At 61.6% G+C, this 55,920-nt stretch carries 53 protein-coding genes (2 of these 53 only partly in view); 33 read left to right on the top strand and 20 right to left on the bottom strand.

Features of this window, described 5'->3' with window-relative positions:
• A protein-coding gene (locus tag ACUN0G_RS28650; protein ID WP_445574989.1) for a MipA/OmpV family protein crosses the window boundary here: on the top strand, positions 1-311 show its 3' portion. 493 nt of this gene lie to the left of the window's left edge; 311 of the gene's 804 nt are visible here — the last part of the coding sequence; its start codon lies beyond the left edge, outside the window; the stop codon is at positions 309-311.
• Between the two features lie 132 nt (positions 312-443).
• On the opposite strand, the gene ACUN0G_RS28645 is transcribed toward ACUN0G_RS28650, so the two are convergent.
• Positions 444-1,721 (bottom strand): ATP-binding protein, encoded by a 1,278-nt coding sequence (locus tag ACUN0G_RS28645; RefSeq protein ID WP_445574988.1) that lies wholly within the window; start codon positions 1,719-1,721, stop codon positions 444-446.
• The gene (locus tag ACUN0G_RS28640) at positions 1,722-2,429 is read right to left on the bottom strand and encodes a winged helix-turn-helix domain-containing protein (protein ID WP_076013385.1); all 708 of its coding nucleotides are present in this window, start codon (positions 2,427-2,429) and stop codon (positions 1,722-1,724) included.
• A gap of 246 nt (positions 2,430-2,675) precedes the next feature.
• On the opposite strand from ACUN0G_RS28640, the gene ACUN0G_RS28635 reads away from it, so the two are divergent.
• Together ACUN0G_RS28635 and ACUN0G_RS28630 are read left to right on the top strand one after the other, a co-directional pair.
• Positions 2,676-3,062, top strand: a complete 387-nt coding sequence (locus ACUN0G_RS28635; RefSeq protein WP_178904123.1) for an ectoine synthase — start codon at positions 2,676-2,678, stop codon at positions 3,060-3,062.
• Positions 3,063-3,093: 31 nt separating this feature from the next.
• Complete coding sequence (locus ACUN0G_RS28630; RefSeq protein ID WP_445574987.1) at positions 3,094-4,293, top strand: MFS transporter; 1,200 nt, start codon at positions 3,094-3,096, stop codon at positions 4,291-4,293.
• On the opposite strand, the gene ACUN0G_RS28625 is transcribed toward ACUN0G_RS28630, so the two are convergent.
• The gene (locus ACUN0G_RS28625) at positions 4,249-4,851 is read right to left on the bottom strand and encodes a tRNA-(ms[2]io[6]A)-hydroxylase (RefSeq protein ID WP_008431008.1); all 603 of its coding nucleotides are present in this window, start codon (positions 4,849-4,851) and stop codon (positions 4,249-4,251) included. The two genes, ACUN0G_RS28630 and ACUN0G_RS28625, sit on opposite strands and share 45 nt — an antisense overlap.
• Positions 4,852-5,001: 150 nt before the next feature.
• Between ACUN0G_RS28625 and ACUN0G_RS28620 the strand changes: the two genes are divergently transcribed.
• On the top strand, positions 5,002-5,862 hold the full coding sequence (locus ACUN0G_RS28620; RefSeq protein WP_445574986.1) for a universal stress protein: 861 nt from the start codon (positions 5,002-5,004) through the stop codon (positions 5,860-5,862).
• A gap of 801 nt (positions 5,863-6,663) precedes the next feature.
• Here the strand turns inward: ACUN0G_RS28620 and ACUN0G_RS28615 are convergent.
• Positions 6,664-7,134, bottom strand: coding sequence for a DUF1289 domain-containing protein (locus ACUN0G_RS28615; RefSeq protein WP_445574985.1), 471 nt, complete (start codon positions 7,132-7,134; stop codon positions 6,664-6,666).
• A gap of 394 nt (positions 7,135-7,528) precedes the next feature.
• Between ACUN0G_RS28615 and acnB the strand changes: the two genes are divergently transcribed.
• Positions 7,529-10,129: a bifunctional aconitate hydratase 2/2-methylisocitrate dehydratase gene (gene acnB, locus ACUN0G_RS28610; RefSeq protein WP_258348523.1), complete on the top strand. Its 2,601-nt coding sequence runs from the start codon at positions 7,529-7,531 to the stop codon at positions 10,127-10,129.
• Between the two features lie 35 nt (positions 10,130-10,164).
• Here acnB and ACUN0G_RS28605 read toward each other — a convergent pair whose 3' ends face one another.
• Positions 10,165-10,587, bottom strand: coding sequence for a MerR family transcriptional regulator (locus ACUN0G_RS28605; protein ID WP_421525635.1), 423 nt, complete (start codon positions 10,585-10,587; stop codon positions 10,165-10,167).
• Positions 10,588-10,656: 69 nt separating this feature from the next.
• Between ACUN0G_RS28605 and ACUN0G_RS28600 the strand changes: the two genes are divergently transcribed.
• Together ACUN0G_RS28600 and poxB are read left to right on the top strand one after the other, a co-directional pair.
• Entirely contained in the window at positions 10,657-11,889 is a 1,233-nt protein-coding gene (locus ACUN0G_RS28600; RefSeq protein WP_445574984.1) for an NADH:flavin oxidoreductase/NADH oxidase family protein, read from the top strand.
• Positions 11,890-11,967: 78 nt separating this feature from the next.
• On the top strand, positions 11,968-13,692 hold the full coding sequence (gene poxB, locus ACUN0G_RS28595; protein WP_201142900.1) for a ubiquinone-dependent pyruvate dehydrogenase: 1,725 nt from the start codon (positions 11,968-11,970) through the stop codon (positions 13,690-13,692).
• A gap of 116 nt (positions 13,693-13,808) precedes the next feature.
• On the opposite strand, the gene ACUN0G_RS28590 is transcribed toward poxB, so the two are convergent.
• Positions 13,809-14,366 carry an NADPH-dependent FMN reductase gene (locus ACUN0G_RS28590; RefSeq protein ID WP_445574983.1) on the bottom strand — a complete coding sequence of 186 codons (558 nt, stop codon included), beginning with the start codon at positions 14,364-14,366 and terminating at the stop codon, positions 13,809-13,811.
• A 227-nt stretch (positions 14,367-14,593) separates the two neighbouring features.
• Here ACUN0G_RS28590 and ACUN0G_RS28585 point away from each other — a divergent pair, with 227 nt between their 5' ends.
• Positions 14,594-14,830 (top strand): hypothetical protein, encoded by a 237-nt coding sequence (locus ACUN0G_RS28585; RefSeq protein ID WP_003209248.1) that lies wholly within the window; start codon positions 14,594-14,596, stop codon positions 14,828-14,830.
• Positions 14,831-14,834: 4 nt separating this feature from the next.
• On the opposite strand, the gene gspG is transcribed toward ACUN0G_RS28585, so the two are convergent.
• Positions 14,835-15,263: a type II secretion system major pseudopilin GspG gene (gene gspG / locus ACUN0G_RS28580; protein WP_445574982.1), complete on the bottom strand. Its 429-nt coding sequence runs from the start codon at positions 15,261-15,263 to the stop codon at positions 14,835-14,837.
• Positions 15,264-15,439: 176 nt separating this feature from the next.
• Here gspG and ACUN0G_RS28575 point away from each other — a divergent pair, with 176 nt between their 5' ends.
• The gene (locus ACUN0G_RS28575; protein WP_445574981.1) at positions 15,440-16,342 is read left to right on the top strand and encodes a LysR substrate-binding domain-containing protein; all 903 of its coding nucleotides are present in this window, start codon (positions 15,440-15,442) and stop codon (positions 16,340-16,342) included.
• Between the two features lie 646 nt (positions 16,343-16,988).
• Here ACUN0G_RS28575 and ACUN0G_RS28570 read toward each other — a convergent pair.
• The 3 genes from ACUN0G_RS28570 to pdxR form a co-directional block, all read right to left on the bottom strand.
• Positions 16,989-17,558 carry a GNAT family N-acetyltransferase gene (locus ACUN0G_RS28570; RefSeq protein WP_017480421.1) on the bottom strand — a complete coding sequence of 190 codons (570 nt, stop codon included), beginning with the start codon at positions 17,556-17,558 and terminating at the stop codon, positions 16,989-16,991.
• A 20-nt stretch (positions 17,559-17,578) separates the two neighbouring features.
• Positions 17,579-19,834 carry an Orn/Lys/Arg family decarboxylase gene (locus tag ACUN0G_RS28565; RefSeq protein WP_445574980.1) on the bottom strand — a complete coding sequence of 752 codons (2,256 nt, stop codon included), beginning with the start codon at positions 19,832-19,834 and terminating at the stop codon, positions 17,579-17,581.
• Positions 19,835-19,915: 81 nt separating this feature from the next.
• A complete protein-coding gene (pdxR, locus tag ACUN0G_RS28560; RefSeq protein ID WP_445574979.1) occupies positions 19,916-21,289 on the bottom strand; it encodes a MocR-like pyridoxine biosynthesis transcription factor PdxR in 1,374 nt (457 codons plus the stop codon).
• A gap of 134 nt (positions 21,290-21,423) precedes the next feature.
• Here pdxR and ACUN0G_RS28555 point away from each other — a divergent pair, with 134 nt between their 5' ends.
• The 5 genes from ACUN0G_RS28555 (at position 21,424) to ACUN0G_RS28535 (ending at position 27,603) form a co-directional block, all read left to right on the top strand.
• Positions 21,424-21,900 carry a carboxymuconolactone decarboxylase family protein gene (locus ACUN0G_RS28555; protein ID WP_445574978.1) on the top strand — a complete coding sequence of 159 codons (477 nt, stop codon included), beginning with the start codon at positions 21,424-21,426 and terminating at the stop codon, positions 21,898-21,900.
• Positions 21,893-22,333: a GNAT family N-acetyltransferase gene (locus tag ACUN0G_RS28550; protein WP_063029997.1), complete on the top strand. Its 441-nt coding sequence runs from the start codon at positions 21,893-21,895 to the stop codon at positions 22,331-22,333. Before ACUN0G_RS28555 ends, ACUN0G_RS28550 begins: the two co-directional genes overlap by 8 nt.
• Positions 22,330-22,953: an FMN-dependent NADH-azoreductase gene (locus ACUN0G_RS28545; RefSeq protein ID WP_445574977.1), complete on the top strand. Its 624-nt coding sequence runs from the start codon at positions 22,330-22,332 to the stop codon at positions 22,951-22,953. Before ACUN0G_RS28550 ends, ACUN0G_RS28545 begins: the two co-directional genes overlap by 4 nt.
• Before the next feature lie 59 nt (positions 22,954-23,012).
• Positions 23,013-24,161, top strand: coding sequence for a MalY/PatB family protein (locus tag ACUN0G_RS28540; RefSeq protein ID WP_445574976.1), 1,149 nt, complete (start codon positions 23,013-23,015; stop codon positions 24,159-24,161).
• Between the two features lie 94 nt (positions 24,162-24,255).
• Positions 24,256-27,603: a hypothetical protein gene (locus ACUN0G_RS28535; protein ID WP_445574975.1), complete on the top strand. Its 3,348-nt coding sequence runs from the start codon at positions 24,256-24,258 to the stop codon at positions 27,601-27,603.
• A gap of 135 nt (positions 27,604-27,738) precedes the next feature.
• Here the strand turns inward: ACUN0G_RS28535 and ACUN0G_RS28530 are convergent, their stop codons facing one another.
• Entirely contained in the window at positions 27,739-27,954 is a 216-nt protein-coding gene (locus ACUN0G_RS28530) for a TOBE domain-containing protein (RefSeq protein ID WP_003217010.1), read from the bottom strand.
• A gap of 413 nt (positions 27,955-28,367) precedes the next feature.
• Between ACUN0G_RS28530 and ACUN0G_RS28525 the strand changes: the two genes are divergently transcribed.
• From ACUN0G_RS28525 to ACUN0G_RS28515, 3 genes are read left to right on the top strand one after another with little or no spacing between them, the layout of a single operon-like run.
• Positions 28,368-29,339: an aliphatic sulfonate ABC transporter substrate-binding protein gene (locus ACUN0G_RS28525; protein ID WP_445574974.1), complete on the top strand. Its 972-nt coding sequence runs from the start codon at positions 28,368-28,370 to the stop codon at positions 29,337-29,339.
• Positions 29,340-29,349: 10 nt separating this feature from the next.
• Positions 29,350-30,183, top strand: a complete 834-nt coding sequence (locus tag ACUN0G_RS28520) for an ABC transporter permease (RefSeq protein ID WP_318303465.1) — start codon at positions 29,350-29,352, stop codon at positions 30,181-30,183.
• 2 nt (positions 30,184-30,185) lie between these two features.
• Positions 30,186-30,899, top strand: coding sequence for an ABC transporter ATP-binding protein (locus ACUN0G_RS28515; protein ID WP_445574973.1), 714 nt, complete (start codon positions 30,186-30,188; stop codon positions 30,897-30,899).
• Between the two features lie 163 nt (positions 30,900-31,062).
• On the opposite strand, the gene ACUN0G_RS28510 is transcribed toward ACUN0G_RS28515, so the two are convergent.
• The 3 genes from ACUN0G_RS28510 to ACUN0G_RS28500 form a co-directional block, all read right to left on the bottom strand.
• Positions 31,063-31,998, bottom strand: a complete 936-nt coding sequence (locus ACUN0G_RS28510) for a FecR domain-containing protein (protein ID WP_445574972.1) — start codon at positions 31,996-31,998, stop codon at positions 31,063-31,065.
• Entirely contained in the window at positions 31,995-32,513 is a 519-nt protein-coding gene (locus ACUN0G_RS28505) for a sigma-70 family RNA polymerase sigma factor (RefSeq protein ID WP_258346172.1), read from the bottom strand. Before ACUN0G_RS28505 ends, ACUN0G_RS28510 begins: the two co-directional genes overlap by 4 nt.
• Positions 32,514-32,605: 92 nt before the next feature.
• Positions 32,606-33,547 (bottom strand): LysR family transcriptional regulator, encoded by a 942-nt coding sequence (locus ACUN0G_RS28500; RefSeq protein ID WP_421525651.1) that lies wholly within the window; start codon positions 33,545-33,547, stop codon positions 32,606-32,608.
• A gap of 116 nt (positions 33,548-33,663) precedes the next feature.
• Here ACUN0G_RS28500 and ACUN0G_RS28495 point away from each other — a divergent pair, with 116 nt between their 5' ends.
• The 8 genes from ACUN0G_RS28495 (at position 33,664) to ACUN0G_RS28460 (ending at position 41,583) form a co-directional block, all read left to right on the top strand.
• A complete protein-coding gene (locus tag ACUN0G_RS28495; RefSeq protein ID WP_063029977.1) occupies positions 33,664-34,959 on the top strand; it encodes an MFS transporter in 1,296 nt (431 codons plus the stop codon).
• 15 nt (positions 34,960-34,974) lie between these two features.
• Positions 34,975-36,159: an L-rhamnonate dehydratase gene (rhmD, locus tag ACUN0G_RS28490; RefSeq protein ID WP_258346174.1), complete on the top strand. Its 1,185-nt coding sequence runs from the start codon at positions 34,975-34,977 to the stop codon at positions 36,157-36,159.
• Positions 36,160-36,170: 11 nt separating this feature from the next.
• Complete coding sequence (locus ACUN0G_RS28485; protein WP_093197188.1) at positions 36,171-36,971, top strand: aldolase/citrate lyase family protein; 801 nt, start codon at positions 36,171-36,173, stop codon at positions 36,969-36,971.
• Between the two features lie 10 nt (positions 36,972-36,981).
• The gene (gene aldA, locus ACUN0G_RS28480; RefSeq protein ID WP_445574971.1) at positions 36,982-38,415 is read left to right on the top strand and encodes an aldehyde dehydrogenase; all 1,434 of its coding nucleotides are present in this window, start codon (positions 36,982-36,984) and stop codon (positions 38,413-38,415) included.
• Between the two features lie 70 nt (positions 38,416-38,485).
• A complete protein-coding gene (locus tag ACUN0G_RS28475; protein WP_445574970.1) occupies positions 38,486-39,367 on the top strand; it encodes an amidohydrolase family protein in 882 nt (293 codons plus the stop codon).
• Positions 39,367-39,687, top strand: coding sequence for an L-rhamnose mutarotase (gene rhaM, locus ACUN0G_RS28470; protein WP_008431304.1), 321 nt, complete (start codon positions 39,367-39,369; stop codon positions 39,685-39,687). Before ACUN0G_RS28475 ends, rhaM begins: the two co-directional genes overlap by 1 nt.
• Positions 39,688-39,727: 40 nt before the next feature.
• Positions 39,728-40,786: an L-rhamnose/proton symporter RhaT gene (gene rhaT, locus ACUN0G_RS28465; protein WP_445574969.1), complete on the top strand. Its 1,059-nt coding sequence runs from the start codon at positions 39,728-39,730 to the stop codon at positions 40,784-40,786.
• A gap of 26 nt (positions 40,787-40,812) precedes the next feature.
• Positions 40,813-41,583 (top strand): SDR family NAD(P)-dependent oxidoreductase, encoded by a 771-nt coding sequence (locus tag ACUN0G_RS28460; protein ID WP_445574968.1) that lies wholly within the window; start codon positions 40,813-40,815, stop codon positions 41,581-41,583.
• Positions 41,584-42,444: 861 nt separating this feature from the next.
• Here ACUN0G_RS28460 and ACUN0G_RS28455 read toward each other — a convergent pair.
• Positions 42,445-43,056 carry an LpxA family transferase gene (locus tag ACUN0G_RS28455; protein ID WP_258346177.1) on the bottom strand — a complete coding sequence of 204 codons (612 nt, stop codon included), beginning with the start codon at positions 43,054-43,056 and terminating at the stop codon, positions 42,445-42,447.
• 113 nt (positions 43,057-43,169) lie between these two features.
• On the opposite strand from ACUN0G_RS28455, the gene ACUN0G_RS28450 reads away from it, so the two are divergent.
• A complete protein-coding gene (locus ACUN0G_RS28450; protein ID WP_445574967.1) occupies positions 43,170-44,135 on the top strand; it encodes a threo-3-hydroxy-L-aspartate ammonia-lyase in 966 nt (321 codons plus the stop codon).
• Positions 44,132-44,509, top strand: coding sequence for a RidA family protein (locus ACUN0G_RS28445; protein WP_445574966.1), 378 nt, complete (start codon positions 44,132-44,134; stop codon positions 44,507-44,509). Before ACUN0G_RS28450 ends, ACUN0G_RS28445 begins: the two co-directional genes overlap by 4 nt.
• 1 nt (position 44,510) lies before the next feature.
• Here ACUN0G_RS28445 and ACUN0G_RS28440 read toward each other — a convergent pair whose 3' ends face one another.
• The gene (locus ACUN0G_RS28440) at positions 44,511-45,137 is read right to left on the bottom strand and encodes a helix-turn-helix transcriptional regulator (protein WP_445574965.1); all 627 of its coding nucleotides are present in this window, start codon (positions 45,135-45,137) and stop codon (positions 44,511-44,513) included.
• 1,012 nt (positions 45,138-46,149) lie between these two features.
• Here ACUN0G_RS28440 and ACUN0G_RS28435 point away from each other — a divergent pair.
• From ACUN0G_RS28435 to ACUN0G_RS28420, 4 genes are all read left to right on the top strand, one after another.
• Complete coding sequence (locus ACUN0G_RS28435) at positions 46,150-47,553, top strand: sodium:solute symporter family protein (protein WP_445574964.1); 1,404 nt, start codon at positions 46,150-46,152, stop codon at positions 47,551-47,553.
• A 37-nt stretch (positions 47,554-47,590) separates the two neighbouring features.
• A complete protein-coding gene (locus ACUN0G_RS28430; protein ID WP_445574963.1) occupies positions 47,591-48,508 on the top strand; it encodes a pyridoxal-phosphate dependent enzyme in 918 nt (305 codons plus the stop codon).
• Between the two features lie 126 nt (positions 48,509-48,634).
• Positions 48,635-50,062, top strand: coding sequence for a cytochrome-c oxidase, cbb3-type subunit I (gene ccoN, locus ACUN0G_RS28425; RefSeq protein WP_445574962.1), 1,428 nt, complete (start codon positions 48,635-48,637; stop codon positions 50,060-50,062).
• Positions 50,062-50,283, top strand: a complete 222-nt coding sequence (locus tag ACUN0G_RS28420; RefSeq protein ID WP_017480401.1) for a cbb3-type cytochrome c oxidase subunit 3 — start codon at positions 50,062-50,064, stop codon at positions 50,281-50,283. The genes ccoN and ACUN0G_RS28420 overlap by 1 nt, the downstream gene beginning before the upstream one ends.
• Positions 50,284-50,393: 110 nt before the next feature.
• Here the strand turns inward: ACUN0G_RS28420 and ACUN0G_RS28415 are convergent, their stop codons facing one another.
• Positions 50,394-50,888, bottom strand: a complete 495-nt coding sequence (locus tag ACUN0G_RS28415) for a hypothetical protein (protein ID WP_258346184.1) — start codon at positions 50,886-50,888, stop codon at positions 50,394-50,396.
• 127 nt (positions 50,889-51,015) lie between these two features.
• Here ACUN0G_RS28415 and ACUN0G_RS28410 point away from each other — a divergent pair, with 127 nt between their 5' ends.
• Positions 51,016-51,711 (top strand): aspartate/glutamate racemase family protein, encoded by a 696-nt coding sequence (locus ACUN0G_RS28410; protein WP_445574961.1) that lies wholly within the window; start codon positions 51,016-51,018, stop codon positions 51,709-51,711.
• On the opposite strand, the gene ACUN0G_RS28405 is transcribed toward ACUN0G_RS28410, so the two are convergent.
• From ACUN0G_RS28405 to ACUN0G_RS28395, 3 genes are all read right to left on the bottom strand, one after another.
• The gene (locus ACUN0G_RS28405; protein ID WP_258346187.1) at positions 51,708-52,220 is read right to left on the bottom strand and encodes a GNAT family N-acetyltransferase; all 513 of its coding nucleotides are present in this window, start codon (positions 52,218-52,220) and stop codon (positions 51,708-51,710) included. The two genes, ACUN0G_RS28410 and ACUN0G_RS28405, sit on opposite strands and share 4 nt — an antisense overlap.
• 77 nt (positions 52,221-52,297) lie before the next feature.
• The gene (locus tag ACUN0G_RS28400) at positions 52,298-53,443 is read right to left on the bottom strand and encodes a glycerate kinase (protein ID WP_421525517.1); all 1,146 of its coding nucleotides are present in this window, start codon (positions 53,441-53,443) and stop codon (positions 52,298-52,300) included.
• A gap of 91 nt (positions 53,444-53,534) precedes the next feature.
• Positions 53,535-54,641, bottom strand: coding sequence for a sugar diacid recognition domain-containing protein (locus tag ACUN0G_RS28395; RefSeq protein WP_421525516.1), 1,107 nt, complete (start codon positions 54,639-54,641; stop codon positions 53,535-53,537).
• A 159-nt stretch (positions 54,642-54,800) separates the two neighbouring features.
• Between ACUN0G_RS28395 and ACUN0G_RS28390 the strand changes: the two genes are divergently transcribed.
• Positions 54,801-55,920, top strand: partial view of an MFS transporter gene (locus ACUN0G_RS28390; protein WP_258346190.1) — the 5' portion only. 191 nt of this gene lie beyond the right edge of the window; 1,120 of the gene's 1,311 nt are visible here — the first part of the coding sequence; its start codon is at positions 54,801-54,803; its stop codon lies beyond the right edge, outside the window.

Below are 55,920 nucleotides of genomic sequence, written 5' to 3'. Positions count from 1 at the left end.
ACCTGTATGACGGCGACTACGGTTCGCTGGACGCCAGCCTCAGCAGCCATTTTGGCGACAGCAACTACCTGCAGACCTGGTACGGCGTCACCACCGGCCAGGCCGCACGCAGCCGCTTCAAGGCCTACAAAGCCAGCGGCGGCAATATCAGCAACGGGATGAACCTGGTGTGGAGTTTGCCGATCAGTGAGCACACCCAGTTTTCGACACTGCTGGATGTGCAATATCTGGCGGATAAGGCCGGGCAGAGCCCGATTGTGGAGCGGCGGTTGCAGACGTCGGTGATGGGGATGCTCGAGTACACGTTCTAACTTGGTAACCCAATCAAAATGTGGGAGCTGGCTTGCCTGCGATACAGGCACCTCGGTCTTTCAGTTAGACCCGGGTGATGCTATCGCAGGCAAGCCAGCTCCCACATTTGATCTTCACAGCCTTCGAGATAGCTACTCGGCATACGCCCAGGTCATCCGAAACGACGCCCCGCCCCACTCCGAATCCAGCACTTCAACCTGCCCGCCATGCCACTGGCTCACCCGCTGCACCAGCGCCAACCCGAGGCCAAAGCCACCGGTGCGGCGGTCGCGGCTGGCGTCCAGGCGCAGGAACGGTTCGAAAATCTTCGCCCGCCCTTCCATCGGCACCCCCGGCCCATCGTCATTCACCCGCACTTCATAGCCGGCACCAAACTTCACCAGCGACACTTCCACACGTCGGTCGGCGTAGCGAATCGCATTGCGCAACAGGTTGATCACCGCCCGCGCCATAAAGCGCGGCTCGATGCGGATGTAATCGACTTCACAGGTGCGCAGCAGCAACTGCACCCCGGCCGCCTCGGCCTCCAGGGCGACGCTGCCGATGACGCTGTCGAGCCAGCTGTGGGCCTCGATGCTTTCCCGAGTGATCTGCGTGGCGCCGCGCTCCAGGCTGGCGTAGGTCAACAGTTCCGAGACCATTTCTTCCAGCTCGCCGAGGTCGGCGTACATGTCGGCGATCAGCGCGCGGCTCTCCCGTGGGTCGGCCTGTTGCTTGAGCTGGTCGAGTTCAAACGACAGCCGCGCAATCGGTGTGCGCAGTTCGTGGGAGACCGCGTTGGTCAGCTCGCGCTGATTGGCGATCAGGCTTTCGATGCGCTCGGCCATCTGGTTGAAGTGCCCCGCCAGCTCACGCACGGTGGAGCGGCGCGGCAGCAGGATGCGCGAGCCCAGGTCGTTGTCACCAAAGCGCTGGGCTGCCAGACGAATGTGCTCCAGGTCGCGCCAATGCGGGCGCACCCAGAAATACAGCACGATCGCCAGGCACGCGCCAAGGAAGCCATACGCCCACAGGTAGAGCCACTTGGGCTCTTCCGGCAGCTTGATTTCCAGCAACTGCTTGCCGCCGTCGATGTTGGCGATGAATTCCATGAAATCGCCGCGCACCACCAACTCGCCACCGGCCAGTAGTTGCTGTTCACGTTTGGTCAGTTTCAGAGTGTCCTGCTGCACCAGCGCCAGGCGCAGCCCATAGTGCGGTTGCAACTCCGCCAGGCGTGCAGCCCGCGCTTCACCGGTCACCGGCCGCAATTGTTCCAGCAGCCCATAGGCCGGGCCGCGCAGGGCTTCGCGGTTATAGGTTTCGTTGGCCTCCGGCAGCAGCTCATCGAAGGTGTAGTTCACCAGCCAGATCGCCCCCGCCAAACCAATGGCCAGGATGACATACAGACGCAGAAACAGCCTTAACATCTAAATCTCCCAGGCGAACGGATTGAACAGGTAACCCTTGCCCCAGATAGTCTTGATGCACACCGGTTCCCGGGGGTTGTCATTGAGCTTGCCGCGCAGCTTGCTGATGTACACGTCGACGCTGCGATTGAGCCCGTCAAAGGCAATCCCACGCATGCGGTTGAGGATGTCATCGCGGGAGAGGATTTTCCCGGCGGCGCTGGCCAGCAGCCACAGCAGTTCGAATTCCATGGTGGTCAGGTCGATCTTCTCGCCGCCCAGGCTTACCACCCGGCAACTGCGATCGATGGTCAGCCGGCCGAACTCAAGGGCGCCGCGCACTGTGGGTTCCGGCGTCTGGCGGCGTTGCAGGGCACGCAGGCGGGCCAGCAGCACGGGCGGCTTGATCGGCTTGATCACGTAGTCGTCGGCGCCGGACTCCAGGCCGAGGATATGGTCCAGGTCGTCTTCCTTGGCGGTGAGAATCACGATCGGCGTGTCGGACACATTACGAATTTCGCGACACACATGCAGGCCGCTCTGGCCGGGCAGCATCAGGTCGAGCACGACGATCTTGGGCTTGAACTCCAGGAAGGCCGCCAGCGCCAGGTCGCCACGGTGCACGGCCAGCACCTCGAAGCCATGCTGGGACAGGAAATGGGCGATCAGCCCTGCCAGCTTCTGATCGTCCTCCACGAGCAAGACCTTGCCGAGACCCAAGTTATCCATAAAATTCCAGTGCACGCGCGGGTTGAAGTGTGGGCATTATAGGGGGCAAGCAGGCAGACTAAAGCAGCTGGCCATCACTGGCCGACGAAGCTTCATGCTTTTAAGAGTTTTTAACAGTTTCACCGCAGTCTTTAACTCGGCACCGTCCGACAGGCGCGCCCCACACGCTTTTCGGAAGTGTCGCTGATGACAACGCCACACGCACAAGAGAATCATGGCCCTTCACCTACATAGCGGGAGAGGATCATGTTCGTTCGTCATAAATCAGACATAGAAAACACCGCGCACTTTGTCGAATGGGGCGCCGGCACCAGCCATCGGCTGCTGACGGAAAAGGACGGGATGGGTTATACCGTCTGCCACACCGTCGTACGCGCCGGCACTGAGTCGCTGCTGCAATACCGTAATCATCTGGAGGCTTGCTACTGCATCGCCGGTGAGGGTGAGGTCGAAGATATGGACGGCAATGTCTACCCGATCCGCCCCGGTGATATCTATGCGCTGGACCAACACGACTGCCATTATCTAAGGGGCGGAAAGGATCAGGACCTGGTGCTGGTCAGCGTATTCAACCCGCCGCTCAAGGGCGATGAGCGCCACAATCTCACGGATACATCCGGCTCAGGCTACTGACGACGATTTGACTCAAGGACACGAGCACACGATGCGCAAGGATTACCTGGCTTTCTTCATTTCACTGTTTCTGTCACGCCTGGCCGACCAGATTCTGTTGTTCATCGTGCCGTTGATCGTGTTCCAGACCACTAACAGTGTGTCGTGGGCCGGGCTGGCGTTTTTTGTCGAGTCACTGCCGCGCTTTTTGTCATTCCCGGTGTGTGGCGCGTTGTGCGACAAGTTTTCTCCCGTTCGCATCCTGCATATCAGCCAGGTTTACCGGGCGGTTGCCTGCGTGCTGGCGGTGCTGTTGTATGGGGTGTTTGACGGAATCTACTGGATTGTCATTCTTTCGGCGCTGTGTGGCGTGCTGACCACCCAGGGCATCATGGCCCGGGAAGTGGTGATGCCGCATATCTTCAAGCATTACACCTACGCCAAGACCTTGTCCTACTCGCAGATTGCCGACCAGACCGGGTTGGTGCTGGGCCCCTTGGTGGCGGCGCTGATGCTGGAAGTCTGGGCCTGGCATTGGGTCGTGCTGGGGATTGCCGGGCTGTTCCTGCTGGCAGACCTGGCGATGCTGATCTGGCAGCGCAACACCACGGTCAACCTGGAAACCTTCGAGCAGCACCATGACATCTGGCTGCAACCGCTGCGCATTGCCTTCGGGCATATCCGCGACCTGCCGGAGCTGAAGAAGATCATCGCGCTGGCGGTGGGTGTGAACCTGATCATCGGCGTCACCCTGGCCACGTCCGCCGCCTTGGTCATCGGTCAATACGCCGCCGGCAAAGACACCTACGCCGGGCTGCAGGCGGCGGGCGCCGTGGTGACCATCGCCATTCTGTTCTATCTGGCGCGCGCGTCCCTGCCGCTCAAGGTGTTGGGCGGTCTGTCGTATTCGATGATTGCCGTGGGTGCGTTGATCACCGCCCTCAGCCCGAATGTGTGGGCTTATGCCGTGGGTTTCCTGCTGCTGACCGGCTTCGACAAGATGTTCAACGTGTACATCCGCAGCACCCGCCAGCGAATAATCCCGGTTCAGGACTTTGGCAAGACGGTGGGTGTGTTGACCTTGCTTAACAACCTTTCGCAGCCACTGGCCGGGTTGTTGATTGCTTTGCTGGCGGCGCCGCTGGGGACGCAGACGGTGATCCTGATACTCGTCGGGATCACCGCGCTGATCGGTGCAGCGGTTGCGTCAGGCTGGCACGCCACTGTGAAAGCGGAACTCGACGTCCGGTGATTCGATCAGTTCCTGCTCGGCGGCGCGCACGCGGTCGATGACCTGGGCGATGTCCTTGGCGTCGCCGTACTGGTAAGCCAGTTTCAGGTAACCCTGGAAATGCCGGGCCTCGCTTTTCAACAGGCCGAAGTAGAACTTGCCGAGTTCTTCGTCCAAATGTGGCACCAGTGCTTCGAAACGCTCGCAACTGCGGGCTTCGATAAACGCGCCGACCACCAGGGTATCCACCAGTTTGACCGGTTCATGGCTGCGCACCACTTTGCGCAAACCCGAAGCGTAGCGGCCGGCGGACAGCTGGCGCAGCTCGATCTTGCGCTTCTTCATCAGGCGCATGACTTGCTCGTGGTGCACCAGTTCTTCCCGGGCCAGGCGTGACATCAGGTTGATCAGGTCGACATGGGAATGGTACTTGGCGATCAGGCTCAAGGCGGTGCTGGCGGCCTTGAATTCGCAGTTTTTGTGGTCGATCAGCAAGGTTTCCTGGTCGGCCAACGCGGCCTGGACCCAGCCGTCGGGGGTGCGGCAACCGAGGAATTCGTGGATTTCTGGCAGGTTCATCGGGCTCACGGGCAAAGAGTCACAAAAGGCCGGCGATTATACCGACCGCGCCGCAGACCGCCAGCCACCGGGCTTGATGTGCATCAACATGACGTGTGCCGAGCAGCAACTATAGTTGTTCCACGCCCACCCTTTTTGGAGAACCCGACCATGCAAGCCATCCGCAGCATCCTGGTGGTCATCGAGCCCGAGCATTCGGAAAGCCTGGCCCTCAAGCGCGCCAAGCTGATTGCCGGCGTCACCGGGGCCCATTTGCATTTGTTGGTGTGTGACAAGCGGCATGAGCATTCGGCGATGTTGAGCCTGCTGAAGGCCGGTTTGCAGGAGGATGGTTACAGCGTCACCACCGAACAGGCGTGGAATGACAGCCTGCATGAAACCATCATCGACGTGCAGCAGGCGGAGGGGTGTGGGTTGGTGGTCAAGCAGCACTTTGCTGATAGCCCGCTGAAAAAAGCGCTATTGACGCCTGCGGACTGGAAGCTGATGCGCTACTGCCCTACTCCGGTGCTGCTGGTGAAGACGTCCACGCCGTGGGCGGGCGGGGTGATTTTGGCGGCCATTGATGTGGGCAATTCTGATGCCGAGCACCAGGCGCTGCATAACTCGATCATTGATCACGGGTTTGATATTGGGAGCCTGGCCAAGGCGCAGTTGCATGTGATCAGTGCACATCCATCGCCGATGTTGTCGGCGGCGGATCCGGTGTTTCAGCTCAAGGAGACGATCGAGGCGCGGTATCGTGAGCAGTGCAAGGCGTTTCAGGCGGAGTTTGATATTGACGACACGCATCTGCATATCGAGGAAGGGCCGGCGGATGTGTTGATTCCTCATGCGGTGCATAAGTGGCAGGCGGCGGTGACCATAATCGGTACCGTGGCGCGTACGGGGATTACCGGGGCGTTGATCGGGAATACGGCGGAGGTGGTGCTGGATGCGGTGGACAGTGATGTGTTGGTGCTTAAGCCGCAGGAGTTGATGGATCATCTGGAAGAGCTGGCTAATGGGTGATGCTTCTTTTTGGGGGCATATCCGTTTTTGGGGGATGGCTTGTATGGGTTCCGCTCTTACAGCGGGTCACTTTTGAAAGGAGCCCAAAAGTAACCAAAAGGCTCTTGCCCCACCACTCGGCACCTCGCCTAGGCTCGGTGTGCCCTCACTCCGGCTTTGGACCGTGGGCCGCCGTCATGGGCCATCCTTGGCCCAGGACGGCTAACCTGGCGTCCTGCCAGGTTACCCACGCTCCAAAGCCTGCGTTCGGCCAGCGTGGTTTAACGGGGCGCCTAAGATCAAGATCAAAAGCAGATCAAGAGCACAGCGGCCTACCGGCCGGCTTGAGTGTTAAAAGCAAAATCAAAATCTAAAGCGGGCACGGTCCAAATGTGGGAGCGGGCTTGCTCGCGAAGGTCGTTAACGATGACGCGGGCATTCTGGATGAACGCGGCGCTCTCAGGTTTTTCGCGAGCAAGCTCGCTCCTACAGAAAACAGCTTTGCTTTTAACACTCAAGCCGGCCGGTAGGCCGCTGTGCTTTTGCTTTTGATCTTGATCTGACTGCCCCAATAAGCCCGAGGCCGAACGCAGGTATTGCGGAGCGGGTAAACCGGCAGGACGCCGGTTTAGCCGCGCCGGGCCATGGATGGCCCGTCGCGGCGGCCCGCGGAGCAATGCCGGAGTGAGGGAACACCGAGCCTAGGCGAGGTGCCGACAGGCGGGGCAGAGCCCTTTGCTTACTTTGGGGCTTTTCCAAAGTGAGCCGCTGTAAGAGCGGAACCATAAGCCGCCGTTACCTAAATAACGGATATGTACTCAATCACCCCCCAAACACATCCCTGAGAAACCCCGGAGCGATATACCGCTGATAATGCGCCTCGGACAAAATAAAAAACTCCCGATCAATCGCATCCCGCAACTCAGGCAACCCCCAATCCCGAAACTCCGGCATCAACACCATCCCATAAGCCTCAAGATTGCTGATCACCCGAGCCCCCCGGGCAATCAACTGATACGCCCAGCAGTACTCCGACTGATGCGGCACAAACCGAATCTTGCGCTGCTCCAACTGCCCCCGCAGCATTTTCGGGTCAAACACCTCAAGCTTCCCGGCCATCACCTGCACCAACAACTGCTCCAGCCGCAGCCAAACCGCTCGTTTTTCTTCCTCGTTATACCCGTTCCACTGAATCACCTCATGGTGAAACCGCTTACACCCCCGGCACACAAGATCGCCGTAAACCGTGGAGCACAGGCCTACGCAGGGGGTCTTGATGGTTTGATTAGACATGATCGACAACGCACAAATCAGCGAAACAGTTACACATGTTAGCCCTTTGTCTAAGGTTGATCACCCTGCAAACTTGGCAAGGCAACTTACGTTTAGAAATTTTTTGCCGTAGAATCACCCGGCCTTGTAAGGCGCCAATAATCCGTTGGAAGCTGTTTTCAAAGCGTCACGAGCACAGTCGTTCCTAAAGAACGGTGTTGGCGATGGTTATTTACCCGGTAAATAGCCAGCGCCAACCCTCATCAGCTCCGTTCTGCAGGCGTAAAACTTTGAAAGCAGCTTCTGTGAGGATTGCCGGCAGCGCTGGCTCTACGGCCCAAAAAGCCCCTGAGCGCATGCGTGCCGTGCATTTCTGGATGAGCGTCCCGTGGGACCACTGATGAGGGTAATAACTGTGCTTGAAGCCTACCGCAAACATATCGAAGAGCGTGCAGCCCTGGGTATCGTTCCCCAGCCGCTTAACGCCGAACAAACCGCAGGCCTGGTCGAGCTGCTGAAAAATCCCCCGGCTGGCGAAGAAGAATTCCTCGTTGACCTGATCACCAACCGCATTCCACCAGGCGTTGACGAAGCTGCCTACGTCAAGGCCGGTTTCCTGTCTGCCCTGGCCAAGGGCGAAGCCACTTCCCCTCTGATCGACAAGAAACGCGCTGTTGAACTGCTCGGCACCATGCAAGGCGGCTACAACATCGTGACCCTGGTCGAGCTGCTGGACGACGCCACCCTGGCTCCCGTCGCCGCCGCCCAACTCAAGCACACCCTGCTGATGTTCGACGCCTTCCACGACGTCGCGGAAAAAGCCAAGAATGGCAACCAGCACGCCAAAGACGTGATCCAGTCCTGGGCCGACGGCGAGTGGTTCAAGAACCGCCCGACCCTGGCCGACAAGATCAGCCTGCGCGTGTTCAAGGTGACGGGCGAAACCAACACCGACGACCTGTCCCCTGCCCCGGACGCCTGGTCCCGTCCTGACATCCCGCTGCACGCCCTGGCCATGCTGAAAATGGCCCGCGAAGGCATCGTGCCGGATGAGCAAGGCAAAACCGGCCCGATGAAGCAGATCGAAGAAATGCGCAGCCAAGGCTTCCCGATCGCCTACGTCGGTGACGTGGTCGGTACCGGTTCGTCGCGTAAATCGGCTACCAACTCCGTGCTGTGGTTCTTCGGCGACGACGTTCCTTATGTGCCGAACAAGCGCGCTGGCGGTTTCTGCTTCGGCAGCAAGATCGCTCCCATCTTCTACAACACCATGGAAGATGCCGGCGCACTGCCAATCGAATTCGACGTCACCAACATGAACATGGGCGACGTGATCGACCTCTACCCGCATGCTGGCAAAGTCACCAAGCACAACAGCGATGAAGTCCTGACCACCTTCGAAATGAAGACCCCGGTGCTGTTGGACGAAGTCCGTGCCGGCGGTCGTATCCCGCTGATCATCGGCCGTGGCCTGACCGAGAAGGCTCGCGCCGAGCTGGGTCTGCCGCCTTCGACCCTGTTCAAGCTGCCGGAAGCCCCGGCTGAAAGCGACAAGGGCTACACCCTGGCGCAGAAAATGGTCGGCAAGGCCTGCGGCGTGGCTGGCGTTCGTCCAGGCACCTACTGCGAACCGAAGATGACCACCGTGGGCTCCCAGGACACCACCGGTCCCATGACCCGTGACGAACTGAAAGACCTGGCGTGCCTGGGCTTCTCCACCGATCTGGTAATGCAGTCGTTCTGCCATACCGCGGCCTATCCAAAGCCGATCGACGTGACCACCCACCACACCCTGCCTGACTTCATCATGACCCGTGGCGGTGTATCGCTGCGTCCAGGCGACGGCATCATCCACAGCTGGCTGAACCGTATGCTGCTGCCGGACACCGTCGGTACCGGTGGTGACTCCCACACCCGTTTCCCAATGGGCATTTCGTTCCCGGCCGGTTCCGGCCTGGTAGCGTTCGCCGCAGCCACTGGCGTTATGCCACTGGACATGCCGGAATCGATCCTGGTGCGTTTCAAAGGCGAAATGCAGCCTGGCATCACCCTGCGTGACCTGGTTCACGCCATTCCTTACTACGCGATCCAGGCTGGCCTGCTGACCGTAGAGAAGAAAGGCAAGAAGAACGCGTTCTCTGGCCGCATCCTGGAAATCGAAGGCCTGGACAACCTGAGCATCGAACAAGCCTTCGAGCTGTCCGACGCCTCGGCTGAACGTTCGGCTGCCGGTTGCACCATCAAGCTGTCGAAAGAATCCATCACCGAGTACCTGAACTCCAACATCACCCTGCTGCGCTGGATGATCGGTGAAGGCTACGGCGATGCGCGTACCCTGGAACGTCGTGCCCAAGCGATGGAAGCCTGGGTTGCCAACCCTGAGCTGATGGTTGCCGATGCTGACGCCGAATACGCTGAAATCATCGAGATCGACCTGGCCGACATCAAGGAGCCTGTGCTCTGTGCGCCAAACGATCCGGACGACGCCCGTCTGCTGTCCAGCGTTGCTGGCGAGAAGATCGACGAAGTGTTCATCGGTTCGTGCATGACCAACATCGGTCACTTCCGCGCTGCCGGTAAACTGCTGGATCAGGTCAAGGGTCAGCTGCCAACCCGTCTGTGGCTGTCGCCGCCGACCAAGATGGACGCTCACCAACTGACCGAAGAAGGCTACTACGGCATCTACGGCAAGGCTGGCGCGCGCATGGAAATGCCGGGCTGCTCGCTGTGCATGGGTAACCAGGCACGTGTAGAGCCGAACTCGACCGTTGTGTCGACGTCGACCCGTAACTTCCCGAACCGTCTGGGTGACGGCGCAAACGTCTACCTGGCTTCGGCTGAGCTGGCATCGGTGGCTTCCATCCTGGGTCGCCTGCCGACCGTCGAGGAGTACATGGAATACGCCGCGAAGATCAACACCATGGCCAGCGACGTGTATCGCTACCTGAGTTTTGACCAGATCGCCGAGTTCCGTGAAGCTGCTGCAAACGCCAACATCCCGGTCATTCAAGCCTAAGGCTTAATTTCCGGTCAGAAAAACGCCGCGTGTCGTCAGATGCGCGGCGTTTTTTTATGCGCCTCGATTGAGGCCCAGACTTTGTCCTGCGCCTGGGTGCAAGGCGTGCCTTGCGGGTGCGCCTGGATCGTTGCGATCACTGCACGTAACTCTGCCTTGCTTTGGTCCATACGCGCCTGAAGCTCTTCTATCTGCACAATCTTGTGCTCCAGCCTGAAGACAATCTGCGCCCGCTTGGTCTCACTCGGTGTGTCGTCCGGCATCAGCGCCTTCAATTCCTGCAAGCTGAAACCCGCCCGCTGCGCGCCCTGAATCAATTGCAGCGCCTGCAGTGTCTGCATCGAATAACGACGGTACCCGTTGCCTTGCCGCTCAACCCGGATGAGCCCCTGGGCCTCGTAATAGCGGATCTTCGAAGCGGCCAGCCCACTGCGTTCAGCCAGTTCACCAATATTCATCGCCGCCCCCATTGACCTTAAAGTGACCTTTAAGCTTAGCCTGAGCGCTCCCATTGTGAGGAGTCAAGCATGTCGCCCTTTGAAGCGTTGCAATTGCCCAACGGCCAGCTCATCAGTAACCGCATCGCCAAGGCGGCGATGGAAGAGAACATGGCGGATGCACACCAGGCGCCTTCCGAGCCGTTGATGCGCCTGTATCAAGCCTGGGCCGAGGGCGAACCCGGCCTGATCCTGACCGGCAACGTGATGATCGACCGCCACGCCATGACCGGCCCCGGCGGCGTGGTGCTGGAAGACGAACGTCACCTGGACAAGTTTCGCCAATGGACCGCGATTGGCCGGGCCAAGGGTGCGCAATTCTGGGTACAGCTCAACCATCCGGGCCGGCAAACCATGGCCAACCTCGGCCAGCCAGCACTGGCACCTTCTGCGGTGGCCCTCGATCTCGGCGGCTTTTCGAAGATGTTCGCCCAACCCAAGGCGATGACCGAGGAGGATATACAGGACGTCATCTCGCGCTTCGCCACCAGCGCGCGCCTTGCCGAAAAGGCCGGCTTCAGCGGCGCGCAGATTCACGCGGCTCACGGCTACCTGCTCAGCCAGTTTCTCTCGCCCTTGAGCAACCAGCGCACGGACCGCTGGGGCGGTAGCGTGGAAAACCGTGCGCGGCTGCTGCTGGAGGTGGTCAAGGCCGTGCGCGCCGCCGTGAGCCCGGACTTCTGCGTGGCGGTAAAACTCAACTCCGCCGACTTCCAGCGTGGCGGGTTTGACGCCGCCGACGCCCGCGCCGTGGTCGAGTTGCTCAACCCTCTGGCCATCGACCTGCTGGAGTTGTCGGGCGGCAGCTACGAAGCCCCGGCCATGCAAGGCGAGGCTCGCGACGGACGCACCCTGGCCCGCGAAGCCTATTTCATCGAGATGGCCAGCGACCTGGCGAAAGTCGCCAGCATGCCGGTGATGGTCACCGGCGGTATCCGCCGTTTGCCAATCGTCCAGCAAGTACTGGACAGCGGCATCGCCATGGCCGGGATCGCCACCGCCCTGACCCTGGAGCCGCACCTGATCAAGCAGTGGCGCGCTGGCCGCGATCTCAACCCGCAACTGCCGCCGATCCGCTGGAAGCGCAAACCCCTGGCCAGCCTGGCGACCATGGCCGTGGTGCGCTATCAGCTTCGCCGCCTGAGCCGTGGCCGCCAGCCGAAACCCGGGGTGGCGCCGCTGCTGGCGTTGATAAAAGACCAACTGTTTATCGCCCGGCGCACCCGCCAATATCGCGCCGCGATGACCAATTCTTCATATTGAGCGGGGAGCATTCAGCGCCATGGAACTGTCCTTTACTGATCAGCAGCTTTTTACACTCACTGACGATTGGAGTTCTTCATGGCGAAAATCACCCTGGCCCAGCAATTGGCGACCACCCTTGAACAGGCGGGCATCAAGCGCATCTGGGGCCTGACCGGCGACAGCCTCAACGGCCTGACCGACTCCCTGCGCACCATGGACAGCATCGAGTGGATGCATGTGCGCCACGAAGAAGTGGCTGCGTTTGCCGCCGGTGCCGAAGCGGCGGCCACCGGTGAACTGACCGTATGCGCCGGCAGCTGCGGCCCCGGCAACCTGCACTTGATCAATGGCCTGTTCGACTGCCATCGCAACCATGTGCCGGTACTGGCCATCGCCGCACAGATCCCCTCCACCGAGATCGGCCTGAACTACTTTCAGGAAACCCATCCCCAGGAACTGTTCAAGGAGTGCAGCCACTTTATCGAGCTGGTGACTAACCCCGAACAGATGCCCCACGTGCTGCACCGCGCCATGCGCTCGGCGATTCTCAATCGCGGCGTGGCGGTGGTGGTGATTCCTGGCGATGTGTCGTTGCTGGAAGTGGAAGACAAGTTCAAACCGTGGCCGGCCCTGCTGGCGCCGCGCACCCTGCCGGCAGAACAGGACCTGCAACGCCTTACCGACATCCTCGAACACAGCGGCAAAGTCACCCTGCTGTGCGGCAGCGGCTGTGCCGGCGCCCACGATGAAGTGGTAGCCCTGGCCGACGCCCTTGGTGCACCGGTGGTTCACGCCCTGCGTGGCAAGGAGCATGTGGAGTGGGACAACCCGTTCGACGTCGGCATGACCGGCCTGATCGGCTTCAGCTCCGGTTACCACGCCATGCTCAACTGCGACACGCTGATCATGCTCGGCACTGACTTCCCGTACCGCCAGTTCTACCCGACTGACGCGAAGATCATCCAGGTCGACCGCAACCCGCAGGCATTGGGCCGACGTGCCACGCTGGACTTGGGGATTGCTGCCGACGTCAGCGAAACGATTCAAGCGCTGCTGCCGCGCCTGACCCGCAAGACGGATCGCAGCTTCCTCGAAACCTCGCTCAAGCATTATGAGAAAGCGCGCCAAGGCTTGGATGACCTGGCGGAACCGTCAAAGGCCGGCCGGCCGATTCATCCGCAATACGTCGCGCGCCTGCTCAGTGAGCTGGCGGACGACGATGCGATCTTCACCGCCGACGTTGGCTCGCCGACCGTCTGGGCGGCGCGTTACTTGAAAATGAACGGCAAGCGCCGGTTGATCGGCTCGTTCAACCACGGCTCGATGGCCAACGCCATGCCCCAGGCCATCGGCGCCCAAGCCGCGTTTCCCGGGCGCCAGGTGATTTCGATGTCTGGCGACGGTGGCTTTACGATGCTGATGGGGGACTTCATCAGCCTGGCGCAGTTGAACCTGCCGGTGAAACTGGTGGTGTTCAACAACTCGTCCCTGGGCTTTGTCGCCATGGAGATGAAAGCTGCGGGCTACCTGGACACCGGCACCGAGCTGAAGAATCCGGACTTTGCCGCCATGTCCAACGCCATGGGCATCCTCGGCATTCGCGTCGAACAGTCCGAAGACCTCGAACCGGCCCTGCGCCGCGCCCTGGCCCATGACGGCCCGGTGCTGGTGGATGTGGTGACCGCCACTCAGGAACTGGTGATGCCGCCCAGCATCAAGCTGGAACAGGCCAAGGGCTTCAGCCTGTACATGCTCAAGGCGGTGATGAGCGGGCGTGGTGATGAAGTGATCGAGTTGGCGAAAACCAACTGGCTCAGATAAGTCCCGCTACTGTAGGAGCGAGCTTGCTCGCGAAGATCGTTAACGATGACGCGGGTTATTTGAAAGCTCGCGTCGCCTGGACGTTCTTCGCGAGCAAGCTCGCTCCTACAGGTTACTTATGCGCTTTGCTTTTCCACCCACTTGCCGTAGGCATCAATAAACGCCTGCAAAAACGGCTTGGTCTTTTCCGACACCCTCCCCGACTCGTCGAACACACTGCCCGCGCCGCCCAGGTAGGCTTCCGGCTGTTGCATGCACGGCACATCGAGGAACACCAGGGACTGGCGCAAATGGTGATTGGCCCCAAAACCGCCGATGGCGCCGGGGGACACACTGATCACCGCGCCCGGCTTGCCGCTGAATACACTTTGGCCATAAGGACGTGAACCGACGTCAATCGCATTCTTCAATACACCCGGCACGGAGCGGTTGTATTCGGGGGTCACAAACAGCACCGCGTCGGATGAACGCACGTGTTGACGGAAAGTACTGTAGGCTGCCGGCGGTGCAGCACCGTCGATGTCCTCGTTGTAGAGCGGCAAATCGCCAATTTCGACAATGTTCAACTTGAGGTTGGCGGGCGCCAACTCGGCCAATGCCAGGGCGACCTTGCGGTTGATCGACTCTTTTCTCAAGCTGCCGACCAGTACGGCAATCGTGTAGACCTTGCTCATTGGGGTTTCCCGATTTCTGACTTAAGGAGCATGTAGTTATAGAGCCTGCGCGACGCTATCACCAGCGCGTTTTTGCAAACCCAAGGATGTTCACAACGCAAATGGACTTGTAAGTAATGTCTGAAAAAGTCAACGAATAGTATTTTTTTTCCATAGGTAAACTACCCCGCTCTCCTACGGTCTACAGAACCGCAAATCGAGTGTTTATCTCCAGAGGTTCTAAACAGATGGCAGCAGTACTTGTCGGACAGTTCCATGCCAGAGACGCGGAAGGTCGCGTTTATTCGGTGCATGAGTTCCAGGAATCCAACCCGCCCCTCGACGGCCTGGCTGGATCGGCGCCCACCACCACCTACAAGCTGGCCATTGGCGACCGCGTAGAAAAACTGGATGGCGATGAGTTCAGGCTGATTCAGTCGGGCACTATCATCACCCGCGAATCCGCAACGATCCACGCTTCATAAGACGTTATTCCCCATAGGCGATATCAACATTATCGCCGACGCCTCCCAGTGTCCGGTCCTTGCCGAACGAGAACAGATCAAAGTGGGTTTTGGCCTGGCTGGGAGGATAGTGGTACTGATAGGCCACGCCCCAAGGGTCTGTCAGCATGTCCTGATCCTTGAGATAGGGCCCCCGCCACTTCCCTTCCCCCGCAGGCTGAACCGTCAACACCGCCAGACCCTCGTCGTCGGTAGGATAACGCCCTACATCCTGATGAAACTGCTCGACCGCCTTGCCCAGCTCTTTCAACTGGACCTTGGCCGTGGCGATTTCCGACTGAGTCACGTCGCCGAACATCCGCGGCCCCACCGCAAACGCCAGCACGCCGACCACCAGCACCACCACCAGCAGGTCCCACAACGAAAACCCGCGCGTGTCTGTTTTACCAAGCATCGATAAGGCTCCCCCGTGCGTCCTTTGGTTAATACGCCCTTTGTATGAACTGCTTGTTGCAGGCGCCAAGGGACTTGATCGTGCAAGTCTAGTTGGGGCGCTGCCGTGGCGGGTCTTTTTTCCGCGCCCGGGCCTGAGCCATTGAATCCACGTCGCGCTGAACATAGACTCCGGCCATGCGTTTACGTCATATCGAAGTCATTCAAGCGATTTTACAGACCGGACACCTCGGCACCGCCGCCGAATGGTTGCAACTGCCCGTGGCCGATGTGGATGCGACGCTCAAGGACGCCGAGCTGCAATTGGGTTTCATGCTGTTCGCCAGTGTCCGCGGACGCTTGCAGGCCACCCGGGAAACCCTCGAACTGCAGGGCGAAATCGCCCACCTCTATGCGGCCCTTGAGCCGGTGCAACGCCTGGCCAGCAGCCTTAAGCACCACCATGCCCCGCCCTTGCGCGCGTTGTGCACCCCGCCGCTGGCCAACCAACTGCTGCCTCAGGCGATTGCCGTGCTGCGCCGACGCTTTCAAGACACGCCGTGCAACCTCTCCAGCCACTCCACCCGTGACATCGTCAAAAGCCTGCTGCTGCACGAAGCCGACCTCGGCCTGAGCCTGCACGACCCGGAACATCCGCAGATCCACAGCAAGCCACTGGCCCACGGCAAGCTGCAATTGCTCGCGCCCCATGGCTGGCTGAAGCCTCGCCAGAAGTACATCGCGCTACAGGAGCTGGCCGGGCAGTCGATGATCGGCCTTGAAGGCCAGGACCCGCTGAGCCGCCTGCTGGACAGCAAGCTGCAAGCCCTGCGCCCGCTGCCGGTGGTGCAAACCCGGGTGCAGACGTACCAGATGATGCGCAGCATGGTTGAAGCCGGTGAAGGCCTGGCGATTGTCGACCCGTTCACCGCCACCGGCGCACGGGAAGCCGGGCTGGATGCGTGCCCGTTGTCACCACCGATTGGGGTGACCTTGTATGCGTTGACCCTGAAGGACAGCGAAGCGTCGCCCGCCTTGAATGCGTTGCTGGAGATTGTCACCGAGAAGGCGGAAAGCCTGCTGACAAGCACACTGCCTTGAATGTAGGAGCTGTCGAGCTTTAGCGAGGCTGCGAAGGCGGCAGCACAGCGATAAAGAGGTTGCCTGACATACCGCCATCGCGGCCTCGCTGGGGCTCGACGGCTCCCACAGGGGATCGGTGGAGGTCTGGGGGTTGTGTGTTCGGTCGCAAGTACTCGGGTTGCTCAAATCAAATGTGGGAGCTGTCGAGCTTTAGCGAGGCTGCGAAGGCGGCGGCACAGTCGGTAAAGAGGTTGCCTGACACACCGCTATCGCAGCCTCGCCGGGGCTCGACAGCTCCCACAGGGTTTGGGGGGAAGTCTGGGAGTTGTGTGTTCGGTCGCAAGTACTCGAGTTGCTCAAATCAAATGTGGGAGCTGTCGAGCTTTAGCGAGGCTGCGATGGCGGCGGCACAGCGATAAATAGGTTGCCTGACACACCGCTATCGCAGCCTCGCTGGGGCTCGACAGCTCCTACAGGGGATCGGGGGAAGCCTGGGAGTTTTGTGTTTGGTCGCATCCACTCGGGTTGCGCAAATCGAATGTGGGAGCTGTCGAGCTTTAGCGAGGCTGCGAAGGCGCAAGCACAGTCGATAAAGAGGTTGCCTGACACACCGCTATCGCAGCCTCGCCAGGGCTCGACAGCTCCTACAGTTGTTCGGTGAAGCTCAGACCGCTTCCAGTTCTGTCTTGAACAATCGATACCAGAAAATCGCCACTTCACGGGTCTGCGGATCAATCCCGCGATAGCGCAGGTGGTCGATCCCGCCCATCACATACCCGCAGCGCTCATACAACCGGCAGGCACCAAGGTTGTTGTTCTGGGTTTCCAGCATCATCCCCGGCAGGTTTTTCTTGCGGCTCCAGAATTGGGCCACGTCCAGCAATGCCTTGGCCACCCCGTGGCGCCGCGCCGGCAGTACCACCGCCAGCTCGTCCACATGGGCAAAGCCGTTCCAGTTGGTGCTGACCACGATGTGCCCAACGGGCCGGTCATCCAGGTACGCCATGAACACCGCACTGTCGGCCGCGTCGCGGAAGCTGGCGAATTCCTCGGGGTCGATGCCGTAGCATTTGCGGTACGGCACGATACGCTCCACCGCCCACTGATCGACGCGCTTGCCCATTTCCGGCACACCGTAGGCGTTGACCTCAAAGCTGAAGTCGTTACCCCACACGTAGGCGTCAAATCCCTCATCAGCCACACGGACACTGAGACCCGGGTACTTCGGGTTCATTACAGCTTGCATAAACATTCTTAACCCTTGATGCAATCGACGGTGTAACAGCGACCATTGCCGTCATCTTCGTGTTGCAGTCCATGAACATCGGCGACAAAGCCGGGAAAACTACTGTCGAACGTCCTGGCAAACGCCAGGTAGTCAATGATCGAGCGAGTCGATTCGGTGAACCGCTCACCCGGCATGATCAACGGAATACCCGGCGGATAAGGCACCAGCATGACCGCTGCAACGCGTCCTGGCAAAGCGTCGATGGACACCGCCTCGACTTCGCCCTTGACCAACAGGTCGTAGGCATCGGCCGGTTTCATGGCGATTTCCGGCAAGACCGTGTACATCCGCTTCAAGTGCTTGGCCGTCGCATTACTGCGGTAACAGCTGTGCAACTGGTCACACAAGTCCTTCAACCCCAGCCCTTGATACCGCACCGGGCCCTGCTGAAACACCGATGGCAAACAGACAGCAAGGCTCACGTTGGCGTCATAACTGCGCTTGAATTCCAGCAATTCGGTGAGCAGGGTACTCCACTTGCCTTTGGTGATGCCCATGGAAAACAGCACGAGGAACGAATACAGCCCGGTCTTTTCCACCACCAGCCCACGTTCCCAGAGGAATTTACTGACCACCGCAGCGGGGATTCCGCACTCGCTCAAGGCCCCGCCGGCGTTCAGGCCGGGCATCACCAGGGTGACTTTGATCGGGTCCAGCAACACATAGTCTTCGGCGATATCGCCAAAGCCATGCCAGTCGGCCTGGGGTTGCAGCAGCCAGTCCGCCGTCGCCACTCGGTCAATGCCCGCCACCAGCGGCGGCTGCCAGATGGAGAACCACCAGTCTTCAGCGGCAATGTGCTGGCGCAGGTTGGCCAAGGCGCGACGAAAGCTCAGGGCCTCGTCAAACATCTCTTGCAGCAACGAGCGCCCCGCCGGGCCTTCCATCATCGCCGAGGCCACATCCAGGGAGGCGATGATGCTGTACTGCGGCGAGGTGGAAATATGCATCATGAACGCTTCGTTGAAGCGATCGCGGTCGAGCTTACGCACACCGCCATCCTGCACATGAATCATCGACGCCTGGCTGAACGCCGCCAGCAGCTTGTGGGTGGAGTGTGTGGTGAACACCAGCGGGCTGTCGGCCGTGCGCGACGTGCCCATGCCGTAGCGCCCGGCGAAGAACTCATGAAACGCCGCGTAGGCGTACCACGCCTCGTCAAAGTGCAGCACCTCGACACTGTTGCCCAGTTGCTGCTTGATCAGCTCGGCGTTGTAGCACAAGCCGTCATAGGTGGAATTGGTGACCACCGCCAGCTTGACCTTGGCCGGTCGCCCACGGGTCAACGGGCTGGCGTCGATTTTCGCGCGGATCGATTCGGGGCTGAACTCGCTCAGGGGAATCGGCCCGATTATTCCCAGTTCATTGCGCTCCGGGCACAGGTACAACGGAATGGCGCCGGTCATGATGATCGAATGCAGCACCGACTTGTGGCAGTTGCGGTCCACCAGCACCAGGTCATCCCGGCCAACCATGGAATGCCAGACGATCTTGTTGGCGGTGGACGTGCCATTGATCACGAAGTACGTATGATCCGCCCCGAAGTTGCGCGCCGCCCGGGCCTCGGCTTCGGCCAGCGGGCCGGTGTGGTCCAGCAGCGAGCCCAGCTCCGGCACCGACACTGACAAGTCCGAACGCAGAGTATTTTCCCCGAAGAACTGATGAAACGCCTGCCCCACCGGGCTTTTGCGATAGGCCACGCCACCGCCATGGCCGGGGGTGTGCCAGGAGTAATTGGAATCCGCCGTGTGCTGCACCAGGGCCTTGAAGAATGGCGGCAACAGGCCATCCAGGTAACCCCGCGCGGCCCGTGCGACTTGCCGCGCAAGAAACGGCACGGTGTCTTCAAACAGATAAAGAATGCCCCGCAACTGGTTCAGCTCGCTCATGGCGTCGGCCGGGGCGTTTTCCAGGGTGACTTGCTCACCCAGGGCAAAGATCGGCAGGCTCGGCGCCCGCACCCGCGCCAGGCGGATCAGCTCCACCATGTTTTGCATCAGGTGGGTATTTTCCCCGGCGCCCTCGGCGGCGATCAGCATGCAGGCCAGGCCGTGATGGGTCGAAGCCACCAGGCGGCCCTCGGCGTAGTCCACCGCCGAAAAGATACTGAAGCCCTCCTGTTCCAGCTCCCGTGCAATGCCCCGGACGCGGTCGCCGGCAACGGTGTCGGCCTTGATGTCGCGGTGTACGATCAGAACCGGGAACTTCAGGTCTTTGTACATGAGCGCTTGGCGTCCTGGGGGCTATGCCTTCAGGGTAGAAGCTCGGAGCGGATGTGGCGAATGAAGATGTTCAACCCGCCTTCATAAAGCCCCCCTGATGACCTCCCGCAACAGCAACGCCGCCTCCACGGCATGCTGGCGCGTCGCCAGGTTGGTGAAACCCATCAACAGGCCTTGTTGGCGCCCCGTCTCGATACTCCAGACAGACAGTGCCTGAATCCCCAGCCCCGCGTCGGCGGCCTGGGACGCAACTGCCTGATCAGAGACCTCCACCCGCAACCGCGCCAGCAGATTGATCCCGCCAGACTGTTCATCGACCTGCAAAAACGCCCCGCAATGGCTGTTCAGCGCATCCACCAGAAAGCCGCGCCGCTGGGTGTAGAGCTGGCGCATTTTTTTCAGGTGGCGGGTGAAATGGCCCTGGTCGAGAAAGTCAGCGGTGGTGGCTTGCAGCAACTCGGCACTGCGGTTTTGCAGGATGCGGGCGCTGGCCTCAAAGGCCGGGAGCAACGCCTGCGGCACCACCAGATAGCCCAGCCGCAACCCCGGGAACAGCATCTTGCTGAAGCTGCCCGAGTAAATCACCCGGTCCGCTGTGTCCTGGCTTTTGAGCGCCGCCAAGGGCTGCCCCTTGTAACGAAACTCACTGTCGTAGTCGTCCTCCACCAACCAGCCGCCATGGGTCTGCGCCCAGTCGAGCAGGCTACGGCGCCGGGTGGCACTGAGGGCGACACCCAGCGGGCTTTGGTGAGCCGGCGTGACAATCGCCAGCCGCGCCTTTGGAGCACGTCGTACGCCCTCCTCGACATCGAGCCCGTCACGGTCGACCGGTACCGGCACCAACTTCACCTCCAGGTGGAGCAACAACTGCCGCGCATGCAAATAGCCCGGGTCTTCGAACCAGCACTGCTGGCCTGTCATCTGCAACGCATCACACACCAGCGCGAGGCACGCCGAGTAACCGGCACACACGAACACCTGCTCCGGCGAGCACTCCACACCACGGTACAGCGCCAGGTATTGAGCAATCGCCACACGCAGCGACCGGGCACCCCGCACGTCACCCATGGCCAGGCTGTTGACGTCGACACGCCGGACCTGCCGGGTGACCAGGCGCGCCCATAACTTGCGCGGGAAGCTATCGAGTGCCGGCAAGCCCAGTTGCAACAGGCGCGGCGCAGAGGTCGGCGCCAAGGACTGCGATTCGACCGCGAGCGACTTGATCGACCGCTGCGGCAGCGCATCGGCCACCACCGTTCCCGCTTGCCCGCGCGCCAGAAAGAACCCCTCGCTGACCAGCAACTGGTAGGCCGTCTCCACGGTGCCCCGGGCCACCTTCAGTTCCTGGGCCAGGCTGCGCACCGACGGCACCCGTTCGCCAGGACGCAGTTGGCCCTGATCAATGGCCTGGCGAAAGCGCCGATAAATCTCTTGGTATTTGGGCAGTGACGACATCGTTATCCGGCTCACAGTGAATCAGCGCTGGAGTCTGATCTTGTCCCAACCCGCTTGTCCATTCTTGGCCCTATTGAGCCGGCGACCAGGCCGCCAAACTGACGGCATCACATCACCACAGCAAGGAACACAGCATGCAACACCGTCTCGACTACGCCCAGGCAGCGCCCGCCGGCTACAAGGCCCTTGGTTCGGTGCACAGCTACATCCACGGCTGCGGCCTGGAGAAGGAGTTGATTGACCTGGTGTACCTGCGGGTTTCCCAACTCAACGGTTGCGCCTACTGCCTGGACTCTCATTCCCGCGACCTGCTCAAACAGGGTGTGAGCCTGGAAAAGCTGATGCTGCTGGCCGCATGGCGCGAAGCCTTGCCGTTGTTCACCCCCCGTGAATGTGCCGCGTTAGCGTGGGCCGAGTCGGTCACCCAGGTCGCACACACCGAGGTGCCGGACGAACACTATGCCGAGGCCACGGCCCTCTTCGACGACAAGGAAATTGCCGACCTGCCCCTGGCTATCGCCCTGATGAACGCCCTGAACCGCGTCGCCATCAGCTTTCGCAAAGTCCCTGCCGCCGTAAAAGCGCACATGGAGCACGGCAACCATGAATGACGCTGTTGAGTTTGTGCACATCGAAAGCGACGCCGACTGCCTGGCCTGTTTTGCCGTCATGCAGCAACTGCGGCCAAAACTGGAAGACCCGCACGCCTTTGCCCAGCAGATCCAGCGCCAGCGGGAAAACGGTTACCGCCTGCTGGCCGCCCGGGAAAACGGCCAGGTGCTGGGCCTGGCCGGTTACCGCCTGACGGAAAACCTGCTGTATGGCCGCTTTATCTACGTCGATGACCTGGTAGTGGACGCGTCCCTGCAACGCCGGCGCCTGGGCGAACGACTGCTGGATCAGGTACGCCAGCACACCCGCCGCCTGGGTTATCGCTATCTGGTGCTGGACACCGGCATGCACATGGCCCTGGCCCAGCGCTTCTATTTCCGCCAGGGCCTGCTGCCGCTGGGGATGCACTTTTCTCAGGATCTGAGCCAATGACCCGCGCCCTGCTGCTGAGTTTCAGCCCCCACGGCAAGGCGGCCCAGACCTTCCGCCTGGCCCGCGCCCTGCTCCGTGAACAGGCGCCCGAGGCCGAAGTGGTCGAGCGCGACTACGGCGGCCAGGCCCTGCCACCGTTGACCCGGGAATACGCCAACGCACTGACCACGCCCGGCGGGCTCAGTGGCGCGGCAACGGCGCTGTCCGAGCAACTGATCGTCGAGCTTGAGGCTTGTGACCTGCTGATTATCTGCACCCCGGTGCACAACTTCACGGTGCCGGCAGCGCTTAAGTGCTGGATCGATCATGTGGTGCGTATCCACCGCAGTTTCACCGTCAACCCGCAGTTTGAAAAAGTCGCCCTGCTCCAGGACCGGCCAACCTTTGTGCTGGTCAGTTCCGGAAGTTCGCGAAAGAACCGTGAACCCGACTTCCTCACGCCCTACCTGCAGGCGATCCTCGGCACCGTGGGCATCCGCACGGTGGAGTTCGCCTACCTGGGCGCCATGGTCCGTGGCGAAGCCGCCGTGCAACGCAGCGTGGAACAGGCCCAACAGCAGTTGTCCGGGGCTTTTTACCGGCAAGCGGGAGCCCAAGCGGCAATCAGCTCTGGCGCGTAAAATTAATGGCGCTAGAATCAGCGCCATTTCCACGCCCGCCTCCCTGACACGAGCCACCCATGAGCTTTGATTTCGACACGATCCACTCCCGCCTCGGCACCGGCAGCACCAAGTGGAGTCGTTACCCGCAAGACGTTCTGCCGATGTGGATTGCCGACATGGACATCGCCGCGCCACCGGCCGTGCTTCAAGCGTTGCACGAGCGCCTGGGTCAGCAGATCCTCGGCTACAGCGTGGCCTGCGATGGCGTGCGTGAGGCGATCGTCGCCGATTTGTGGGCCAAGTACGCCTGGCGCGTACAGCCGGATGAGCTGCTGTTTTTGCCGGGTGTCGAGCCTGGTTTCAACATGGCGTTGCACGCGTTTGTGCAGCCTGGGCAAGCGGTGGTGTTGCAAACCCCCAACTACCGCCCGATTCGTCTGGCCCCTGCCCACTGGAACCTGCCAAAGATCGAAGTGCCGTTTGAGTTGAGCGCCGAGGGCGAGTACCTCACGCCGTTGCCAGCGATGCGTGACGCACTCAAAGGTGCCGGCGCGCTGCTGTTGAGCAACCCGCACAACCCGATAGGCAAGGTGTTCCCCCGCGAAGAACTGCTGGCCCTGGCCACCGCCTGCCTGGACCAGGGCACGTTGATCGTCTCCGATGAAATCCACGCCGAGCTGTGTTTTGACGGCCGCCGGCATATCCCCACCGCCAGCCTCAGCCCGGAAATCGCCCAGCGCACCATCACCCTGATGTCGGCGAGCAAGGCGTACAACGTCGCCGGGTTGAAGACCTGCTTTGCGGTGATCCAGAACCCTGAGATCCGCGAGCGCTTCAATCACGCCCGCTGCGGCATGGTCGACAGTGTCAGCCCCCTGGGCCTGGAAGCCACCCGCGCAGCCTACAGCGACTGCGGCGACTGGCTGCAAGCGCTGGTGGCCTATCTGCAAGCCAACCGCGATTACCTGCTGAACGCCGTGCAAACCCGCCTGCCTGGCGTGGTGATGCATGCACCCCAAGGCACCTACCTGGCCTGGCTGGATTGCAGCGCCCTGGGCCTGGACGACCCGCAACAGTTCTTCCTTGACCAGGCGAAAGTCGGCCTCAGCGCCGGCCTGGAGTTCGGCGATGACAGCCAACAGTTCGTGCGCCTGAACTTCGGCTGCCCGCGGGCCATGCTGGAAGAAGGCATTGCCCGCCTGGAACGCAGCCTGCGTCACCGTTAAGGCGCAATTCACAACTTTTCGCAACGACCGCCGAACCCCTGCTGTTACTGTTTTTGCCGATTCGTCCCACCGGTAACAGCAGGAGTTCCATGGCATGACGACCCAGCCGCTCAACCGCTCGACCGACCCCAAAGCCCTTCCTCTCACACCGCCCAAGTCCGGCGCGGCGTTCCACGTGCTGCTCAAGAACAGCGCCAACAACAAGAAGGTGGAGGCCGGCGACAAAACCGCGCAAGGGCTCGCTGCCAGCAAGGAGCAAGGCTATGAACTGGCCGCCAAGGACGCCGCACCACCGGCCAGCCTGGGTGACTACAAAGCCATCGGCCCGGCAGATGAAGCCGGCCCCGGCCTGATCCGTTATGAAACCCAGGACGGCAAGAAAGTCATCGTCAGCGAAAAAGACAGCCCCGAGCTGTTCAAGCAAGTCAGTGCCGACTTCAAGGCCCTGTCCGGCGTCAACGCCAGCGAAGCCGCCGGCTACCAGCGCCTGGGTGGCGATGCTACGGCCCCGGAAAAACTCGGCGACTACAAATCCCTCGGCCCGCCCGACGAAACCGGCCCCGGCGTGATTCGCTACGAAACCCAGGACGGCAACAAGTTCGTCATCAGCCAGCGCGACAACCCCGAGGCCTTCCAGAAAGCCAAGGAAGCCTATGAAAGCTTCACCGGCCTGGGCAGCAGCGAAGACGCCGGCTACAAACGCGCCAGCGACAACGAAGTGTGGCCGCCCTACGCCGGCACTACTGTCGGCCCCAAGGATGAAGTCGGTCCCGGCCTGATCCGTTTTGAAAGCAATGGCCAGAAAATGGTCGTGGCCCGGGACGATAACCCCAAGTTGTTCGACTACCTGGCGGGCCTGCATGAGGTCTACACCAACCCCGACAAAAAGGCCGCCGTGGAGTCCGCGCTCAACGACGGCTCGAGCCTGGCGGACGCCAACACCAAGGCGCCAGAACTGAATGACTACAAGGGCTTCGGCTGGATCGAAGGCCAGCAAGGCAGCGTGCTGACCTATGAAACCCACGACGGCACCAAGGTCGTCGTATCGGCCGACGTCAGCCCGGAACTGTTCAAGAGCGTGGCCACCGCCCAGGACACCTGGAGCAAGATCCACAGCAGCGAAGACGCCGGCTACAAGCTGGCCGGGCCGAATGGCTTCCTGAAAAACACCGACATCACCTTCGGCTCTCCCGACGAGCTGGGGGACGGCCTGATCCGCTATGAAACCAGCGAAGGCAAGGTCATCGTCTCCAAGGAACTCAGCCCGCAGCTCTACGACGAAGTGGTGGCCAAGTGGGAAGCCTGGAGCGCCGGCACCGTCGACGAGACCCGCGCCAAGTACAACCTGCCGAGCAACGACGAGCTGGACGTGCTCAACCTCGACACCGGCGTGCATGCCGACAAGGACGACGACAAATCGCCGACCCAGAGCGTCAGCGAGCTGGCCACCACTGAACTGATCGACACCTACCGCGCCGGCGTCAAGGACGGCTCGATTCCCAAGGACGACCCACGGGCCAAACTGGTCCGCGCCCTGGAAGCCCAGGCCGCCTACCAGAACGGCCATGGCATCACCGGCTACGAAGAATCCAAGCGCCCGTTCAACACCACCTGGCGCGAGTTCGATGACAAGCAGACCGAACTCACCTCCGCCGACATGCACGACATCATCGACGGCAAGGCGGTGCAGGAGCAGATCGGCGAGCTGTTCAAAGACCCGACCGTGCAGGCCGACTACAAGGCCAAGATGGACGACGCCATCAGCCACCTGCCCAACAAGGACGAGATCAAGCAGAAGCTCCTCGACCTGACCAGCAACCCCGACTACGTGCTGTACCTCAAGGACCTGCAAAAACAGGGCAAGAGCCACGAAGCCCAGCAAGACCTGAGCAACACCCTGACCTCGCTGTCGCTGTTCGACCCGGAAGCTGCCACCAAGGCTGCGCAGAATATCCAGGCTGACGGGCTGACCACCGACCTCAACGAGATCCTGTCGGACCCGAGCAAGATCTCCGACGAAAACAAGGAACTGGCCACCAAGGACCTGTTCGGCCTGCTCAAGGGCGTGCTCAAGGGCAACCTGCTGGACCTGCCGCGCCGCAGCCAGGAAGTGCTGGAGAAATTCCTCAACGAGGGCCTGGAGGGCAAGGAGAAATCCTCGGCCGTGACCAAGGCCCTGGAAGAACTCGGCGACGTCTACAAGAACAGCGGCACCATCAGCGAAGCCGACGTGAAAACCGCCCTGAGCAAACCGTATATCCCGGTGGCCGATCGCGGCATGCTCGGCGAGGTGTTCAACACCCTCAACAGCAAAGGCATCCTCGGCTCGATGGGCGCCGGCGTCAGCCTGTTCTCGGGGATTTACCAACTGGTGGGCAAAGGCGGCAAGCTCGGCGAAACCCCGGCCCAACGCATGACCATCGCCAAGGACTTCCTGAGTTTTGCCGGCGGCGCGAGCCACTTCGTCAAGCTCGGCGACAAGATCGGCGAAGCCCTGGGCAAGGGCGGCCTGGTGGACTTCCTCGGCCTGGACAAGACCCTGCCGGAAATCTGGGGCAAGGAAGGTGCGGCCGGCAAAGTCATCGACTTCAGCAAGCCCAGCGAAATCGACTCAAAGGTCAGCAAGGAGATCGCCGCCGCCCTGGACGCGGTTCCCGACAGCCAGTACGACGGCGTCGCCAAGCTGTTTGGCGAAGGTGATAAAGCCGTGACCGAAGCCACCGAGGGCCTCGCCACTCACCTGGATGACGGCCTCAAGGCCGCCGGTGCGGCCAAGCTTGGTGCCTCCCAATCGGCGAAGATCGCCGGTTCCGTGATCAAGGTGCTGGGCCCGGCAACAGACATTGCCGGTGGTTTTGCCGACATTGTGCTCGGCGCCCTGGCGATCAAAAGCGGCGTGGACAGCAAAGACCCGTTGGCTCAGGCCGCAGGTGGCTTGCAAGTGGCGGGCGGTGCGTTCGGCGCGTCGGCCGGGGTATTGGGTGCGGCGGCGCTGTTTGGCGCAGGCACGGCGGCAGCGCTGACCGGGCCGCTGTTCCTGGTGGGCGTGGTGTTGGCGGTGGTGGGCGGGATCATCGGCTACTTCGTCGACCACAACAAAAAACAGAAGGCCACCGAGAAGGAAAACGACTGGTACCGCGACCTGGCCGGCGACGGCTTGTTGCAGGACAACTGGGCGGACAAGGTCGAATACGCCCACTACGAAATCCACCACTACCACGGCCGCGACACGCCGACCGATGACAGCCTGTTCCGCTTCCAGCAATCGGAGTGGGAGCATTTCGACTCGACACCCCAAAGTGGCGGCTCGTCGAGCAACCGGCTGGATGGGGATTTGCACAAGGACTACAAGGACCCGAGTGAAACGCCCAAGGCACTGCCGGAAGCCTCGGATGAGAAGCCGGGTTCGCGGCCATCAGGAGGCGGGCCTCGGCTCAACTAAATCTACACAAATCAGTGTGGGAGCTGGCTTGCCTGCGATAGCGGTGTATCAGCCGACAAATAGGTCGACTGACACTCAGTCATCGCAGGCAAGCCAGCTCCCACATTTGGATTGGGTTCACAACTGGACTCGGGTTTACAGCTTGGCGATCGACACTTCAGTCGACTTCACAAAGGCAATCACTTCACTGCCCACTTTCAATTCCAAGTCACGCACCGAGCGGGTGGTAATCACCGACGTCACGATCCCCGATGCGGTTTGCACGTCGATCTCGGACACCACTTCGCCGATCAGGATTTCCTTGATCACGCCTTTGAACTGGTTGCGCACGTTGATCGCTTTAATGGTCATGTCGGCTTTCCTTTGGTCTGTTGGGTCAATCCGCACGAATGCGCAGGCACTCAAAGTGCCCTATTCGTGAAACCAACAAAAGGAATATATAACTCTTTATTTATTCCATAAAAACATATGCAAGCTGTTGCATAGCCAACAGTGATTCAACAAAGTGCCTGCCTCCCCACTCCCAACCACTCCCCCACGTAGCAGCTGTCGAGCGCAAGCGAGGCTGCGTCCGCGGTGTGTCAGACAGACCGCTGACGCAGCCTCGCTCAGGCTCGACAGCTGCTACGTGGGGGGTTGCCCGGCGGCACGAATTACGCTGGCACAGAGTCTGCATATTCTTATAACGCATGATGGAACATGCCATATGAATTTTCTGAATATAAGAAAAGCCTTCTCTTTCCCGCCTTGTCCGGAGCTGTTCCATGAAACCCTTCGTCAACACCCTGTTGGGCGCCTGTGCCCTCGCCCTCAGCCTGCAACCGCTCGCTCATGCAGCGGAAACCGACCCTGCGCAAGTCAATCTGGACTACGCCTATTACTCCCCGGTGAGCCTGGTGCTAAAACACTTCGGCTGGCTCGAAGAAGCACTGCCAAACACCAAGGTCGGCTGGGTGTTGAGCCAGGGCAGCAACCGTTCCCTGGAATACCTCAACAGCGGCGGCGTCGACTTCGCCTCGTCCGCCAGCCTGTCGGCTGTGCTCAGCCGGGCCAATGGCAGCCCGATCAAGTCGGTGTACGTGTACAGCCGCGCCGAATGGACCGCACTGGTGGTGCGCAAGGACTCAACGTTCAAGAACGTCACCGACCTCAAGGGCAAGAAAATCGCGGCCACCAAAGGCACCGATCCGTACCTGTTCACCCTGCGCAGCCTGCAGAAAGCCGGCCTGAGCAAGGACGATGTGGAGTTGGTGCACCTGCAACATCCGGATGGCCGTACCGCCCTGGAGAAAGGTGATGTGGATGCCTGGGCCGGTCTCGACCCGCACATGGCCGCCAGCGAAATCCAGGCGGGCTCGCGCGTGCTGTACCGCAACAAGGACTTCAACAGCTACGGCGTGGTCAGCGTGACCGACAAATACGCAAAGGAGCATCCACAGACCATCGCCAAGGTGCTCGGCGCCTATGAAAAAGCTCGCAACTGGGCGGTCAAGCACCCAGATGAATTCGCCAAGCTGCTGGCCGACGAGTCCGGCCTGCCCCTCGACGTGGCCAAGCTGCAACTGTCCCGTACCGACTTGAGCAGCCCATTGCTCACGTCCCAGGACGTGGTGTCGTCCAAGGCCGCCGCGCCGATATTGGTGTCGGAAGAACTGGTGCGCCGTGGGGTGAATGTGGATCAGATCATCGACCAGTTGATCGACCCAAGCTTCGGCCAGGCCTTGCCTCGTCCATAAGGGGAGCGTCATGAGCAGCAAAAGCGAAACCCTGCCCGTCGCACTCGCGCCCGGCATCACCGTGCAACGCAGCGCCTGGCCAAGGCGGCTCAAGGGCCTGGCGTTGCCGGTGCTGATCCTGGTGATCCTCGAGGTGGTGGTGCGCATCGGCTGGCTGCCCTCCTACCAGATGCCGGCCCCCAGCGAGATCGCCGTGACCCTCACCGACCTCGCCGAAGGCGCGCTGTGGAAACACATCAGCGCCAGCCTGTTGCGGGTGCTGCTGGGGTTCGCCATTGGTGCCAGCCTGGCGTTGGTGTTTGCTGCCTGGGTCGGCTTGAGCCGCGAAGCCGAGGCGTATCTGGAGCCGACCTTCGCCGGCCTGCGCTCGATCCCGAGCCTGGCCTGGGTGCCGCTGTTGCTGCTGTGGCTGGGCATTGATGAGACCTCGAAGATCGTGCTGATTGCCATCGGCGCGTTCTTCCCGGTGTACCTCAATGGCGTTGCGGCGATACGCGATATCGACCGCAAGCTGGTGGAAGTCGGGCAGATGTATGGCTTCAGCCGTACGCGCCTGGTGCGTCGCATCCTCTTGCCCGCCGCCCTGCCCGGTTTGTTCACCGGCCTGCGCAGCGGCTTGAGCCTGGCGTGGATGTTCCTGGTGGCGGCCGAGTTGATCGCCGCCACCAAGGGTCTGGGTTACCTGCTTAGCGATGGTCGGGAAACCTCACGGCCTGACATTGTGCTGGCGGCGATCATCGTGCTGGCGCTGCTGGGCAAGATCAGCGACGGCCTGTTGGCTGCCCTGGAAAAACGCTGCCTGGCCTGGCGCGATACCTTCAACGGCCAAGGTCCGGAGCATTGAACATGAGTGAAGCGCTATTGGATATTCGCGTCGAGCGTAAGAGCTTCGGCGCGACCACCGTACTGGCCAACGTCCACTTGGCCCTGCAACCCCGGGAAGCGGTGAGCTTGCTGGGCCCCAGCGGCTGTGGCAAAAGCACGTTGCTGCGGATCGTCGCCGGGCTGGAAAAGGACTATCAGGGGGAACTGCTGCAAGGCGGTGGTGAGGTCGCTTTTGTCTTTCAGGAGCCGCGCCTGATGCCCTGGCTGACGGTGGAGCAAAACATCGGCTTCAGCGATGACGACGGCTATGACAGGGCCTGGGTTGCGCAGTTGATCGATGAAGTGGGGCTTGCAGGCTTTGGCCAGGCGTTGCCCAAGGCATTGTCTGGCGGGATGGCGCAACGGGTGGCGATTGCTCGCGGGTTGTATTCAAGGCCGCAAGTGTTGTTGCTGGACGAACCGTTCAGTGCGGTGGATGCGTTTACCCGTATGAAGCTGCAGGATTTGCTGCTGCAATTGGCTGAGCATCATGGGATCGCCCTGCTGCTGGTGACTCACGATGTGGACGAGGCGTTGTATCTGAGTGACCGGGTGTTGGTGATGGATAACCGGCCCAGCAGCATTCGCCAGGAGCTGGCGGTGGAGCTGGTGCATCCGCGGGATCGGCGGGATCCGCTGTTGGCGCGGCTCAAGGCACTGGCGCTGACTGAGCTGCAGCGGGCGCATGTGATCTGAAAGGCACGCGTTGAGGCCGCCCAAAATCAAGAGCTAAAGCGGGCACGGTTCAAATGTGGGAGCGGGCTTGCTCGCGAAGGTCGTCAACGATGACGCGGGCATCCTGATTCAACGCGGCGCTCTCAGGTTCTTCGCGAGCAAGCCCGCTCCCACAAGGATCGCATCAAGCAGCCGATTTACGCGGCGTCAACGTCACCCAATACTGCGTACGGGACTGCACTTGCAGCGGCATCGTCGACGCCAGCAACGCAAGAATGCGATCCGTGTCCGCCAACTGAAAACTCCCCGTGACCCGCAGTGCTTCAAGGCTCGGGTCCCAACGCAGCACACCCGGCCGATACCGCTCCAACTCCCGCAAAAAATCGCCCAACAGCTGGTTCTGCGCCGTCAGCACACCGTCGCGCCAACCCAGTTGCAACGCATCGAACGCCACCGCAGCGCCCATCCCGGATTCCTGCAACCGGGCCTGCTGCCCACCTTGCAATGTCGCCATCTGCCCGCGCAGGTCCTGCACCTGCACCCGCCCCTTCAACACCGACACCAAACACCCGGATGACAGCTGCCGCACACACACGTCAGCCTGGCTGACGATCACCTGGCCATAACGCGTCTGCACCGTCAGCGCACCGGCCCCCGGCACGGTCAACGCCATCTCCCCTTCCACCAGCGTCACACGGCGCCGGGCCGTATCCACATCCACCGCACTGGCAGTGTTGAGTTGCAGGCTACTGCCATCCGCCAGCGCCACACGCTTACGTTCGCCGGTGGCGGTGTGCAGGTCGGCGCGCCATGCATCGATCGGCAATTGCCGGCTAAGCAACCACGCGGCCGGCACCAAGGCCGCCACGCCCAACGCACGCTTGAGCACCGCACGCCGCCCTGGTTGCGGGCGATCGAGGCTGGCCATGGCCAATGCCGGAGGCAAGTCGGTAAAACGCTGGCGCAGCAACTGGGCTTTTTGCCAGATCTGTTCGTGTTGAGGATGGCTGTCACGCCACTGCTGCAGGCTGGCATGATCACGCTCGGTGGCGCTGCCGGATTCCAGCAACGCCAGCCACTGTGCCGCCGCACGGGCAAGATCCGGCGCGGTGCGGCTCACAGTTCCACCAGCAGGCAATGCTCATAGGCCTGGGCCATGTAGCGTTTCACTGTCCGCTCGGAGACCTTGAGTCGCTCGGCAATCTCGCGATAGCCCAGGCCTTCCAGCTGGCTCCAGAGAAACGCGCGGCGTACCACCGGTGGCAAACCATCGAGCAACTCATCAAGGGCTTGCAGGGTTTCCAGCAGCAGCCAGCGCTGTTCCGGTGACGGCACGCAATCCTGCGGCAAGTGCATCAATGCGTTGAGATACGCCTGCTCCAGGCTGCGCCGCTGGTGAAAATTCACCAGCAACCGCTTGCCCACCGTCACCAGATACGCCCGGGGTTCCTGCAATTGCGCAATCGGCTGGGCGCTGGCCAGCACCCGCAGGAACGTGTCCTGGCTCAGGTCAGCCGCATCCCACGCGTTGCCCAGACGACGGCGCAACCAGCTTTCCAGCCAGCTGCGGTGGTCGCGGTACAAGCTGTGAAGACTCGGTTCAGTGAGGTGCGTCGGCAATACAGCATCATTCATGGCAAGTAACCTGCGCGGCGCGAGTCAGTCTCAAATGAGATTCATTCTATTTAATATCCCGCCGGCATACCACGTTCTTTTGCACAGCATGTTTAAAGCATCGCGGCCTTTTGCCTGAGCATGTCGATAAACACCCCCAGTTCACGACTTACCGGGTCGCCCCGGCGCAGCAACATGCCGAACGGTGCGAGCTGCACCTCCAGCGCCACCGGCAGTGCGACCACCAGGCCCATTTTCAGGTAATCCCGCAGGGCGCTTTCCGAGAGCACCATGATTGCGTCTGTCAATTGAATCAGTTGCTGCATGGAATACACCGAGCTGCACTCGATGATGTCTGCCGGCTGCGGTAACGCAAGGCGTTGCAGCGCTTCGTCGAAGCCGATGCGCGCCGGGCTGGTTTCCGGTTGCAGGATCCACGGCCAGTCGCTGACCAGCTCCGTCAGCGCCAGGTCATCACGCTGGGCCAGGGGATGGCCGGCGTGCACCACCACCAACAAACGCTCGTTACCCAAGGGTTCGAAGGTGTAATGCTCGCTGTCGGTGGCGGCATTGCGCCGGGCGATGGCCAGGTCGATGCGGCCTTGTTCCAGCAACTGGATCACCTGGTCGCTGGTGTCGCCCATGATGCGAATGCGCAGTTGGGGATTGAGAGTCTTGATCTGGGCAATGGAGTCCATCACCAGGTCCGGGGCCGCGCCCATGATGGTGCCAATCGACAAGTAGCCATAACCGCCCTGTTGACGCGCCATCAGGTCTTCGGCGCAACGGTCGAGGCCACTCAGCGCCGACTCGGCAAAGCGGATCAACTCCTTGCCCAGCGCCGTCGGGCGCATGCCCCGGGGCAGGCGCTCGAACAGGTCACAGGCAAACATGTCCTCGATCTCGCGCAACATGCGCGTCGCCGCCGGCTGCGACATGTTCAGGCTTTGGGACGCACGGTGCAGGTTCTGGCTGGAACTCAAGGCCACCAGCATGTGCAGATGCTTGTAGCGCAGGCGGTTGAACAGGCTTCGGGAGATCAACGGACTACTCATTTTTATCCTTGTTATCGATACCCTGAGGTTATCAGTTGTAAGCGAGATTCGATTTGTAGCGCATGGATTGAGCGCCGTACAGTCCTTCCCATAAGAACAAAACACCGGACTGAACAATGAAGACCCTGCCCGCACCTCTGCTCGCCAAAATTTCCTGGCGGCTGCTGCCCTTCCTGCTGTTGATGTACATCATGGCCTTCCTCGACCGCGCCAACGTCGGGTTCGCCAAACAAGCCTTCCAGGCCGACACCGGCCTCAGTGACGCCGCCTTCGCCTTTGGCGCCGGGGTGTTTTTTGTCGGCTATGCGCTGCTGGAAGTGCCGAGCAACCTGATCATGCATCGCGTCGGTGCCCGCCTGTGGATGTGCCGGATCATGGTCAGTTGGGGCCTGGTGTCCGCCGCCATGATGTTTGCCCACAACGAAACCAGCTTCTACGTGTTGCGCTTTCTGCTGGGCGTGGCCGAAGCCGGATTCTTCCCCGGCGTGATCCTCTACCTCACCTACTGGTTCCCCTCCGCCGTGCGCGGCAAGGCCATGGGTTTCTTCTACTTTGGCGCGCCCCTGGCGTTCATCTTCGGCAGCCCGCTGTCCGGCCTGTTGCTGGAGCTGGACGGGTTCTCCGGGTTGCACGGCTGGCAATGGCTGTTCGCGGTAGAAGGCCTGATGGCCACCGCGGTTGGCATCTGGGCCTATTGGTACCTGGACAACCGCCCCGCCGATGCCAAATGGCTGAGCGTTGCAGAGCGCCGCCAGATCCAGGATTTGCTGGACCACGAAGACCAACACAAAACCTCCCACGGCCGCAGCCTGCTCACGGTGCTGTGTCAGCCCAGCGTGCTGTACCTGTGCCTGGTGTACCTGCTGATCCAGGCCAGCGTGTACGGCGTGGTGTTCTATTTGCCCACCCAGGTCGGCGGATTGCTGGGGACCAAGGTCGGCTTGATGGTGGGCCTGGTCTCGGCGATTCCCTGGGTCTGTGCGCTGTTCGCCGCGTGGTGGATTCCCGGCTACTCCGACCGCACCGGCGAGCGCCGCAAAACCGCATCCCTGACCCTGTTGATGGCCGCCGCCGGGATCGCCTGCTCAGTGACCTTCGCCAACCCGCTGCTGGGCATGCTCGCCCTGTGCTTTGCCGCCTCGGGCTTTATCGCCGTGCAACCGGTGTTCTGGACCTTCCCTTCCAGTTACCTGGCCGGCAGCGCAGCGGCGGCCAGCATTGCCCTGATCAACTCCTTCGGCGCCCTCGGCGGGTTTATCGCCCCGGTGCTGAAGAACTGGGCAGAAACCGCCTTTCACTCCCCTGCAGCCGGCCTTTACCTGCTGTCTGCCACCACCGTACTCGCAGCGTTGCTGGTACTCGGTATCCATTCCCCAGGCCAAAAAGCGACGAACACGCCGGCCACTGTTTAATCAAGGAGTCACACCATGGGCAACCTCACTATCAAGCACGTCCGCGCCTTTGTGCTGCGCGGCGGCGGCGCGGACTACCACGACCAGGCAGACGGCCACTGGATCGACGATCACATCAGTACCCCCATGAGCAAATACCCCGAATACCGCCAGAGCCGCCGCAGTTTCGGGATCAACGTACTCGGCACACTCGTGGTGGAAATCGAGGCCAGCGACGGCACCGTCGGGTTCGCCGTGACCACCGGTGGCGAGCCCGCCGCGTATATCGTCGAGAAGCACCTGGCGCGTTTCCTGGAAGGCGCCCACGTGACCGATATCGAGAAAATCTGGGACCAGATGTACCAGTCCACCCTCTACTACGGCCGCAAGGGCCTGGTGATCAACACGATCTCCGGTGTCGACCTGGCGCTGTGGGACCTGCTCGGCAAGATCCGCCAGGAACCGGTGCACCAGTTGCTCGGCGGCGCGGTGCGTGACGAGTTGCAGTTCTACGCCACCGGCGCCCGCCCCGACCTCGCACAGAAGATGGGCTTTATCGGCGGCAAGATGCCCCTGCACTACAGCCCATCGGAAGGCGAAGAAGGCCTGCGCAAAAACCTCGAGGAACTGGCGACCATGCGCGAGCGGGTCGGCCCGGACTTCTGGCTGATGCTCGATTGCTGGATGAGCCTGGACCTGAACTACGCCACCAAACTGGCGATCGGCGCCCATGAATACGGCCTGAAATGGATTGAAGAAGCGCTGTCGCCCGACGACTACTGGGGCTATGCCGCCCTGCGCAACAACGTGCCCAAAGGCATGTTGGTCACCACCGGCGAACACGAGGCTACCCGGTGGGGCTTTCGCATGCTGCTGGAGATGGGTTGCTGCGACATTATCCAGCCGGATGTGGGCTGGTGCGGCGGCCTCACCGAGTTGGTGAAAATCTCGGCCCTGGCCGACGCCCATAATGCGCTGGTGGTGCCTCACGGCTCGTCGGTCTACAGCTACCACTTCGTCGCCACCCGCCATAACAGCCCGTTCGCCGAATTCCTGATGATGGCGCCCAAGGCCGATGAGGTGGTGCCGATGTTCCACCCGCAACTGCTCGGTGAACCCGTGCCGGTGAATGGCCGCATGCGCCTGTCGGTGCTCGACAAACCCGGGTTTGGCGTGGACCTCAACCCCGATTGCCAACTGCATCGTCCGTATAACCGCTGAGGACTCCTGCCATGAACATGCCCCACAACGCTTTCAAGGCCGCGCTGCGTAAAGACGCCGCGCAATACGGGATCTGGGCCGGCTTCGCCACCGCCTACGCCGCCGAGATCGTCGCCAGCACCGGTTACGACTGGATGCTGATTGACGGCGAACACGCCCCCAACACCGTGCCCAGCGTGCTCAACCAGCTCCAGGCCGTGGCGCCCTACGCCACTGCGCCGGTGGTGCGTGCGGTAAGCAGCGACGCCAACCTGATCAAGCAACTGCTGGACGTGGGTGCGCAAACGCTGATGATCCCGATGGTGGAAACCGCCGAGCAAGCCCAGGCCCTGGTGCGTGCGATGCGTTATCCGCCCCACGGTATTCGTGGCGTAGGCGGCGGCTTGACCCGCGCCACCCGCTGGGACGGCGTGGCCGACTACCTCAATACTGCCCATGAACAGCTGTGCCTGATCGTGCAGGTGGAGTCGCGCCTGGGCGTTGAAAACGTCGCGGCAATTGCGGCGGTGGAAGGCGTGGACGCGGTATTTATCGGCCCCGCCGACCTGTCCATCGGCCTCGGTCACGCTGGCAATCCCGGGCACCCCGAGGTGCAGGAACGCATCCAGCACGCGGTCAACGCCACGCTGGCGGCCGGCAAGGCCTGCGGCATTCTCGCCCCCAACGAAGACGACGCTCGCCGTTATCAAGCCTGGGGCTGCCAGTTCATTGCGGTGGCCATCGACATCAGCTTGCTGCGCCAGGGTGCCATGGCGACCCTGGCCCGCTACCGCCCCGCCGCCGACGCCAAAGCACCGTCACGTACTTACTGAGGAGCCAAGCATGTCATCCGTACCGGTCTACCAGAACTTCATCAACGGCCGCTTTACCTCCAGCGATGCGCACCTGGATGTATTGAACCCGGCCACCGGCGCCCTGTTGTCGAAGGTCCCGGCGTCCACCTCCGAAGACATCGACCAAGCCTTGGCTGCCGCACGTCATGCGCAAAAAGACTGGGCGCGCAAACCGGCGATCGAACGTGCCGGGCACTTGCGCCGCATCGCCGCCAAGCTGCGGGAAAACGTCGCCCACCTGGCGCGCACCATCACCCTGGAGCAAGGCAAAGTCAGCGGCCTGGCGGAAGTGGAAGTCAACTTCACCGCCGACTACCTCGACTACATGGCCGAGTGGGCGCGCCGCATTGAAGGCGAGATCATCACCAGCGACCGCCCCAATGAAAATATCTTCCTGTTCCGCAAACCCCTGGGTGTGGTGGCCGGCATCCTGCCGTGGAACTTCCCGTTCTTTTTGATCGCCCGCAAGATGGCCCCGGCGTTGCTCACCGGCAACACCATCGTGATCAAACCCAGCGAAGAAACGCCGAACAACTGCTTCGAGTTCGCCAAACTGGTGGCCGAGACCGACCTGCCGGCCGGGGTATTCAATGTGGTCTGCGGCGATGGCCGCGTCGGTGGCGCCCTCACCGCCCATAAGGGCGTGGACATGATCAGCTTCACCGGCAGCGTCGCCACCGGCTCGCGGATCATGGCTGCTGCGGCACCGAATATCACCAAGCTCAACCTGGAGCTGGGCGGCAAGGCGCCTGCCATCGTCCTCGCCGATGCCGACCTGGACCTCGCGGTAAACGCCATTCGCGACTCGCGGATCATCAACAGCGGCCAGGTGTGCAACTGCGCCGAACGGGTGTACGTGGAGCGCAAGGTGGCCGACCAGTTTATCGAGCGCATCACCGCCGCGATGGCCGCCACCCGCTACGGCGACCCCATCGCCCAGGCCGATGTGGAGATGGGCCCGCTGATCAACCGCCAAGGCCTGGACAGCGTCAATCGCAAGGTACGCACCGCCTTGAGCCAGGGTGCATCGCTGGTCACCGGTGGACAGATCGCCGATCTGGGCCAGGGGTTTCACTTCCAGCCGACGGTATTGGCCGGTTGCCACGCCGACATGGAAATCATGCGCGAAGAAATTTTTGGTCCGGTGCTGCCGATCCAGATTGTCGACGACCTGGATGAAGCCATCGCCATGGCCAACGATTGCGACTACGGCCTGACCTCTTCGATCTACACCCGCGACCTGGGCAAGGCGATGCAGGCCGTGCGCGAATTGTCGTTCGGCGAGACCTACGTCAACCGCGAGAACTTCGAGGCGATGCAAGGCTTCCATGCCGGCGTGCGCAAATCCGGAATCGGCGGCGCCGACGGCAAGCACGGCCTGTATGAGTACACCCATACCCATGCGGTGTACCTGCAGGGCTGAGGTGGTGCAACGGGCCCTGGCGCGGTAGCGTGCGGGCCCTTCCCTATCCATTGTTCCGAAGGATTGCGCTATGCCTCTTACCCCTTACAGCGGCCCGATCATCGACAGCCATTTGCACCTGTTCGACCCGCGCCGCCCCCAGGGCATTCCCTGGCCCGAGCCGGGCAACGCGCTGTATGCCGCGCATTTGCCGGCGGATTATTGGGCGCTGGCCGGCGAACATAACGTGATCGGCGCCATTGCCGTTGAAGCCAGCCCATGGCGCGACGACAACCGCTGGTTGCTGGAGACCTTGCGCAGCGACCCGCGCATGCTCGGTTTCGTTGGCAACCTGGACCCGCTGCACGGCGGCTTTTCGGCTGATCTGGATGCCTTGGCCGATGAGCCGCTGTTCCTCGGCTTGCGTTACGGCAACCTGTGGGACCGCGACTTGCTCGAAGACCAGGCGCGCCCCGGCTTCATTGATGGCCTGCGCCGGCTTGCCGAATGCGGCCGTGGCCTCGACAGCGCCAACCCCAATCCGCGCCTGATCAAAGGGCTGCTGCACCTGAGCGACGCCTTGCCTGAGCTGCGCATTATCGTCGATCACCTGCCCAATGCCAGCGTGCCCGCCGGTGAAGAATCGGCGTATCACGCTGACCTGATGCGCCTTGCAGAGCGGCCCAATGTGTTCGCCAAACTCGCAGAAATCCCTCAGGTCGGTCCACGCGGATTGATCACCGACCCGGCGTTCTACAACGACCGCCTGGCCGTGCTGTGGGAAGCCTTTGGCGAAGACCGTTGCTTCTTCGGCAGCGACTGGCCCAACAGCGATCACCTGGCCACTTTCGCCACCACCCTGGGCCTGGTGAAGGCCTGCATGGCGAGTAAATCCGAGGACGTACAGGGCAAGTTCTTCCTGCACAACGCGGTACGCATCTACAGCCCCACGCCACCCCACGGAGGCCAGTGATGCAGACCCGAGCCTTTCGCATGAACCTCAACCCCGGCCAGCACGCCGAATACCGTCGACGCCATGACGAGATCTGGCCCGAACTGGCCCAGGCCCTGCGCGATGCCGGGGTGGTGGACTACCGGATCTTCCTCGACGAGGCCAGCAACGCCTTGTTCGCCGTGATGACTCACGAAGACCAGCACGGCCTCGACGCGTTGCCGAGCACCGCGCTGATGCAACGGTGGTGGCAGTACATGCAAGACATCATGCCCAGCCATCCGGACGCCTCGCCCGTCAGCGTGGATTTAATCCCGATGTTCAGCCTCACCCCAGGCTGAAGCAGCGTGCTACCACAACAATAAAAAAGGATTCGACTACGTGGAAATCATTCTCTTCGGTGTGATTCTGCACTTCATCGGCGGCTTCGCCTCCGGCAGTTTCTACATCCCTTACAAGAAGGTCCGTGGCTGGGCCTGGGAAAGCTATTGGATCACCGGTGGCCTGGTGTCATGGCTGATCGTGCCGCTGATTGCCGCGCAGCTGACCGTGCCCGGTTGGGTCGACATCCTGCGCCAGGCCGAGGGCAGCACCCTGCTCTGGACCTACCTGTTCGGCGTACTCTGGGGCATCGGCGGGCTGACCTTCGGCCTGACCATGCGCTACCTCGGGCTGTCCCTGGGCATGTCACTGGTACTGGGCCTGACGTCAGCCCTCGGCGCCTTGATGCCGGCGCTGTACCGCGACCTGTTCACCGACGCCACCGAAGGCACCTTGACCTCGATGCTCGCGTCTCAAGGCGGGCATTGGGTGCTGTGGGGTGTAGCGGTTTCACTGGCGGGCATCGCGGTGTGCGGCAAGGCCGGGTTGATCAAGGAACGTGAAGTGCCGGAGGCGGTGAAGTTTGCCAGCATCAGCGAGTTCTCGGTGGCCAAGGGCATGCTGGTGGCGGTGATCTCCGGGGTCTTGAGCGCATGCTTCAGCTACGGCATTTCCGCCGGTCGCCCCTTGGCCGCAGCGGCCGTGGAGCACGGTGCCAATAGCCTGTTCCAGAACAACGTGACCTTCATGGTGATCATGTGGGGTGGCCTGACCACCAACGGCCTCTGGTGCCTGTGGCTGAACTGGCGCAACCGCACGTTCCACAACTACACCGACCGCAGTACGCCACTGCTCGGTAACTACCTGCTGGTGGCGTGTGCCGGCACCCTGTGGTTCCTGCAGTTTTTCTTCTACGGCATGGGCGAAAGCCGCCTGCAGAACGACGCCAGTTCGTGGGTGTTGCACATGTCTTTCATCATCATCGTGTCCAACTGCTGGGGCCTGTATTTCCGCGAATGGCAGGGCACCAGCGCCACCAACAAAGGCGTATTGGTCGCGGGTATCGCGGTGATTCTCGGTGCCATTGCCATGGTCGGTTACGGCAACTATCTCGGCTGAGGCCGTTTTTTTTCAGGAGTTCACTTATGTTACTTGCAGACAAAACCGTGATTATTACTGGCGCCTCCCGTGGAATCGGCCGCGCCGCCGCCCGGGAATGTGCACGCCAGGGTGCCCGTGTGGTCATCGGCCACAGTGGTAGCGGCCAAGGCACTGAAGCGGCGTTTTCGTTGATCGAGGAAATCAAAGCGTTCGGCGGCCAAGCGGTGGAGGTGGGCGGCGATGCGGCTGATCCGGACACCGGCGAAAAACTGGTGGCCGGCGCGCTCAAGGCATTCGGCAGTGTAGATGTGTTCGTCAACAACGCCGGGATCTGTCCGTTCCACTCGTTCCTCGACATGCCGCGCGAGGTGTACCTGAAGACGGTCAACACCAACCTAAACGGCGCCTACTTCGCCGTGCAGGCGGCGGCGAACCAGATGAAAAACCAGGGCAAGGGAGGCGCGATCATCGCGGTCAGTTCCATCAGTGCGTTGGTGGGCGGCGGGATGCAGACGCACTACACGCCGACCAAGGCCGGGCTGCATTCGTTGATGCAGTCCTGTGCGATTGCGCTGGGGCCTTATGGGATTCGCTGTAATTCGGTGTTGCCGGGGACGATTGCTACCGACATCAACAAGGAGGATTTGGCGGATGAGGAGAAGCTGGCGTACATGACTTCGCGCACGCCGCTGGGGCGCCTGGGTGAACCTGACGATGTGGCGGGGCCCATAGTTTTTCTTGCTTCGGATATGGCGCGGTATGTGACCGGGGCTTCGTTGCTGGTGGATGGGGGGTTGTTCGTCAACTTGCAGTAGCTGGTGGGGGCGTATCCGTTATTTGGGGGGTTGGGTGTATATCCGTTGTTTAGGTAACGGCCACTGTTGGTTCCGCTCTTACAGCGGCTCACTTTTGAAGAGCGCAAAAGTAAGCAAAACGCTCTTGCCCCACCACTCGGCACCTCGCCTAGGCTCGGTGTGCCCTCACTCCGGCTTTGGACCGTGGGCCGCCGTCATGGGCCATCCCTGGCCCAGGACGGCTAACCTGGCGTCCTGCCAGGTTACCCACGCTCCAAAGCCTGCGTTCGGCCAGCGTGGTTTAACGGGGCGCCTAAGATCAAGATCAAAAGCAGATCAAGAGCACAGCGGCCTACCGGCCGGCTTGAGTGTTGAAGAGCAAAATCAAAAGCTAAAGCGGGCACGGTCCAAAAAATGTGGGAGCGGGCTTGCTCGCGAAGGTCGTTAACGATGACGCGGGCATTCTGGATGAACGCGGCGCTCTCAGGTTTTTCGCGAGCAAGCCCGCTCCCACAGAAAAGCAGATCTGTTTTCGCTCTGGTCTTTGCTTTTAACACTCAAGCCGGCCGGGAGGCCGCTGTGCTCTGCTTTTGATCTGCTTTTGATTTTGATCTGCGGGCCCCGTTAACCACGATGGCCGCAAGTAGGCACGGTGGAGCGGGTAAATCGGCAGGGAAGCCGATTTAGCCGCGCCGGGCCATGGATGGCCCGTCGCGGCGGCCCGCGGAAGCGTGCCGGAGTGCGGGCATGCCGAGCCTAGGCGAGGCACCGAGTGGTGGGGCAAAGACCTTTTGGTTACTTTTGGGGCGTTTGCCAAAAGTGACCCGCTGTAAGAGCGGAACCATAAGCAGCCGTTACCGCAGCAACGGATATGTACACCCCCTACCCCTCACAATCAAAAACCTCCCCCCGCCTGACCACACTCCCCGCCGCAAGCACCGCCCCCGGTGCCAACACCCCATTGGCACCCACCCGACACTGATCCCCCAGCAACGCGCCAAACTTGTCACACCCAGTACCCTGCAACTGCCCGTCAACGCGCACCTGCACCTGCTTGTCGTCACGCTCGTTCCGGTAATTGGCGACGATGCTCCCAGCCTCCAGATTAACCCCGCGACCCAGCACCGAATCACCAACAAAATTGAAGTGCGCCAACTTGCTGCCGCTGAAAACAAAGGATGTCTTGAGCTCCGCACCAGGCCCAAAAATGCAATATTCATCCACCCAACAACCACCGCGAAGGTAAGCACCGGCGGCGATAAAACAGTGGGCGCCGATGATCAGCGGCGCTTTTAAAACAGCGCCGGCTTCAACCACCGCAGTACGGTGCACCGCAATCTCATCATGAATTTCATAGTCGTCATCAGAAAGCCCCGCCAACAACTGACGCACGATGCCAGGCGCTTGGGTGACCAGTTCCCAGGGTGCAAGATCAGCCCAGGGCGCCAGCGGCGAACGGGAAAAGTCTGCGATGTAATCGGTGAGTCGAATCAATGTCGAGCCCTCTACAGATCAGCGAAGCCCGAAACGCTAGCATGAAATGCATCTTTACAGTTTGTATAGATGTGGATATTTTATCCAATCAATACGTTCGAGAGGTCCCTTCCATGCAACTGTCTTCGTACCAAGACGTGATCAACGCCGCCGAACGCCTGGAGGGCTTCGCCAACCACACTCCGGTGTACACCTCTCGTACCCTCGATGCCGAGACCGGCGCCCAGGTGTTTATCAAGTGTGAAAACCTGCAACGCACCGGCTCGTTCAAGTTTCGCGGCGCCTTCAATGCGCTGTCGCGTTTTGATGAACAGCAGCGCAAGGCCGGGGTAGTGGCGTTTTCTTCGGGCAATCACGCGCAAGGCATCGCGCTGGCCGCACGGTTGTTGCAGATGCCGGCAACCATCGTGATGCCTACCGACGCCCCGGCCGCCAAGGTCGCCGCTACCCGGGAATATGGCGCAAGTGTGGTGTTCTACGACCGCATCACCGAAGACCGCGAGCAGATCGGCCGCACCCTGGCTGAGCAACACGGCATGACCCTGATCCCCTCCTACGACCACCCGGACGTGCTGGCCGGCCAGGGTACCGCCGCCAAGGAGCTGCTGGAATTCACCGGGCCGCTGGATGCCTTGTTCGTCGGCCTGGGCGGCGGCGGCATGCTCTCCGGCACGGCGTTGGCGACCCGTGCGCTGTCGCCCGATTGCCTGTTGTACGGGGTCGAGCCCGAAGCCGGGAATGACGGCCAGCGTTCCTTCCAGAGCGGCAGCATCGTGCACATCGACACGCCCGCTACCATCGCCGATGGCGCCCAGACCCAGCATTTGGGCCAGCACACCTTCCCGATCATTCGCGAGCAGGTCACCGACATCCTCACCGTCTCCGATGCCGAGTTGGTGGGTTCGATGAAGTTCTTCATGCAGCGCATGAAAATGGTCGTGGAACCCACCGGCTGCCTTGGTCTGGCGGCCCTGCGAAGCCTCAAGCATCAGTTCCGGGGCCAACGCGTGGGCATTATCGTGACCGGCGGCAACGTCGACCTCCAAACCTATGCGACGCTGCTGAGCACTCCACAATGAACATCATCCACACCCCCGCAGCCTCGGCGCCTGCCGGTCACTACTCCCAGGCCGTGAGTCATCAGGGCACGCTGTACATCTCCGGGCAATTGCCGGTGAGCCCTGGCGGGCGTCATAACCTCGAAGCTTCGTTTGCCGAACAGGCTCAAGTGGCCCTGGACAATCTGTTGGCGATCTTGAAGTCGGCAGGCGGCTCACCTGCAGACCTGGTGAAAGTCACCGTGTATGTGGTGGGCGTGAAGCACTGGCCTGAATTTGACCGTTTGTACGCCGCTGCACTGGGGGATCACCGCCCTGCCCGCGCGGTGGTGCCGGTGCCGGAATTGCACCACGGCTATCTGATTGAAATCGAGGCCGTGGCACGGTCGGCTTAGGTCATTTGGCGTAGGTGTAGACCGCCGCCCGCGAGACCCCAAGGTGCGAGGCGACTGTTTCCATGGCACGTCGAATGTCCATCACGCCCGCCTCTTTCAGCTCTTGCATCAGCAAGCGCCGGTCGGCCGCTTTGAGAGCTCGCGGGGTGGTTGCAAGGCGTGCGGCGAACTGGTCGATACGCGCGCGAATGGCATCCGCGCCGGACGGGTCGAGGGACTCGGCGAGCCGGTCGCCGCTGACTGAGCCGAATTGTTCCAGCATGCCCTGCAGGCCCCGGAACAGCGAGAGGTCGACGTTCATGCACAAGGCCGCCACGTACTTGCCGGTGGAGTCCTTGATGCCGATGGAGGTGCTCTTGACCTGGCGGCCGTCGCTGAACTGGTTCTGGTAATTGGCGATCACCTGTGGGTACTCGGGATCGGCGATCCGCGCCAGGCCCAGCTCGGTGGCTGGGTCACCCGGTTGGCGTCCGGAGAGGTTGTTGTGGATGGCCATGATTGCATGCTGCGGGTCGCGCAGGTCGTGGAGTACGACCTCGCAAAACGGGCTGAAGGTTTTGCTCAGGCCTTCGGCAATTTGTTCGAGTTGGCTGATCAAGGCCGTTTGTTCGGGGGTGTGTTTTTTCATTCAGACAACATATCCAGTAGTGGACAAGCCGTCAATTTGGCTTTTTTGGAGTGTGCGGTGGATATCGCCGACAGCCTTGCTGGGTGTGAGGTTGGTCGGGGGTATATCCGTTATTTGGGTAACGGCCGCTTATGGTTCCGCTCTTACAGCGGCTCACTTTTGAAGAGCGCAAAAGTAAGCAAAACGCTCTTGCCCCACCACTCGGCACCTCGCCTAGGCTCGGTGTGCCCTCACTCCGGCTTTGGACCGTGGGCCGCCGTCATGGGCCATCCCTGGCCCAGGACGGCTAACCTGGCGTCCTGCCAGGTTACCCACGCTCCAAAGCCTGCGTTCGGCCAGCGTGGTTTAACGGGGCGCCTAAGATCAAGATCAAAAGCAGATCAAGAGCACAGCGGCCTCCCGGCCGGCTTGAGTGTTAAAAGCAAAATCAAAAGCTAAAGCGGGCACGGTCCAAATGTGGGAGCGGGCTTGCTCGCGAAGGTCGTTAACGATGACGCGGGCATTCTGGATGAACGCGGCGCTCTCAGGTTTTTCGCGAGCAAGCCCGCTCCCACAGAAAAGCAGATCTGTTTTCGCTCTGGATCTTGCCTTTGCTTTTAACACTCAAGCCGGCCTGTAGGCCGCTGTGCTTTTGCTTTTGATCTTGATCTGACTGCCCCAATAAGCCCGAGGCCGAACGCAGGTATTGCGGAGCGAGTAAACCGGCAGGACGCCGGTTTAGCCGCGCCGGGCCATGGATGGCCCGTCGCGGCGGCCCGCGGAGCAATGCCGGAGTGAGGGAACGCCGAGCCACAGCGAGGCGCCGACAGGCGGGGCAGAGCCCTTTGCTTACTTTGGGGCTTTTCCAAAGTGAGTCGCTGTAAGAGCGAAACCCTAGATGGCCGTTACCTAAATAACGGATATACACCCATACCACAAGGGTATCAAACCATACCAACCCGATATTAGACGAAAGCAAACGCGCCAGAGGAAACTACCCACAATTACAAAAATACCTAAAGAGTATAAAAAAATGCCCACCCACTCCTCCTGGATCGTGCTGTCCATCACCGGCATCTACATGCTGAGCCTGGCACTGATCAGCTACGGCGTTCGCCGTCATTCCCGCAGCGCCAACAACTACACCACCGGCGGTGGCCACTTCCCGGCGTTCCTGATCGGCTTCCTCATGCTCTCGGAATTTATCGGCACCGCGGTCAGCATCGGCACCGCCCAAACCGGTTTCAAGGTAGGCATCTCCGCCGCATGGAACCTGTTCGCCCTGGCCCTCGGCTTCGTACTCTTCGCCTGGCTACTGGCCCGCAAGTACAAGGACCTGGGCGACAACACCATCTCCGGCGTACTCGCGCGTAACTACGGCCAACGCACCCGCTTCGCCACCTCGATCATCACCATCTTTGCCCTGGAAATCGTCGCCGTCTCGATCTACGCCAGCGGCGGTGCGGTGTTGGCCAGCGTGATGCAGGTGGACCGAACCCTGGCGATCGTGATCGTCGGCGTGGTCTCGGTGGCGTACGTGAGCATCGGCGGCATGCGCTCAGTCATCTACACCAACTTCGTCCACGCCGCCCTGAAATACCTGGGCGTCGGCCTGGCCCTGTGGTTTGGCTTGAAGCAAGTGGGCGGTATCGGCCAGTTGCAGGCGCAATTGCCGGCGAGCATGTTTGACTGGACCACCGTCGGCTGGGGCCAGATCATCGCCTGGATGATCGCCGGTATCGGCTCGATCTTTTCCACCCAATACGTAATCCAGGCGGTGAACACCGTCAGCCATGCGGGCAAGGCCCAGCGGGCGTGTTTCTACGTGGCGGTGCTGATGGTGCCGTTCGGCATCGGCGCGGCATTGATCGGGATGTGCAGCGCAGTATTGTTCCCCAACGTCGATTCGCTGCAAGCCTTCCCTACCCTGATCGCCAGCATGGACCAACTGACGGCCGGGCTGGTAGTCGCGGGCCTGGCCGGCTCGCTGTTCGGCACCATCTCGGCGGTGAGCATGGGCTCGGCGACGTTGTTGCTGCGGGACTTCTACGAGCCGTGGTTCAACCCGGAAAAAAGCGACGCCAAGTCCCTGCGCTTCGTACGCCTGGCGACCATCGCCGTCGGCCTGTTGCCGATTGCCCTGGCGCTGACGTCGGACAAGGTGCTGATGATCGCCTTCCTCGGCAAGGCGTTGCGCGCCTCCCTGGCGGTGCTGGTGTTGATGGTGTTCTACGCGCCGAAATTCGGCACGGCGGCCGGTGCGTTCCTGAGCATCATTGCCTCGTTGCTCGCGACCGTGGGCTGGTTCCTCGCCGGTAATCCGTGGGGCATCGACAACGCTTACATCGCTTTGTTTACGCCGCTGATCATCATGGGCATCAGCCATGTGACACGCCGCAAGACACCGGCCGAACCGCTGGTGGCAGTCACAAGCTGAGGTAGGATGGCAGCCCAACCAATAAGGAAGTTGTGAAATGCTGCCGATCCGCACCCCATTGATCCTGCACCCCGGCTTGTCCACCGCAACCCGCCGCATCTGGCTGAAGCTGGAGAACCTGCAACCCTGCGGCTCGTTCAAGTTGCGCGGGATGACCACGCTGTGTGCCTACGCGGCCAGCCAGGGCAAGACCACGGTAGTGTGCCCCTCCGGCGGCAATGCCGGGCTGGCGACGGCTTTTGCAGCGCGGGGCCTGGGATTGCAGGCGCGGATCGTGGTGCCGACCACCACCCCCGAAGCGACCCGCGTGCGCATCCGCCAGGCCGGGGCCGAGGTGGTGGTGCACGGTGATCTGTGGGATCAATCCAACGAGCTGGCGCTGCAACTTTCCGAAGCACCGGACGCGCTGTACGTGCCGGCCTTTGATCACCCACTGTTGTGGGAAGGTCACAGCCGCATGATCGATGAAATTCTCGAGGACTGCCCTCAAGTGGGCGCCATCGTGACCTCCGTGGGTGGCGGTGGATTGCTTGCGGGCGTACTGACGGGGCTGGAGCGCCATGGTCGGTTCGACTGCAAGGTGATTGCCTGTGAAACGGCAGGCGCAGCGTCGTTCGCTGCGGCCGTGGAGGCTGGAAAACCGGTGCGTCTGGCGAAGATCGATACCCTGGCCAAGTCGTTGGCCGCGACCCAGGTGGCGGCGTGGCCGGTTGAGCATATCGGCAGGTTTGCCCATCAGTGCGTAGTGTTGAGTGATGCCGAGGCGATGATGGGCGTGGCGCGCTATGCCGATGATTTAAGGCAGTTGGTGGAACCGGCGTGTGGGGTTTCGTTGGCGGTGGCTTATCTGGAGCATGGGGCGATTGCCGGGGTTGAGGATGTGGTGGTGATTGTGTGTGGCGGGGTGAGTATCAGCGCGGAAACCGTCGGGCAGTGGCAGAAAACGATTTCTTGATGGGGGGTAGCCGGCGAAAAACGCAGGTGAGTGGCTGATCCGTATTAATGACCCGAGTCTGAGTCTGTATTGTTCTGCCCATACTTCCTACAGTGCCGCCCACTTGGAACCGTGGGAGGACTAAGCATGCAACCACCATCAACCGCACAGGCCTACAACTACAAGGTCGTGCGTCAATTCGTCATTGCAACCATCGTTTGGGGCGTGGTCGGCATGGCCATGGGAGTGTGGATCGCCTCGCAACTGGTCTGGCCGGAAATGAACCTCGACCTGCCCTGGACCACCTTCGGCCGCCTGCGCCCGCTGCACACCAGCCTGGTGATTTTCGGCTTTGCCGGCAGCGCGCAGTTCGCTGCCAGCTACTACGCAGTACAGCGCACCTGCCAGGTACGGCTGTACTCAGACAAGCTCGCCGCCTTCACCTTCTGGGGCTGGCAGTCGGTGATCGTGATCATGTTGGTCAGCCTGCCCCTGGGCTACACCACCACCAAGGAATACGCCGAAATCGAGTTCACCGGCGCCGTGTGGATGACGGTGGTCTGGGTTGCCTATGCCATCGTGTTTTTCACCACCGTGGTGCAGCGCAAGACCCAGCATATCTATGTCGGCAACTGGTTCTTCGGTGCGTTTATCGTAGTGATCGCGATGCTGCACGTGGTCAATCACCTGTCGATCCCGGTGGACTGGTTCAAGTCCTACCCGGTGTACTCCGGCGCCACCGACGCCATGGTGCAGTGGTGGTACGGGCACAACGCGGTCGGCTTTTTTCTGACCACCGGCTTCCTGGGGATGATGTACTACTTCGTGCCCAAGCAAGTCGGGCGGCCGGTGTATTCCTATCGCCTGTCCATCGTGCACTTCTGGGCGTTGATCACCCTGTACATCTGGGCCGGCCCGCACCACTTGCACTACACCGCACTGCCGGACTGGGCGCAGTCCCTGGGCATGGCGATGTCGCTGATCCTGCTGGCGCCGAGCTGGGGCGGGATGATCAACGGCATGATGACGCTCTCCGGGGCCTGGCATAAATTGCGCACCGACCCGATCCTGCGTTTCCTGGTGCTGTCGCTGGCGTTCTATGGCATGTCGACGTTTGAAGGGCCGATGATGGCGATCAAGACCGTCAACGCCCTGTCCCATTACACCGACTGGACCATCGGCCACGTCCACGCCGGCGCCCTGGGCTGGGTGGCGATGATCACGTTTGGCTCGCTGTACCACATGATCCCGAAAATCTTCGGGCGCGCGCAGATGCACAGCGTGGGGCTGATCAATATGCACTTCTGGCTGGCAACCATTGGCACGGTGCTGTACATCGCGTCGATGTGGGTCAACGGCATCACGCAAGGCTTGATGTGGCGCGCGGTGAACGATGACGGCACCCTCACCTACTCCTTCGTGGAAGCCTTGCAGGCCAGCCATCCGGGGTTTGTGGTGCGTTTTGTCGGCGGGGTGTTCTTCCTCAGCGGTATGTTGCTGATGGCGTACAACACCTGGCGCACGGTGCGCGTGGCGGACCTGAAGGTGGCGCAGCTTGAAGCGCAGATCGCCTGATGTGGGAGATAGCGCTGAACCTGGCAGCGGTGATCGGCCTGTATGGTGCAGTGGAATATTGCTTGCGGGGCCAGTCGAAGGAAAGCCTGGATGAGGCGAGCCTGATGCCGTTTGCCGATGACCCGGAGGTGGCGCGGCGGGTGGAGCTGGCCACGGGCAAGCGGGTCAACGCGGTGGCGCCTGAGGAAACAAAGCAGGACTGGGGCAATATAGAGATCTGATTGTGGGAGCGGGCTTGCTCGCGAATGCGGTGGTTCAGTCAACATATACAGCGACTGACACACCGCTTTCGCGAGCAAGCCCGCTCCCACACAAGCACCACATTGAGCGACTAGCCACGTTCGCGGGGAATCAGGCTCTGCAACTGCAAGGCCAGGAAGTTGGCATCGAAACCGAAGGTGTCCGGGTCTTTCAGGCCATTGGTTTTCTTCCACAACCAATCGTTTTTCCCCGGCAGCAACACCAGGGAAATGCTGCCGTAGCGGGCAGCGGTCAAGCCCATCACCGATAACGAAATCAAACCGCCGGCGCCCATCACATCCGGCACGAACTCCACCGGTTTGCCGGCGATATGGATGGTCAGTTTCTCGGTCTTGAAGGTGGAGGTCTCTACCGGCACGCTGGGGCCGGAAGCCACGTACGCTTCGCGCTGCACTTCCAGCAAGCCGACGGTCTTCACCGGTTCCAGCCACTGCTCGATCTGGTCGAACAACTCGCCGATCTTCTGTGCCCAATGGGCCGACTGCACTTCGAACTGCTGCTTCTTGTGGGCTTCGCTGTCGGCGTAATGACGCAGCATCTCGCCCAGTTGTTGTACATCGTCCATTGCCGTGTTCCTTGGGTGACCCATGTTGCGAGCCTTGATCATGGCAGATGCCGCACGCTGGCGTATGACTAAAGCGCAGCGCTTGGGTAATGTGGTGCCCCTCGCCCGTCCAATTCAGGAGCATCGCATGCGCACCATCGGCCTTATCGGCGGCATGAGCTGGGAGTCCAGCGCCGAGTATTACCGCATCATCAACCAAAGTGCGCGCGACCAGCTCGGCCCCCTGCGTTCGGCACAACTGTTGATGTACAGCGTCGACTTCGGCCCGGTGGAGCAGGCCCAGCACGCCGGGCGCTGGGATGACGCGGCGCTGATCCTCGAAGACGCCGCCCGCCGCCTGCAAGCCGGTGGCGCCGAATGCATCGTGCTGTGTACCAACACCATGCACCTGGTGGCGCCGCGCATTGAAGCGGCAGTGTCGATACCGTTTCTGCATATTGCAGACGCCGCCGGCGCAGCGGCCGTGGAGGCCGGCACTCTGACCGTGGGCCTGCTGGGCACCGCATTTACCATGGAGCAGGAGTTTCTCAAGTCGCGCCTGGCCGCCCAAGGGCTGACCGTGCTGATACCGGACGCGGAAGAGCGCCAAGCCGTGCACCGGATCATCTATGAAGAGTTGTGTGTCGGGGTGATCAGCGACGCATCGCGTGAGGTGTACCAACGGGTGATCGAGTCCCTGGCGACGCGTGGCGCCCAGGCCATCATCCTTGGCTGCACGGAAATCAGTCTGTTGATCAAGCCGCAGCACAGCAACCTGCCACTGCTGGACACCACCGAGCTGCATGCGCAGGCTGCGGTGGCGTTTGCCTTGCAGGACGACTAGGCAGGCTGGCGGATGCGCGCCATGGTCAGGGTGTCGACGAATGCGCCGTCACGCACGGCGTAATCCCGCAGCCGGCCTTCGGTCTCGAAGCCGAACTTGTGGTACAGGCGGTGGGCGGCTTCGTTGTCGGCATACACCGTCAGTTCCACCCGGTGCAGATTCATCCAGTTATCCGCCACCTCCAGCGCCGCACTCAGCAGCCGGGAGCCCACGCCCTTGCCCTGCCAGGCGGTGGCCACGCCCATGCCGAATGAGCCGACATGGCTGCGGCGCACACGGGAATATTGCTCAAGCCCCAGGTTGCCGATCACCTCACCCGCATGCACGGCCACCAGTTGTAGCCGCCGTTCATCCCCGGGTGCCAGGCGTGCGCGCCAGGCTTCAACCGATTGGAAAGGCATTTGCAGCACCTGACGGCAGACAGCCGGATCGTTGTAGAGCGCAGTGACGCCTTCAAGGTGGGCCTCGGTGAAGCGCGTGATCACGATTTTGGGTTCAGGTGTGTGCATGGTGTTTCATCCTTTGAAAACACATGGCGGGCCAGTGTAGGCGGCAAAGCCTCAGAATGGCGAGCCCAGCACCGCAATTATCGGGGCCGTGCAGCAACCAGTTTCCAAACCCGGGCGATGTCCGAGGCGCGTTCGCGCAATAGGCGCGGCGCCTCGCTGCAAGCCTGCTCCAGGGTAGTCGGGCCGGACGGCAACGCGAACGCGGCGTCCACGCCATGGGCGTACATCTGCTCGTAGCCATCACCCAAGGTGCCGGCGATCACGATCACCGGCACGTTGTGCTGTTTGGCGATCCGCGCGACACCAAACGGGGTTTTGCCCCGAAGGGTCTGGGCGTCGAAGCGGCCTTCGCCAGTGATCACCAGGTCGGCGCCACGCACCGCCTTTTCGAGACCCACCAGCTCGGCGACCACTTCTACACCCGCACGAAACTGTGCGCCAAGGAACGCCTTGGCGGCAAAACCCAGGCCACCGGCGGCACCGCTGCCGGGTTCGTCGCGTACATCTTTGGGCAAGACCTTGGCGCAGTGATCGGCGAAATGGCCGAGGGCGGCATCCAGTTGCTCGACTTGCTGGGGATTGGCGCCTTTTTGCGGGCCGAAAATCGCCGAGGCACCGTGGGGGCCGCACAGTGGGTTGTTCACGTCGGCGGCAATTTCGAAGCGCACCTGGGCCAGGCGTGGGTCCAGTTGCTCAAGGCTGATGCGCGACAGCTTGGCCAGCGCCAGGCCGCCGAGAGGCAGTGCTGCGCCCTGGGCATCAAACAGCTGCACACCCAGGGCGAGCATCGCCCCGGCGCCGCCGTCGTTGGTGGCGCTGCCGCCGATGGCCAGGATGATGCGTTCGGCGCCCGCATCCAGGGCGGCACGGATCAGCTCGCCGGTACCGAAGGTGCTGCTGGAACACGCATCACGTTTTCCCGGCGGCACCCGTTGCAGACCGCTGGCTTCCGCCATTTCGATGATTGCGGTGTGGCTCTCGGCCAACCAGCCCCAATGTGCGTCGATGCTGCCGCCCAACGGCCCTTGCACACAGGTGGTGCGCAACTCGCCCTGGCAGGCGGCGAGTACCGACTCCACCGTGCCCTCACCACCGTCCGCCATCGGGCACTTGATCAGCTCGGCGTCGGGCCACACGCTGGCCAACCCCTCGGCAATGGCATTCGCCACGCCTTCGGCACTCAGGCTGTCCTTGAACGAGTCGGGGGCGATGATGATTTTCATGGGCTTTCTCCGGTTTTTATAACGCCCATGCTGCCAGTTGGCACCGGCAATAACGCCTGTCCATTGCACAAGAGTGGCTGGGGTTTGTTGTTCATTTGGACAAAGCCTGCGGCAGCAGCTGCACGCCCAGGTACAACGCAAGCATGCCGTCGAGGGTCAACGGGTCGACGCCGCTCAGCTCGGCGATGCGCTCCATGCGATAGCGCAGGCTGTTGCGGTGAATGCCCAAGGCGTCGGCGCAGGCCTGGCTTTGGCCGTCGTGATCGCACCAACTGCGCAGGGTCGCCTGCAACTGGCCGTTACTGTCCTTGGCCAGCACCTTGCGCAACGGGTTGAGCAATTCGTCGAGGGCGTCGTCGTTGCGGTGGCGCCAGAGCATCACCGGCAGGCGGTAGCGATTGAGGGTCAGCAGCCGCGATTCGGGCAGCACATCGCGGCCATAGGCAAGCAGATCACCGACTCGCCGGTAGCAACGGCGCAGCCCGGCCAGGCCGTCTGCTTGGCCGCCGACGGCAACCCGCAGGATATTCCAGCCCAGGCCGTCGAGTTTTTCCAGCAGGCGCGGGTTGTCGACTTGCACCGACGCCGGTCGGCACCACAGCAGGGAAAACTGCGCGGAGCTGACGCACCAACTGTCCGGGTAACGCGAGGTCAGCCAGGCACTCAAGGCCTCCGCCGACTGGCCGCTGCCCAGTTCAAACAGGTAGGGCGTGCGCGCCAGCTGCGGCTTGAGGCCCAGTTGCTGCGCTTCATCCACCAGCCGCGGCGAGTCGCCGGTCTCGGCCAGCAGCAGCGCCAGCAGGTCATCGCAACGCTGGCGGCGCCATTGCTGCTCGGCCTGCTGGTGGCGCTGGCTGACCAGCATTTCGGCGGTCATGCGCACCAGTTGCGCATAGGTACGCAGCAGCTCCGGCTCGCCGGTAATGCCCAGTACCCCGATCAGGCGCTGATCGTGCAGCAGCGGCAGGTTGATCCCGGGTTGCACACCCTTGAGGTGCTTGGCGGTCTGGCTGTCGATCTCTACCACGCGCACATTCGCCAGCACCAGCTGTGCGCCTTCATGGCGAGTGTTGATACGTTCGGGCTCACCGCTGCCGAGGATCAGGCCCTGGCTGTCCATGACGTTGACGTTATAGGGCAGGATCGCCATGGTGCGATTGACGATATCCTGCGCCAAGTCATGATCCAGCTCGAACATGGGGCTAAATTCCTGGAAAGTGGGTTGTTCATAGGCACAGCGCAAAGGGTGCCTGACTGTGCGCGAGCACAAAGACATCAACCCTTGAGGTGGCCGAGACTCGTTGGGCGATCAACGTTACCCTCGCATCGCAAAAAATCATAATAAAGAGAGACTGCCATGTCACAGAGCGCCGCTGTCACCCAGGCCACCGATGACGATAAAAACGCCGTATACAAGCGCATTACCCTGCGCCTGATCCCCTTCATTTTCATCTGCTACCTGTTCAACTACCTCGACCGCGTCAACGTCGGCTTTGCCAAGTTGCAGATGCTCGACGCCCTGAAGTTCAGCGAGACCGTGTACGGCCTCGGTGCCGGGATTTTCTTTATCGGCTACGTGCTGTGCGGCGTACCGAGCAACCTGGCGTTGACCAAATTCGGTCCACGGCGCTGGATTGCACTGATGATGATCGTCTGGGGCACCCTGTCCACCTGCCTGCTGTTCGTCACCACGCCGACCCATTTCTACGGCTTGCGCCTGCTGACCGGCGCCGCTGAAGCCGGGTTCTTCCCGGGCGTGGTGCTGTACCTCTCGCAGTGGTTCCCGACCTTCCGCCGTGGGCGGATCATGGCGCTGTTCATGTCGGCGATTCCGGTGTCCGGCCTGCTGGGCAGCCCGTTCTCCGGCTGGATCCTCAACCACTTCGCCGCCGGCCAGGGCGGCCTTGCGGGCTGGCAGTGGATGTTCCTGCTGCAAGGCGTACCGACAGTGATCCTCGGCGCCCTCGCCTACTTCCTGCTCAGTGACAGTTTCGCCAACGCGAAGTGGCTCACACCCCATGAGCGTGCCGTACTGGAAGCCGACCAGGCGACCGACCTGGCCAACAAACCGAAGACCACCAGCGACTCGCTGCTGGAAGTGTTCAAGAACCCGGCCATCTGGGCATTCGGGCTGATCTACTTCTGCATCCAGAGCGGTGTGTACGCCATCAACTTCTGGCTGCCGTCGATCATCAAGAACATGGGTTTCAGCGATAACCTGGTGATTGGCTGGCTGAGTGCGATCCCGTACCTGCTGGCGGCGGTGTTCATGTTGCTGGTGGGCCGCTCTGCCGACCTGCGCAAAGAGCGGCGCTGGCACTTGGTGGTGCCGATGTTGATGGGCGCCATCGGGCTGGTGATTGCGGTGAACTTTGCGACCACGCCGGCCATTGCGATCCTTGGCCTGACCATCGCCACCATGGGCGCCCTCACCGGCCTGCCGATGTTCTGGCCGGTGCCCACCGCCCTGCTCAGCG

Source organism: Pseudomonas sp. 32A, assembly GCF_052682255.1.
This window is presented reverse-complemented; position numbering and strand designations above follow the sequence as displayed.

What these genes read in the sequence shown, in the direction of transcription:
- ACUN0G_RS28410 (WP_445574961.1), top strand. Translation starts at nt 51,016, where the DNA reads ATGCGCACCATCGGCCTTATCGGCGGCATGAGCTGGGAGTCCAGCGCC.
- rhmD (WP_258346174.1), top strand. Translation starts at nt 34,975, where the DNA reads ATGGGCAACCTCACTATCAAGCACGTCCGCGCCTTTGTGCTGCGCGGC.
- ACUN0G_RS28530 (WP_003217010.1), bottom strand. Translation starts at nt 27,954, where the DNA reads ATGACCATTAAAGCGATCAACGTGCGCAACCAGTTCAAAGGCGTGATC.
- ACUN0G_RS28500 (WP_421525651.1), bottom strand. Translation starts at nt 33,547, where the DNA reads ATGAGTAGTCCGTTGATCTCCCGAAGCCTGTTCAACCGCCTGCGCTAC.
- ACUN0G_RS28630 (WP_445574987.1), top strand. Translation starts at nt 3,094, where the DNA reads ATGCGCAAGGATTACCTGGCTTTCTTCATTTCACTGTTTCTGTCACGC.
- ACUN0G_RS28460 (WP_445574968.1), top strand. Translation starts at nt 40,813, where the DNA reads ATGTTACTTGCAGACAAAACCGTGATTATTACTGGCGCCTCCCGTGGA.
- ACUN0G_RS28585 (WP_003209248.1), top strand. Translation starts at nt 14,594, where the DNA reads ATGGCAGCAGTACTTGTCGGACAGTTCCATGCCAGAGACGCGGAAGGT.
- ACUN0G_RS28395 (WP_421525516.1), bottom strand. Translation starts at nt 54,641, where the DNA reads ATGTTCGAGCTGGATCATGACTTGGCGCAGGATATCGTCAATCGCACC.
- ACUN0G_RS28625 (WP_008431008.1), bottom strand. Translation starts at nt 4,851, where the DNA reads ATGAACCTGCCAGAAATCCACGAATTCCTCGGTTGCCGCACCCCCGAC.
- ACUN0G_RS28475 (WP_445574970.1), top strand. Translation starts at nt 38,486, where the DNA reads ATGCCTCTTACCCCTTACAGCGGCCCGATCATCGACAGCCATTTGCAC.
- ACUN0G_RS28495 (WP_063029977.1), top strand. Translation starts at nt 33,664, where the DNA reads ATGAAGACCCTGCCCGCACCTCTGCTCGCCAAAATTTCCTGGCGGCTG.
- aldA (WP_445574971.1), top strand. Translation starts at nt 36,982, where the DNA reads ATGTCATCCGTACCGGTCTACCAGAACTTCATCAACGGCCGCTTTACC.
- ACUN0G_RS28405 (WP_258346187.1), bottom strand. Translation starts at nt 52,220, where the DNA reads ATGCACACACCTGAACCCAAAATCGTGATCACGCGCTTCACCGAGGCC.
- ACUN0G_RS28505 (WP_258346172.1), bottom strand. Translation starts at nt 32,513, where the DNA reads ATGAATGATGCTGTATTGCCGACGCACCTCACTGAACCGAGTCTTCAC.
- ACUN0G_RS28570 (WP_017480421.1), bottom strand. Translation starts at nt 17,558, where the DNA reads ATGAACCCGAAGTACCCGGGTCTCAGTGTCCGTGTGGCTGATGAGGGA.
- ACUN0G_RS28440 (WP_445574965.1), bottom strand. Translation starts at nt 45,137, where the DNA reads ATGAAAAAACACACCCCCGAACAAACGGCCTTGATCAGCCAACTCGAA.
- poxB (WP_201142900.1), top strand. Translation starts at nt 11,968, where the DNA reads ATGGCGAAAATCACCCTGGCCCAGCAATTGGCGACCACCCTTGAACAG.
- pdxR (WP_445574979.1), bottom strand. Translation starts at nt 21,289, where the DNA reads ATGTCGTCACTGCCCAAATACCAAGAGATTTATCGGCGCTTTCGCCAG.
- ACUN0G_RS28535 (WP_445574975.1), top strand. Translation starts at nt 24,256, where the DNA reads ATGACGACCCAGCCGCTCAACCGCTCGACCGACCCCAAAGCCCTTCCT.
- ACUN0G_RS28485 (WP_093197188.1), top strand. Translation starts at nt 36,171, where the DNA reads ATGAACATGCCCCACAACGCTTTCAAGGCCGCGCTGCGTAAAGACGCC.
- ACUN0G_RS28525 (WP_445574974.1), top strand. Translation starts at nt 28,368, where the DNA reads ATGAAACCCTTCGTCAACACCCTGTTGGGCGCCTGTGCCCTCGCCCTC.
- ACUN0G_RS28545 (WP_445574977.1), top strand. Translation starts at nt 22,330, where the DNA reads ATGACCCGCGCCCTGCTGCTGAGTTTCAGCCCCCACGGCAAGGCGGCC.
- gspG (WP_445574982.1), bottom strand. Translation starts at nt 15,263, where the DNA reads ATGCTTGGTAAAACAGACACGCGCGGGTTTTCGTTGTGGGACCTGCTG.
- ACUN0G_RS28540 (WP_445574976.1), top strand. Translation starts at nt 23,013, where the DNA reads ATGAGCTTTGATTTCGACACGATCCACTCCCGCCTCGGCACCGGCAGC.
- rhaM (WP_008431304.1), top strand. Translation starts at nt 39,367, where the DNA reads ATGCAGACCCGAGCCTTTCGCATGAACCTCAACCCCGGCCAGCACGCC.
- ACUN0G_RS28415 (WP_258346184.1), bottom strand. Translation starts at nt 50,888, where the DNA reads ATGGACGATGTACAACAACTGGGCGAGATGCTGCGTCATTACGCCGAC.
- ACUN0G_RS28640 (WP_076013385.1), bottom strand. Translation starts at nt 2,429, where the DNA reads ATGGATAACTTGGGTCTCGGCAAGGTCTTGCTCGTGGAGGACGATCAG.
- ccoN (WP_445574962.1), top strand. Translation starts at nt 48,635, where the DNA reads ATGCAACCACCATCAACCGCACAGGCCTACAACTACAAGGTCGTGCGT.
- ACUN0G_RS28615 (WP_445574985.1), bottom strand. Translation starts at nt 7,134, where the DNA reads ATGTCTAATCAAACCATCAAGACCCCCTGCGTAGGCCTGTGCTCCACG.
- ACUN0G_RS28565 (WP_445574980.1), bottom strand. Translation starts at nt 19,834, where the DNA reads ATGTACAAAGACCTGAAGTTCCCGGTTCTGATCGTACACCGCGACATC.
- ACUN0G_RS28620 (WP_445574986.1), top strand. Translation starts at nt 5,002, where the DNA reads ATGCAAGCCATCCGCAGCATCCTGGTGGTCATCGAGCCCGAGCATTCG.
- ACUN0G_RS28575 (WP_445574981.1), top strand. Translation starts at nt 15,440, where the DNA reads ATGCGTTTACGTCATATCGAAGTCATTCAAGCGATTTTACAGACCGGA.
- ACUN0G_RS28435 (WP_445574964.1), top strand. Translation starts at nt 46,150, where the DNA reads ATGCCCACCCACTCCTCCTGGATCGTGCTGTCCATCACCGGCATCTAC.
- ACUN0G_RS28430 (WP_445574963.1), top strand. Translation starts at nt 47,591, where the DNA reads ATGCTGCCGATCCGCACCCCATTGATCCTGCACCCCGGCTTGTCCACC.
- ACUN0G_RS28555 (WP_445574978.1), top strand. Translation starts at nt 21,424, where the DNA reads ATGCAACACCGTCTCGACTACGCCCAGGCAGCGCCCGCCGGCTACAAG.
- ACUN0G_RS28550 (WP_063029997.1), top strand. Translation starts at nt 21,893, where the DNA reads ATGAATGACGCTGTTGAGTTTGTGCACATCGAAAGCGACGCCGACTGC.
- ACUN0G_RS28520 (WP_318303465.1), top strand. Translation starts at nt 29,350, where the DNA reads ATGAGCAGCAAAAGCGAAACCCTGCCCGTCGCACTCGCGCCCGGCATC.
- ACUN0G_RS28590 (WP_445574983.1), bottom strand. Translation starts at nt 14,366, where the DNA reads ATGAGCAAGGTCTACACGATTGCCGTACTGGTCGGCAGCTTGAGAAAA.
- ACUN0G_RS28645 (WP_445574988.1), bottom strand. Translation starts at nt 1,721, where the DNA reads ATGTTAAGGCTGTTTCTGCGTCTGTATGTCATCCTGGCCATTGGTTTG.
- ACUN0G_RS28515 (WP_445574973.1), top strand. Translation starts at nt 30,186, where the DNA reads ATGAGTGAAGCGCTATTGGATATTCGCGTCGAGCGTAAGAGCTTCGGC.
- ACUN0G_RS28445 (WP_445574966.1), top strand. Translation starts at nt 44,132, where the DNA reads ATGAACATCATCCACACCCCCGCAGCCTCGGCGCCTGCCGGTCACTAC.
- ACUN0G_RS28600 (WP_445574984.1), top strand. Translation starts at nt 10,657, where the DNA reads ATGTCGCCCTTTGAAGCGTTGCAATTGCCCAACGGCCAGCTCATCAGT.
- ACUN0G_RS28605 (WP_421525635.1), bottom strand. Translation starts at nt 10,587, where the DNA reads ATGAATATTGGTGAACTGGCTGAACGCAGTGGGCTGGCCGCTTCGAAG.
- ACUN0G_RS28400 (WP_421525517.1), bottom strand. Translation starts at nt 53,443, where the DNA reads ATGAAAATCATCATCGCCCCCGACTCGTTCAAGGACAGCCTGAGTGCC.
- ACUN0G_RS28420 (WP_017480401.1), top strand. Translation starts at nt 50,062, where the DNA reads ATGTGGGAGATAGCGCTGAACCTGGCAGCGGTGATCGGCCTGTATGGT.
- ACUN0G_RS28450 (WP_445574967.1), top strand. Translation starts at nt 43,170, where the DNA reads ATGCAACTGTCTTCGTACCAAGACGTGATCAACGCCGCCGAACGCCTG.
- ACUN0G_RS28635 (WP_178904123.1), top strand. Translation starts at nt 2,676, where the DNA reads ATGTTCGTTCGTCATAAATCAGACATAGAAAACACCGCGCACTTTGTC.